The 57,671-nt window shown below is 56.5% G+C and carries 44 protein-coding genes (2 of these 44 only partly in view); 28 read left to right on the plus strand and 16 right to left on the minus strand.

The window, feature by feature from the left end; all coding sequences use genetic code 11:
• The 5 genes from AC6IY8_RS18105 to AC6IY8_RS18125 form a co-directional block, all read left to right on the plus strand.
• Positions 1-221, plus strand: partial view of a hypothetical protein gene (locus AC6IY8_RS18105; protein ID WP_497776148.1) — the 3' portion only. 82 nt of this gene lie to the left of the window's left edge; only the last 221 of its 303 coding nucleotides appear in the window; its start codon lies beyond the left edge, outside the window; it ends in the stop codon at positions 219-221.
• On the plus strand, positions 221-661 hold the full coding sequence (locus tag AC6IY8_RS18110) for a hypothetical protein (protein WP_497776149.1): 441 nt from the start codon (positions 221-223) through the stop codon (positions 659-661). The genes AC6IY8_RS18105 and AC6IY8_RS18110 overlap by 1 nt, the downstream gene beginning before the upstream one ends.
• Complete coding sequence (locus AC6IY8_RS18115) at positions 658-1,257, plus strand: hypothetical protein (RefSeq protein ID WP_497776150.1); 600 nt, start codon at positions 658-660, stop codon at positions 1,255-1,257. The genes AC6IY8_RS18110 and AC6IY8_RS18115 overlap by 4 nt, the downstream gene beginning before the upstream one ends.
• Positions 1,254-2,030, plus strand: coding sequence for a hypothetical protein (locus AC6IY8_RS18120; RefSeq protein WP_497776152.1), 777 nt, complete (start codon positions 1,254-1,256; stop codon positions 2,028-2,030). Before AC6IY8_RS18115 ends, AC6IY8_RS18120 begins: the two co-directional genes overlap by 4 nt.
• A gap of 719 nt (positions 2,031-2,749) precedes the next feature.
• Positions 2,750-3,043, plus strand: a complete 294-nt coding sequence (locus AC6IY8_RS18125) for a hypothetical protein (protein WP_497776153.1) — start codon at positions 2,750-2,752, stop codon at positions 3,041-3,043.
• Between the two features lie 468 nt (positions 3,044-3,511).
• Here AC6IY8_RS18125 and AC6IY8_RS18130 read toward each other — a convergent pair whose 3' ends face one another.
• From AC6IY8_RS18130 to AC6IY8_RS18145, 4 genes are read right to left on the minus strand one after another with little or no spacing between them, the layout of a single operon-like run.
• The gene (locus AC6IY8_RS18130; RefSeq protein ID WP_497776154.1) at positions 3,512-5,458 is read right to left on the minus strand and encodes a hypothetical protein; all 1,947 of its coding nucleotides are present in this window, start codon (positions 5,456-5,458) and stop codon (positions 3,512-3,514) included.
• A gap of 24 nt (positions 5,459-5,482) precedes the next feature.
• The gene (locus AC6IY8_RS18135; RefSeq protein ID WP_497776155.1) at positions 5,483-6,760 is read right to left on the minus strand and encodes a PilW family protein; all 1,278 of its coding nucleotides are present in this window, start codon (positions 6,758-6,760) and stop codon (positions 5,483-5,485) included.
• The gene (locus tag AC6IY8_RS18140) at positions 6,757-7,362 is read right to left on the minus strand and encodes a type IV pilus modification PilV family protein (protein ID WP_497776156.1); all 606 of its coding nucleotides are present in this window, start codon (positions 7,360-7,362) and stop codon (positions 6,757-6,759) included. Before AC6IY8_RS18140 ends, AC6IY8_RS18135 begins: the two co-directional genes overlap by 4 nt.
• On the minus strand, positions 7,337-7,894 hold the full coding sequence (locus AC6IY8_RS18145; protein WP_497776157.1) for a pilus assembly FimT family protein: 558 nt from the start codon (positions 7,892-7,894) through the stop codon (positions 7,337-7,339). The genes AC6IY8_RS18140 and AC6IY8_RS18145 overlap by 26 nt, the downstream gene beginning before the upstream one ends.
• A 522-nt stretch (positions 7,895-8,416) precedes the next feature.
• On the opposite strand from AC6IY8_RS18145, the gene AC6IY8_RS18150 reads away from it, so the two are divergent.
• Complete coding sequence (locus AC6IY8_RS18150) at positions 8,417-9,034, plus strand: hypothetical protein (RefSeq protein WP_497776158.1); 618 nt, start codon at positions 8,417-8,419, stop codon at positions 9,032-9,034.
• A 23-nt stretch (positions 9,035-9,057) separates the two neighbouring features.
• On the opposite strand, the gene AC6IY8_RS18155 is transcribed toward AC6IY8_RS18150, so the two are convergent.
• The 4 genes from AC6IY8_RS18155 to AC6IY8_RS18170 form a co-directional block, all read right to left on the minus strand.
• Complete coding sequence (locus tag AC6IY8_RS18155) at positions 9,058-10,647, minus strand: hypothetical protein (RefSeq protein ID WP_497776160.1); 1,590 nt, start codon at positions 10,645-10,647, stop codon at positions 9,058-9,060.
• A 186-nt stretch (positions 10,648-10,833) separates the two neighbouring features.
• Positions 10,834-11,532, minus strand: coding sequence for a hypothetical protein (locus tag AC6IY8_RS18160; RefSeq protein ID WP_497776162.1), 699 nt, complete (start codon positions 11,530-11,532; stop codon positions 10,834-10,836).
• A gap of 18 nt (positions 11,533-11,550) precedes the next feature.
• On the minus strand, positions 11,551-12,093 hold the full coding sequence (locus AC6IY8_RS18165) for a hypothetical protein (RefSeq protein WP_497776164.1): 543 nt from the start codon (positions 12,091-12,093) through the stop codon (positions 11,551-11,553).
• A gap of 3,056 nt (positions 12,094-15,149) precedes the next feature.
• Positions 15,150-16,256, minus strand: a complete 1,107-nt coding sequence (locus AC6IY8_RS18170; RefSeq protein ID WP_497776165.1) for an IS630 family transposase — start codon at positions 16,254-16,256, stop codon at positions 15,150-15,152.
• 520 nt (positions 16,257-16,776) lie between these two features.
• Between AC6IY8_RS18170 and AC6IY8_RS18175 the strand changes: the two genes are divergently transcribed.
• The 4 genes from AC6IY8_RS18175 to AC6IY8_RS18190 all read left to right on the plus strand — a co-directional run bounded on the left by AC6IY8_RS18175 (position 16,777) and on the right by AC6IY8_RS18190 (position 25,783).
• Entirely contained in the window at positions 16,777-17,142 is a 366-nt protein-coding gene (locus tag AC6IY8_RS18175; RefSeq protein ID WP_497776166.1) for a sirohydrochlorin chelatase, read from the plus strand.
• Positions 17,143-18,864: 1,722 nt separating this feature from the next.
• Entirely contained in the window at positions 18,865-19,638 is a 774-nt protein-coding gene (locus AC6IY8_RS18180; RefSeq protein WP_497776167.1) for a hypothetical protein, read from the plus strand.
• A 16-nt stretch (positions 19,639-19,654) separates the two neighbouring features.
• The gene (locus AC6IY8_RS18185; protein WP_497776168.1) at positions 19,655-24,436 is read left to right on the plus strand and encodes an RHS repeat domain-containing protein; all 4,782 of its coding nucleotides are present in this window, start codon (positions 19,655-19,657) and stop codon (positions 24,434-24,436) included.
• Between the two features lie 879 nt (positions 24,437-25,315).
• Positions 25,316-25,783, plus strand: coding sequence for a serine O-acetyltransferase (locus tag AC6IY8_RS18190; protein ID WP_497776170.1), 468 nt, complete (start codon positions 25,316-25,318; stop codon positions 25,781-25,783).
• Between the two features lie 173 nt (positions 25,784-25,956).
• Here the strand turns inward: AC6IY8_RS18190 and AC6IY8_RS18195 are convergent, their stop codons facing one another.
• On the minus strand, positions 25,957-26,112 hold the full coding sequence (locus AC6IY8_RS18195) for a hypothetical protein (RefSeq protein WP_497776172.1): 156 nt from the start codon (positions 26,110-26,112) through the stop codon (positions 25,957-25,959).
• A 312-nt stretch (positions 26,113-26,424) separates the two neighbouring features.
• Complete coding sequence (locus AC6IY8_RS18200; protein ID WP_497776173.1) at positions 26,425-28,110, minus strand: pyrrolo-quinoline quinone; 1,686 nt, start codon at positions 28,108-28,110, stop codon at positions 26,425-26,427.
• Between the two features lie 196 nt (positions 28,111-28,306).
• Here AC6IY8_RS18200 and AC6IY8_RS18205 point away from each other — a divergent pair, with 196 nt between their 5' ends.
• Positions 28,307-28,987, plus strand: coding sequence for a response regulator (locus tag AC6IY8_RS18205; RefSeq protein ID WP_497776174.1), 681 nt, complete (start codon positions 28,307-28,309; stop codon positions 28,985-28,987).
• Between the two features lie 136 nt (positions 28,988-29,123).
• Here AC6IY8_RS18205 and AC6IY8_RS18210 read toward each other — a convergent pair whose 3' ends face one another.
• Positions 29,124-30,035, minus strand: coding sequence for a hypothetical protein (locus AC6IY8_RS18210; protein WP_497776176.1), 912 nt, complete (start codon positions 30,033-30,035; stop codon positions 29,124-29,126).
• A gap of 827 nt (positions 30,036-30,862) precedes the next feature.
• On the opposite strand from AC6IY8_RS18210, the gene AC6IY8_RS18215 reads away from it, so the two are divergent.
• The 6 genes from AC6IY8_RS18215 (at position 30,863) to AC6IY8_RS18240 (ending at position 40,490) form a co-directional block, all read left to right on the plus strand.
• Positions 30,863-32,245, plus strand: coding sequence for a DUF3300 domain-containing protein (locus tag AC6IY8_RS18215; RefSeq protein WP_497776178.1), 1,383 nt, complete (start codon positions 30,863-30,865; stop codon positions 32,243-32,245).
• Between the two features lie 208 nt (positions 32,246-32,453).
• A complete protein-coding gene (locus tag AC6IY8_RS18220) occupies positions 32,454-35,822 on the plus strand; it encodes a TonB-dependent receptor (protein WP_497776180.1) in 3,369 nt (1,122 codons plus the stop codon).
• A 219-nt stretch (positions 35,823-36,041) separates the two neighbouring features.
• Positions 36,042-37,781 carry a TldD/PmbA family protein gene (locus tag AC6IY8_RS18225; protein ID WP_497776181.1) on the plus strand — a complete coding sequence of 580 codons (1,740 nt, stop codon included), beginning with the start codon at positions 36,042-36,044 and terminating at the stop codon, positions 37,779-37,781.
• On the plus strand, positions 37,781-39,427 hold the full coding sequence (locus AC6IY8_RS18230) for a metallopeptidase TldD-related protein (protein WP_497776182.1): 1,647 nt from the start codon (positions 37,781-37,783) through the stop codon (positions 39,425-39,427). The genes AC6IY8_RS18225 and AC6IY8_RS18230 overlap by 1 nt, the downstream gene beginning before the upstream one ends.
• A gap of 88 nt (positions 39,428-39,515) precedes the next feature.
• On the plus strand, positions 39,516-40,280 hold the full coding sequence (locus AC6IY8_RS18235; protein WP_497776184.1) for an RNA methyltransferase: 765 nt from the start codon (positions 39,516-39,518) through the stop codon (positions 40,278-40,280).
• Positions 40,281-40,358: 78 nt separating this feature from the next.
• Positions 40,359-40,490, plus strand: coding sequence for a hypothetical protein (locus tag AC6IY8_RS18240; protein WP_497776186.1), 132 nt, complete (start codon positions 40,359-40,361; stop codon positions 40,488-40,490).
• Between the two features lie 115 nt (positions 40,491-40,605).
• Here the strand turns inward: AC6IY8_RS18240 and egtD are convergent, their stop codons facing one another.
• Entirely contained in the window at positions 40,606-41,565 is a 960-nt protein-coding gene (egtD, locus tag AC6IY8_RS18245; protein WP_497776188.1) for an L-histidine N(alpha)-methyltransferase, read from the minus strand.
• On the minus strand, positions 41,555-42,862 hold the full coding sequence (gene egtB, locus AC6IY8_RS18250; RefSeq protein WP_497776189.1) for an ergothioneine biosynthesis protein EgtB: 1,308 nt from the start codon (positions 42,860-42,862) through the stop codon (positions 41,555-41,557). Before egtB ends, egtD begins: the two co-directional genes overlap by 11 nt.
• A 208-nt stretch (positions 42,863-43,070) precedes the next feature.
• On the opposite strand from egtB, the gene AC6IY8_RS18255 reads away from it, so the two are divergent.
• Both AC6IY8_RS18255 and kdsB read left to right on the plus strand, forming a co-directional pair.
• Complete coding sequence (locus AC6IY8_RS18255; protein WP_497776191.1) at positions 43,071-44,729, plus strand: OmpA family protein; 1,659 nt, start codon at positions 43,071-43,073, stop codon at positions 44,727-44,729.
• A gap of 206 nt (positions 44,730-44,935) precedes the next feature.
• Positions 44,936-45,664: a 3-deoxy-manno-octulosonate cytidylyltransferase gene (kdsB, locus tag AC6IY8_RS18260; protein WP_497776192.1), complete on the plus strand. Its 729-nt coding sequence runs from the start codon at positions 44,936-44,938 to the stop codon at positions 45,662-45,664.
• Between the two features lie 3 nt (positions 45,665-45,667).
• On the opposite strand, the gene AC6IY8_RS18265 is transcribed toward kdsB, so the two are convergent.
• Entirely contained in the window at positions 45,668-46,099 is a 432-nt protein-coding gene (locus AC6IY8_RS18265) for a hypothetical protein (protein ID WP_497776193.1), read from the minus strand.
• Positions 46,100-46,262: 163 nt separating this feature from the next.
• On the opposite strand from AC6IY8_RS18265, the gene AC6IY8_RS18270 reads away from it, so the two are divergent.
• Together AC6IY8_RS18270 and AC6IY8_RS18275 are read left to right on the plus strand one after the other, a co-directional pair.
• Positions 46,263-47,183 (plus strand): polyphosphate kinase 2 family protein, encoded by a 921-nt coding sequence (locus tag AC6IY8_RS18270; RefSeq protein WP_497776195.1) that lies wholly within the window; start codon positions 46,263-46,265, stop codon positions 47,181-47,183.
• Positions 47,184-47,241: 58 nt separating this feature from the next.
• Positions 47,242-47,790, plus strand: a complete 549-nt coding sequence (locus AC6IY8_RS18275) for a DUF4337 domain-containing protein (protein WP_497776197.1) — start codon at positions 47,242-47,244, stop codon at positions 47,788-47,790.
• 83 nt (positions 47,791-47,873) lie between these two features.
• Here the strand turns inward: AC6IY8_RS18275 and AC6IY8_RS18280 are convergent, their stop codons facing one another.
• On the minus strand, positions 47,874-48,230 hold the full coding sequence (locus AC6IY8_RS18280; RefSeq protein ID WP_497776198.1) for an STAS domain-containing protein: 357 nt from the start codon (positions 48,228-48,230) through the stop codon (positions 47,874-47,876).
• Between the two features lie 269 nt (positions 48,231-48,499).
• Positions 48,500-49,450, minus strand: coding sequence for an L-lactate dehydrogenase (locus AC6IY8_RS18285; RefSeq protein WP_497776200.1), 951 nt, complete (start codon positions 49,448-49,450; stop codon positions 48,500-48,502).
• A 288-nt stretch (positions 49,451-49,738) separates the two neighbouring features.
• Between AC6IY8_RS18285 and AC6IY8_RS18290 the strand changes: the two genes are divergently transcribed.
• From AC6IY8_RS18290 to AC6IY8_RS18320, 7 genes are all read left to right on the plus strand, one after another.
• Entirely contained in the window at positions 49,739-50,218 is a 480-nt protein-coding gene (locus AC6IY8_RS18290) for a hypothetical protein (protein WP_497776201.1), read from the plus strand.
• 102 nt (positions 50,219-50,320) lie between these two features.
• The gene (locus tag AC6IY8_RS18295) at positions 50,321-50,809 is read left to right on the plus strand and encodes a protein-tyrosine phosphatase family protein (protein ID WP_497776202.1); all 489 of its coding nucleotides are present in this window, start codon (positions 50,321-50,323) and stop codon (positions 50,807-50,809) included.
• 2 nt (positions 50,810-50,811) lie between these two features.
• Positions 50,812-54,231 carry a beta strand repeat-containing protein gene (locus AC6IY8_RS18300; RefSeq protein WP_497776203.1) on the plus strand — a complete coding sequence of 1,140 codons (3,420 nt, stop codon included), beginning with the start codon at positions 50,812-50,814 and terminating at the stop codon, positions 54,229-54,231.
• A gap of 62 nt (positions 54,232-54,293) precedes the next feature.
• On the plus strand, positions 54,294-54,485 hold the full coding sequence (locus tag AC6IY8_RS18305; RefSeq protein WP_497776204.1) for a hypothetical protein: 192 nt from the start codon (positions 54,294-54,296) through the stop codon (positions 54,483-54,485).
• Positions 54,486-54,718: 233 nt separating this feature from the next.
• On the plus strand, positions 54,719-55,309 hold the full coding sequence (locus AC6IY8_RS18310; protein WP_497776206.1) for a hypothetical protein: 591 nt from the start codon (positions 54,719-54,721) through the stop codon (positions 55,307-55,309).
• A gap of 29 nt (positions 55,310-55,338) precedes the next feature.
• Positions 55,339-56,847, plus strand: a complete 1,509-nt coding sequence (locus AC6IY8_RS18315; RefSeq protein ID WP_497776207.1) for a phage terminase large subunit family protein — start codon at positions 55,339-55,341, stop codon at positions 56,845-56,847.
• Between the two features lie 353 nt (positions 56,848-57,200).
• Positions 57,201-57,671: the 5' portion of a HipA family kinase gene (locus AC6IY8_RS18320; protein ID WP_497776208.1), read on the plus strand. It continues 303 nt past the right edge of the window; the window shows 471 of its 774 coding nt (coding positions 1-471); the start codon lies at positions 57,201-57,203; the stop codon falls past the right edge of the window.

Raw genomic sequence — 57,671 nt, forward strand, 5'->3', positions numbered from 1 at the left:
CACTGCCGTTCTACGAGGATGACCTCGTGGCACGTGTGCGCGCCGCCCGCGAAGCGGCGGAGCGTGAGATGCGGAAGTTTGGAAAGCTGTCCGAGTACGAGGTTCGGATTGTCCATGGTCAGCGCACCGATCTGCGCTATGACGACGAAGATTTTCCGGCATATTCCGAGGAGACAGCGACAAAGCCAGCCGAGAATGATTCTTCCGATGAGGAGGCGTAATGCAGGTCTCCATTCCCGAGGACTTCGAGGACCTCCGAAGCATACGCAGAGAGCGACCGCCGGAACCGCCTCAACAATCAGAACCACTGCTGGAGCCGGGGCCGCTCGAACGGAGACTGGAGCGGCTCTGCGAGCAGGCCAGCCAGAGGAACTTTCCCGAGATTCCCCACCGCCAGTATGAACGCAAGATTGCTCCCAGCCCTGAGTTGAATCGGGAGCCAGGCGAGCGGCACGTCCGCAACCGCAATCACCTGTCACTGTCTCCGTTACTGCACGTCCGATTGCACCCGGAAGAGAGGTTGACGTTGGCCGAAGCCGGACGCTTCCGCGTGCTCGCACTCAAAGATGTTGTCCAGACCATTTACGGCGGCGACGAGCGAGCGGCACGCAGCGATCTGCACGCAGCGATCTTCGGTATCTCCAGAGACAAGGACTGGTGAGGCTCGATATCGTCAACGCCCGCCGCGATGGTCGGGCGAGGCCAGTCGAACGCTTCGAAGTTGTCTCGCTCACCGAGCATGGCGAACGCGCAGCCCGAGTTGCCAACCAGATTGAACCCGGACAACGTCTCTATCACGGACTGGTGAAGCCGCGCGAGGTCGAGCACGACACTCAGATCTATCGTGCTTATCGCAAGGAAGCAGAAAAGATTCGCGCCCAGGGCGGTGAGCATCTCCGCGTCCGGCTCGACTTCGAGCTGAAGGCCGAGGTGCAGAAGGCGATCTACCGGCTGCGCAAGTCGGAACCGGACCGCGAGATCGATTCGATCAAGCAGGAGGTGGCCGAGCAGCAACAGCTCCCGTTCGTGGACCAGCAGATTCAGATTCCCGATGCGCGGATTGAGTATGACCTCGACCAGGGGAGCCGCACCGCCTTCAGCGACATCGAGGTTGTCACCGCCGCCTACCATCCCGGACATCTTCGCTCGAAGGTGCAAGCTGGATTCCATCTCTACGCAACCAGTTCCGATCACTCCACCATCTCCGCCCGAGCCGAAGGCGATCACCACCTGCTCGACCGGATTCTCGATCTATGAGCTCCGGTTACGATCCAGTTCCGGACATCGAGAGACTCGGATACACAGAGCGCGAGGCAGCGTTCCTGTATCTGGTCGCCATTCACTCAGGGTACTGCCTCCGGCGGCAGTACCTTTACTTCATCGAACGGGACGACGGAGCGATGGTGCAGCGCTTCCTCCAGAAGGCCGTCGAGCGCGAGCACCTCCGTCCCATCGAGTACGCGACCGGGCGGCACGTCTACCATCTCAAGGCAAAGCTGCTTTATCGGCTGATGGCTCAACCGGACTCCCAGAACCGCCGCGAAAAGTCGGACCGGGAGATCAAGCTCCGGCTGATGCAGCTTGACTACGTCCTTGACCATCCAGCTCAGAAATTTCTGGAAAGTGAAGCGGCGAAGGTCGGGTTCTTCCGTGACAGGCTGAGGCTGCCGGAGACAATCTTGCCAAGACGTGGCGATCAAACGTCGAGCAGCGTTCGCTACTTTCCCGACCGGATGCCAATTGCCGTCACCGAGCGGAGCACCCGCTTCCCTCTCGTGAGCTTTGCTTTTGTGGACGAAGGTCAGCGGTCGCTCTCATCGTTCGAGAGATGGCTCGGACAACACCGCAATCTTCTGCACTCGTTGCCGCACGCCGAGATTGTCTACGTTGCCGACACGCCGCGGAACTTCGACGGCGCCGAGTATGAGTTCAACCGGCGTTTCTCCGGAAGTTGGGTGACGATCCGTGGGCATCTGCTTGAGTACGACTACCCGCTCTGGAGCATGAAGTACCGGAGGGCGACATTGTGAACTTCGAACAGAATTCGAATGCTCTTCGAATGAAACTCGGACAAGCTTCGAATAGATTTCGAACAAGCTCGGATGGGGGGCGAGCTTGTTCGAGCTTACATCGTGCGAATGACGGGAAGAGGCTGGCTAGCACACGTGCCTCGCATCACTGCTGCGACTCCACCTCTACCCCAGCACTGATAATCGCCCTGCAATCAAAGATGATGTGCGAAAGAGCAGGGTCAACTACAGAACAAATCATGGGCGGGAGCGACCCAATACAAAAGGGTCGCTCCCGCCCTCGGTTGGAACGTTTACGGTACGAGCGACGGACTCAGGATAGACCCGATTCATACCCTTCGCTGCGGTAGCCGTCAAGGATCTGCGACCGTTGCGCGGCGCGCACAGATCGGCTCCCTACAGTCATCCTTAACAGCCACTCTCGCTGCGGGCTGTTGTCAGCTATCACAAGCGTCCGCTTCTCTGTTCTCCAGGAGCACCGGAGAGTAAAGAAGGAGCACTCAGATGGACAGCTTCCGAACATCGGACTCAATGTTCACCGGGACACAATCTCGGGCCGCCGTGCTGGAGAGTGACGGCACGTTGATGATGCAGTCCGGTACTGGCAACGCGCGCAGCTGCGATCATCGATTTTCTGCGGGGGAATCCGAGGCACGCTGCATGTCACCTTCTAAGAGTGCAACCACTCGGCGTGGCTCTACGACCTGCTGGCCCGAAGAGTGGCAGAAGTCGTGGTCTGCGATCCGCGCTGGAACAAACTGCTGCAGTCTGGCAATAAGAGCGATCGGATCGATGCCCGCACACTGGCGGAACTGTTGCGCATCCACTCCTTGTCTCCCGTGTATCACGGGGGAGCGCTGTCGCTCGTCGATAAGACCCTTTTCGCGTCCAACGAGATCTTTGACAGCTTCGCAGTAGTCGACAGACGTCCGGCCTCGAGTGTTCGCGTCTACCAGAAAAACCGCAACGTGGGAAAGACTGGCAGGAACGTGCGCGTTCTCGTTCCAAGCTGATTCAGAGAAAGTGCGAAAGATTCTGGACACCCACCCCGCACTGACTGAGGACCCGATTTGGGTCATGAGTTGGTTGAAAGCAGTCTTCCGCAGCCAGGAGATTGTGTGTCCGAACGCCGAGTACTTCGGATCTTCCTGAAAGTACTCTGCCCAAACCTTCGTCCAGCGAGATTGAGTTGTCAGCATTACTCCACGCAGACGACGACAGAACTCGCTCTGTCTCAAGCCGCAGCCAACAAACTCCTGCACTAACTACCGAATCTCTGCGAAACTATGACGTGGACATACAACCAGAACAACAACAAGTTCTTCGCTCATGCCCGACTGCATCACAACTGCTCGAAACAAAACGGTGCCTTGCTCGTACGCTTACAAGCACTAGCGGAACATGCATTCTTGTCGTCTCAGACCCGCCGATCGCAGGAAGACAGTAGGGCCGTATCCCAAAAGCAGGCAGGGGGATGCTGCTTATTGTCTGATTTCTTGCCACGAGCTTCGTTTTACTGTGATTCCTTGGGATGCAGGAATTGCGTTTTGTCCAGGTTGCGGCACGGACGTAGGAAACCATGGCGGCCCAAAATTCCCAGCAAAGCGCTTGTCGTAGTAGGTGTTTGCGGTACTGATGTTCACGGAGTGAGCTTGGTCTTCACTGCGCCCGCCAACTATCGTCCATGTGTTGATACCGTTTCCCGGAGTTTCAAAACCACTGGTACCGCTGCCAATCGCAGCCAGGCTTGCGTCCACCGTCAAGTTGTTCTTGTTGGATCCGCTTGAATTCGGATACAGGTTGATATTTCCGGTGGTGAAGATCCCTAGTACTCCAGCGTTGGTCGAAGTATTCAATGTGTCGGAGGGAATGTTGACGGGTGACTGCGCATAGGTCAGGTCACCCGTGATGCTAACATTGCCCGATGCTGCGACTGTTATGCCGGTGTTGTTCTGAACCGTCCCATTCAGTCCCGTGATTTGGCCATTGACATAAACCAGGGTGGGATTCACGACGCTTCCGGACGGGTCCATCTGCGTTATGAGCTGGCCTGTATTCGGGTCCAATTGTGTAGGAGCACCCTGAAGTGTCAAGGTGGTGCCGCCTGATATTACAGTAGTTTTGCCGGCCGTATTGTCCACCACAATCGTGGTAGTCGTGCCGCTCTGCGTGATCGTGTAGGTCTGCGTTGCGTTTGAAGTACCATCTCCTCCTGTAGTGGCGCTGAGATTGATCGAGGCGTTACCGTTAATATAGAAACCCCCTCCCGAACCATCGCCACCGTTAGCAGGGTTACTTCCATACACTTTCTGACCACTCGAGTTCGTGTACCAAGGAATGTAGACGCCGGTCGAAGCCGACCCTGAGCTAGGGTAGGAACTTCCGTTAATCGTTTTCAGTTCTTGATTCATTTGAGCTTGGCTTGGCGGAGGATCAGAGGCACAGGGGGACGACGTGCAAGGCGGAATGCCCTTCCCGTCCAGAACCGCCTGGGCCTGGTTATAGCTGTTCGACGGCGGTTGAATCTGATTCTGACTTAATTGAAAACCATTTTGAAAAACCGGCTGCTTGAATCCATTCGGCGCAGTGGCGGAATTTGTGCATTGGCCATTCTTTATCCAGCTTGCGTTGGATCCCACCTGACCTACAGTGTCGGTGAAGGTATAGCCGGGGTTGCTGTAGTTTCCGAAGTTCCATTGGCCATTCGTAAACATCGGTCCCGTGATGGTTCCCGGCACAAGCGCGCCCTGGCATGGCGCGAAGTCGCTAATGAAGGCGCCCCATCTAGAGAATTTCGTTCCCCCGCCAGCGGCAGCAGTGCCGGTAATACTGGTGTAGATGAGCGTTCCCGTTTCCGTGATTTCTTCTGTCCCGAGGTAAGACTTCCCTTTGACAGTAACGGTATAAGGATAGGTAAATGTCCAAATGTAATCGCCATTGGCAGGACTCTGAGCGTCAAGAGGGTTCGACGCCTGAGTAACCGTGGGGACGCCCAAGACTGGTGCCCCACTGGGGTTCGCAACCATCAGGAATTGCTCCTTCCAGGAGCCTGTGTCGCTGACAGTGTAATAACCAGCTAGATAGGGTGCATAGGCACTGCTTACGGTTGCCGGGATTGCCCCGACTGGAAGAGGAGGATTCGTAGCATCACTGGCGGCATTTTGTATGGCATTCTTCATCGCTTCCACGACGACATTGACACCCGAATCGGCGGCATAGAAGGATCCACGGTAATTACGGTAATAGCCGTTGATCATCGTATCGGAGGAAACCAGGAGCACCATGGCAAGGCTGGCAGCACCGAGCAGAGCGAGCAGGCTCAGTGTGATGAGAAGCGCCACACCACGCTCCTGCGATCTCTGGCCGCCGCCCAAGCCGCTAAGTCGCCGACTGCAAACGCTGGAGAGTTTTCTCTGACGTGGTTTCATGTCCTCACCTCAAATCGCTCCGATTCAGTTTGTGGAGTCCGGGTTACTCATGTTGCGAAGGTTCACAACCACGGAAGTTGGCTGAACCAAGTATGGTCCGCCGTCGAAGCCGTTCGCAAAGCCGCGAAGCGAGAGGTCGCTATTGGGAACCGTACGCCCGATCATCGAAATCCGCACTGAACGGAGCAACGTAAAGTCGTATGGATCATTCGCAGGCGGCGGCGTGGTGGTGCAGTCGGCACCAGCGATCGCTTCGCTGCAATAATTGGCGGCGTTGTAGAAGTAGTTCGCGATATCGGTTGCGCCATTCTGCGCATTGTCCCAGAGACTCGCACCGACTTTGAATCCGATCACCTGATCGGTGAGCGTTTGCCCGTTTGTTCCGTTGCACGATGTCCCAGCGCAGCGCAGCAATTGAGGGTCGCTGGGGTTTGCAGGATTGGGTAGAACGGCATATGTGATGTCATTCGTGCCGTCGCCGAGGTCAATTATGTACGCGCCGTTGCTAAAACCTTGGGCCAGGGCGTTCGCCTTCGTGAAGTTGGTCCCACCCGACGCACTGAAGATGATTCCCAAGGGATCGCTGCTTGCTCCGGTCGGGTTGTGCTGGAGCTGGATTTTGCTGCCAGATACCTGCGCGTCCTTCGTGAGCGTGATAAGCGCCATGCAGTAGTTGAATGGGCCGTTGTCGCATTGGACCTGTTGCTGTCCGCTGGTTGGAAGCTGAACGACCAGCAGTTCGTCCCCTTTCTTAAAACAAGGGGCGTCATTTGCAAGGGTTGTGTCGTCGCCAGGGTTGTTCGGGTCGTTCCCCCAAATGATGGAGCTTGTGCTCAAGCTCACTTGGCTGTGTCCCGGGTCATCGATGTCCAGAACGGGGCATGATGGTTTGGCCTTGATTATTGTCAGCGAGTCGAAGCAGGCGCTCGGTGCAGGATAGGACCAATCCGCAGTGTTGGGGGCACAGGTAGGTCCCGTACCCGGAACGTTGTTGTTAATAATTACGCCAAGGGAAAACGGAGCGGCGCTTGGCACACTACTGAGTAGATTCTCCCCCGCACCAGCGAGGTCCATTTGCAGTTGTGACATCGCGTTGCGAAGTCCAATGTTTACCCCTGAAAGATTCTGCTGGCGTGTGGCCACGGTCACGTGCTTATTGAATAGCAGAAATGCAACACCGGATACGATCAGAAAGGCGGCCATGGCAACAAGGAGTTCCACTAGCGAAAACCCCCGCATCGCGCGGCGAGTGTGCCGAGCCAGCTTCCCGTGGTTGTGAACGGCAGTTGCGATTACCGTCATGGCCGCACCATGCTCATTTGGAATGTGACAGGGCTCCGGGTGCTCTGAAGAGAAACCACAACAGTGACTCGCCTTGCTCCGGTCACAGTCGTCGTGGTACCAGAAGAAGAAGTGATGGTAGGATCGGGCGTAATCAGCCACCTGCGAGTAAATTTTGAGCCGCTGTTGTCTGAATTGGGCACGCCGCAGTTTGCCGGTGTGTCCACGCATCCGGTGTTGGTGTGGACAATCGTGGTGGTGACGGGCGCCCCATTTACCATTTGCGTTTGGGTTTCGTAATTAGCGCCCGACGTCTCGGACAGGGTTATTTGGTCGCAGTAATCGTCCCCAGCAGCACATGTGGCTGGTCCGCTGAGCGCGCCTCCCGGTGCAACGTTAGGGTCACTCGATGGCCATTTGTTCAGGCTATCTAGCTTATCCGAAGCCAAAATGTTGGCCATGTTCATATATCTTGCCTGGGTACCCGAAGCCAGCGTGCTGCTGATCAACGCCGCAATACCCACTAAGCCGACCGTCAATATCGCCATAGACACAATAACCTCAGCCAATGTGAAACCGCTGGCGCGCGACTTGTCGTTAATGGACATTCGTCGTCGTGACATTCCCCACGCTCGAAACATTGATCTTGATCTGTCTTCCTTGATAAGTGGCTGTTAGCACTGGTGGCCCATTGTTGCTGGGGCAAACTCCCCCAGCGCCGTAGACTGTGCCATTAGGGCAAAGCGTGAATGTGTAGGTCGCGTTTGCACCACCGTTGATGACGATGGCTTGGCTCGGCAGGGGTATGGGGGGATCGGGATAATTTGTGGCCACGTTCGCTACTGCATACACATTGCCAGGCGTCGTCAGCACAAAGGTGTATACCTGGCTGTTCATAATGGCCCGTTGGCGCGTTTGTGAAATTCCGGCCGTGATGGCGCTCACCGTAGAACTCATGCGCATGTTGGCCATGGCACTATTTACGATGGGGACTGCGATGGCAGTGAGAATCGTGGCGACAAGCGATACAATCAGGAGTTCTGGCAGGCTGAAACCGTGGGACCTATTCTGTGTTTCGGAGACACGCGCAGAATAACGGCGGTCGCACCCGCCGAAGCGCCGGAACTTCTTTTCCGTGATTTCATTCCCCCTCACAGAAGGTCGAGTGCTAGCTAAAGTATGATTATGCAAATGCTGGCGGGAAAAGTCCTCTCCGCCCGTGGATGTTTTTGACTCCCCATACACGCACGCCTGATCCAACATTGAATCATTCCTGCCACGTTCACTTCTGCACTGTCCGAGCACGGTAAAGCCTGACATCTCAGACTTTTGCAACTTCTGTCCGAACTCATGGTTTCTGTTCTCACTCATGTAGCACACTCATCCCTCAGCTTATTCGCCCGTCTTCGCTGATTGCGGGTCGCACTACGAGGAAACCCAATGATTCAACTGCTCACATTAGCAGATATTGCCGCGTTGTACTCACTCCTGCATTCGAATCTATTCTGATTGGGAACCTATAGGGTGAGTACCTTCGTAACGACCGACCGGCTTGCGGCACAATTTGTGCGCAACGGTGCAGCGGTACCCACTAGGACAAGATTCCCATTTCGTCCCATTTCAATTAATGTTCCCTCCCCGATATGCCGATAACACATCCAACTGTCCGGAGGATGCATGACTCAGTTGGTTCACGATCGGGAGTCATCACAGGCATACTCTGTGGGACCGTGGATGCGGACAGTAGCAGGAGCAATGTTATGTTTCTTTCTTCTTCTACAGAGCACCCACCTCGTGGCGCAGGCAACCAGTAACCCGCTATCGAGAGCGCGGACAGTCAGAATATTGGCGGTGGTGCAAGGTTCTCTCAGCATTAACGTGAAGAACATTCCACTCCGTTTCAATTTGTTTGACCCTGATGATCCCGGCGGAAAGACCCTTGTCTTTCCAATATCGACGACGTGGAATGTCAATCCACACGAAGTTCGCTCGGTTGAGTTGATCGGCTATTTCTCTGACCGTTTGCGGGCGCTTTCCAGTGAAGACGGTACAGCGGTCGCTGCTTCGGATGTGAAAGGTCGATTGAATGGCGGGGCGTTCAACTGCTTTGATCAATCCAACTTGGGTGGTCCCCCGGGCGGCAGCATGCGGCTATTCAGTGAGAGCATCGATCGCACAAATTCTCGGCGTACCCGTACGGACAACCTCGAACTGCAAGTTGATACTGTAGGCCATCCCAATCTGAGCAAGTCAATCTACAGCGGCGTATTAGTCCTTGAAGTTAGGCAGTTCTGATAGCAGATTCAACCCCTTGGCCACTACAGTGCCCCCTTGACGGGCGCGTCTGATAGCTCGAGTTCTGAGCGCTTGTGTTTTTGCGGTACCGGACGGGTATTACGCTCCACGATGATGACGATAGTCGGCGCGAGGTCCTCTGTCTCCGCCAAAACGGAGACCGGAGAGCGCACGATACGGTACAGCTGAGAGTTAAGCGACTGCTCTGGGATGATTGCCACCGGATACTGCTCGCCTCGACGAAATCGCAGGAAAAAACGGCCAGCACTATCCGAGTACGCATTCTGACCATCGACATGCACGCTGATACCCCAGACCGGGTTCCCCTGCGTGTCCTGTACCACTCCCTTGACCACGAACTTGGAGAATGCTGGAATGGCTTGCGTTGGACGTGCATCTGCGTCCTCTGCGTTCCTTCCCATACCAATCCCGTCTGCCCAGGCAGTATAGCGAACCTTCCCTGTTGGATCGACCATAGAATCAGTATGAACACTAATTCCATGAGAGAGCGGTACGTTCAAATTTACGGTCCAGATATGCAAGGAGGAACGCCCACCGAAACCGCCGGCTAACGTGGAGTACACCATGTCATGCTGGAGACCAAGTATGACTCGGTTGGAAAGGAATCTCCCCCCAAAGGTGAGATTGTTCGTGGTCCCCTGTCTTGAGATGCCCTGATTCAGTGACAGCCTAGGCGAGATCTTTTCCCGCAGGTTGCCAATGTAAATGTTGGTTGTTTCAGAGTTCAAGGTCATCCGCATAAGAGATCCGGAGGCCGCGACGCCCGTTGTAATATCGCGCGAAACGGTGAAGTCCTGTGTGCGCGACTCGATGCTCCCAGACTTGCTATTGGAGGCCGATGCGGAAAAATTGAAACCTTTAATGGCTGTAAATACGCTCACAGCGTCCATGCTGACGGTTCGTTGTTCCTCGCCGTTCTTTAGAACGGGCGAGAACAAGTTCTCATGCGAGAGTGAGAACCCTAGCCGGCGAAGCGGCTGATAACGAAATCGTACGTTGCTTCCCACGTGCTCTGGTGCATTGGCCGGAACACCGCCGATTCGCTGAAATGAGTGTCCCATCGCGCTGTAGCTTGCCGCAGCAAGGAATTTGCGCGAGGTGTACTGGGCTCCAGCAGAAAAGTACGGGCTGTTGTGACCAATACCGCCGCCAATGCTGAGCTTGAAATCTGGGGTGACGCTGTACTGCAGAGAGTGGATCGAGGTAGCCTCGTTTTGCATAATTGTGAATGAGCTCACGGCAAGCTTCGCGAACTGGCGCGAATAAAAGAAAGCAGCAGTCGATTGCTCGGTGTCAAAAGCACGGAAGAAGTTGTAGGAGCGCTCCCCGGCGGTTGCGCCTGCGAACGCCGTCCACGACTGGCGTTCACCACGTCGCGAAAGATAGATGCCACGCCCGGCAAAGTACCGGCTTCCATCGAAGATGTCGGTTTCGAGATTAATAGGCTGATACCGATCGCCAAGTCCGATGTCGTAATTATGATAATGCGCGCCCATATAGCCGCCAATGACCGCGCCATCGGAAAATCCCGCACCAAGCCATCCCTGCACTGGCGTCCACTTGTAATCGAGTTGGAAACCTGAGGCGCTCATAAGCGTAGACGTGCCCCCTTGTGCCCATATGGATTGGGCCACAACGGGTAAAGGCAAGCCTGCCAGAACCGTCAGCATGAGAAATAGCGCCAAGGGTTGCAGCATCTGCCATCCCGCAATCGAGCTGTGGGGCGTTGTAACCATTCGACCAAGGAGGACGCAAATTGCTAGAAGAAAACATGACTACTACTGAATGGCGACCTCTATCGAGAACCCGTCTTCGAAATTGACTTTGGCGGAGGATGCCTTCGATGCCACTCCCATCTCCTGCTTTATCCGGCGAGTAGCGTGCGGAAAGACCGGAAATCCACCGCTGTCGGCATTCTCATGGAAGCCACGCCAAGCAATACCCTCAACACGCGCGAGTTTGTCTGACCTGTTCTGGATCTGCAACAGATATTCACCGCTTTTTTCGCCGGGTAGCATTGTCGCGCTCACGTCGTCCTTCTTCAGCTTCTGCTTCTGGTACATATAGACGATGTGTGGCAGAACAAAATTAATACGCATCCGGTTGCGATCTGAAGCTGCCTGCGTGAGTGTACTCAGAATCGTGAACCAAGCATGTTGCCCACTGACGGTGGCCTTATAAAAAACCATGTGCGACTCGTGAGGAGCAATTACGAAGCTATTGGTTCCCATCTCCACTTTTATAGCCGGATCGGCGGCCTGGTACCCGAACTGTCCATTCTCGTCGACCGAAAAACCCTGTATTTCGACGATTACCGCAAGCGGAACGTCGCCATCGTTATGAAGCTCAAACATTCCCTGCGCCTTGCTGCCGCGGTACTCCGCGATGGGTGGGGTGATCGTTTGCCCCACCCCCACGGCTGACAGCAGAAAGAACAGGCAAGCAGCCTTGACTGAAATTCTAAGGTGCTTAAACACGGTCCACTCCAGACACGACTACGGCGTAACGTTTGCGTACACAGTGATCGTCCCAGTATAGGTATCGGCCTGCAGGGTTGTCGCAAGGCCAGAGAGTTGAAGATGCAATGTATCAACTCTGCTTCCTGCCTTGCGGTTTGTGCTACTGAGAGTGGTGCTACTAACGCTGGTTACGCTCCCTGGAGCGGCGCAACCAGCACCAGCGTTGATTGCCGCAAAGGTGGTTCCTGTGCTGGCGAGCACACTTGTGACGGGGATGCTGTCAGAGTTGCTCGGATCAGAGGCAGTCAAACCTGCGGAAGTCACTCCCGCGCAGACCGCGACGGATGTACGGCTGGGCTTCAGGTTCCAGGTAGTAGTGATGGTAAGGTCCTGGTTTGCGGTCGAAGTTGTGGCACCTGCAGCGATGGCAAACGCAGGGATGGCGCTGGCTGAAATTGTAAGGCTTTCGGCTTTCGTTGCAGTGATCGGAGTCGTTGCGGTCGCGGGGTTCGTGATCTGGGCAAAGGATGTGCCCACCAGCATCAGAGCCCCAAAAGTTAAATACAAGAATTTCTTCATCGATATCTCCTGGTTGGTTTTCAAGAAACTCAGGGCCATTGCATAAGCGCTAAATCGGAACCACAAGCACTCAAAAAGTTAGTGCATACAGGAAAGATGGTTCCGGTGTATGTATCCGGAGCAAGCGTATCCGAATACCCCGAAATCCGAATTGCTGGGGAATCGGTTCGACTGCCCGGTGTGAGCCATGAGATTGGGCCCCTTCCAATCAGTGTTGCGCCCACTACTCCACAGTTGGTTGAACCGCTCACAATGCTCGCGCCATTTACCTGCACTCTCGCCTGAGGAATGTTGTCCGTGTTTGTTCCAGTTCCGGTAAGTGGCGCATTCATGGACACACATACATTGATTGTGGAATTACCCGATAGCCATCCCCACTGCGAAGAAACTGTCAGTGTTTGCGATGGTGTAGGGTTTGCGGTCAATTGAAATGTTGAAAGGGGTGTCGAGGAAATGGTCAGGTACTGAAATTGAGCTGAAGCTGGCCTCGCCGTCAGAATTATTAGCAGCACTGCACCGATCAATGAACAGACGAACCGCAACCAGACCCACCTCCAGAGACACAGTTCTCCATCGACTCTTTGAGCAGAGTTACCTTTGGGCGCTCGACGGCCCATAAGGAACACAGACCTACTGAGGTCTGCATGCAGAGCTTCATTAGAATCAGATAAGCCGATTATTGCCAGATACCTCAAACAGGGTCAATTATCAACAGTAACCTTTCAAATGTTCTGGGTAACTACTACGTGGCAACCAGGACGATTCAGAGTATTGCTTGGCGGGACCCGATTAAGCACGGTAAGTATAGTGAATGGCGTCCGTTAACGATCTAATCCTGGTAACACATTTGGTAACAACCGCGCCCAACACTGCCGATTTTTGCCGGTTCTATTAGGTGGAAGATCGTTGCACGGAATTAGCGGAGTTGATTGCTGGCGACTTAAAATCCCCTCGCCTGATGCTTTGCGGATTAAATTAGGCTTGGATAGATTTCGCTAGCGTAGAGGAAGACAACCTCGGTGTGTCATGGGCCACTTGCGAGAATTCGTTAAGGTCGGGTAAGCAATCTATTCACGTTTTTAGAGATCACGAGACTGCCTCTCTCGTCATCTAAGTTATTGATTTGTCTTGGCGACGCAAGAGGCAGTGGCGAGGAGTTTTAATCGCTGTCACATCCAGGTACCAAGTTTTCAGCCCGGAAGCACACATCGCTCCCTTTTCCCTGTCCGAGTCGGATGGGGGAATCTTCCTCACGTGCCCACTTCAGTACGGTCCCAGACCTCTTCAATCTCAAGAGCTTGCATGCTTCCACGGCGGTAGTTGCTTGGCTCACAGCTCATACAGGCCTCCCTATGTCTGCCTCCAACGGAGTCATGACTACTCGGCTAGGCCGCCGCAATCCCAGTCATTGCTCCTCTTGGCCGATGTGAATTTGCGGATGTGTCGATCTATTTCTGAGTGGAATAAATTGCGTGCACGCCAAGAGGGCAGGAATCGACCTCCCCGAAATAGCATACTGGGCACAGCACGGAATCTAGCTCGAATGGAATGGTGCCGTCGACCCAATTGATATGTGTGAAGCGGGACATTCGAATTGCGACGCCAATGGTCTCTACAGCTTATTATCCGTTGATAGCCGTGCAAAACTATCGGCAATACTGCAGCAGTTAAAACAGCCGTACGGATTTGATATTCTCTTCACGCAATCGATAGCCAGTACTTTTAACGCGTCAGGGGGAGCAATTCTAAATCCTAGCGATGGACTGCCTTATTTCACAAATGTGCTGGTGCTTCAAGCTACCCCTGATGACGTTGTCAAACACGAGCTAGGCCATGGCTTTCAATTGTTTCATACGGGAATTTACCCAAGTACTCTTCTTGATCTAATGTGCGGAGATACCGGCGGGGGTATATGAACTCGATTGGAGTGTGATTGGTTGTCTGAATGGTGGAAATATCTCTCAATCAGAAATGCTCCAAGTCAAAAGTTTCTCGAAGACGTTGGTGCCCAATTTAGTGACATCCTAGGAGATGTTGATGAATTGCGTTAGAGCTTTTGTAAGTGGTTCTGGATGGGCCGCGGCTATCACACTGGTGAGCTCAGTGACGTATCTTGCGTGTGCTTATGCGCCCTTGGCGTCGTACGAGATGAGTTCGCCCCGATCGGCAACAGAATGTTCTGCTGTGCGGATGGGGATAACAATGGACGACGCGATGGCATCTTTTGATAGGGTAACGCCACCTTCTCGTCTTTATTACGAACCCCGAAGTGGAGAACTTATCTCCGCTAGAGCAGATGGCGAGTGTGTGGTCACGATCGGTGGTAACGATAGAACGGTGATTTCAGTACGGTTCAAGCAGCCCGAAAAGTCGCTGCTGGTTGAATAGGAGAAAATTCGTGCGGAACGTGAGCATACGGCACGTACTTCTAATGTCTCTCCTCGGGATTGTACTCTTCCTCACTCATGCGTTTAGAACCTCGTTAAAGTTTGAGGCATATCGAAAAATCCAGATAGGAATGTCAGAGGATGATGCAATCCAGCGCATGCTCGAGAAGCATGTATATTGCGAGTTTAAGGGAATACCAATCACTTCCGAAATTCCTACTTGTGAGTTCTCGGACTACTTTCGTAACTATCGTATTCAGTTCGATAAAATGCATCACGTATCCAGTATGAGTATTTCGTTCAAGAAAGGACGCAATCTCCTCTTTTAGTGCAACGAGTCAGCTTGATAACATATGCCGTTTTTCCGTCATCGATAAAGAGGGACGGACTGTTAGCGTTAGCGGTATTAAAGAGATATCCTCCGATGGCGTTTTTCCGACCGGAAGGTCTTTCCTATGATTGAGTCCGTAAATTTCTGCAGAAGCTGAGAAGTGGGGAGCGAGAGCAAGCCACTTGTGGCGTGACCTAATGGAATGGACCCATCCCGATGACACAATGAGCTGAGCAGCCAAGCATCGCTGCGGAGCTTGCATCGAGAGGAGAGATCCATGCAGGTCACTCCATCCTTCATTTTGGAGCTTTCGGGGAAATTCGACCATTTCGCTGGAATCAGCGATATGAAGGATCCTTGCAGTTGTTGCTTTCAGAGAAATTGCAGTGCGCCCTCTCCATTTGCCATATCTTGTGCCCTGCCCGACTGGGTTGATTGGCAAAATGCGCATTGCGCGCTTCGAAGTAAAGGTCAATAGCACTCATCGCGGCTTCGAGCGAAGGATAATCGCTATTATGGATCACTGCCTTCGCCATACCACTGAATACCGACTCAATGACGTTTAGGAATTGACCACCTGCAGGCAAAGGTGCAATCTCGACAGTGGGGTATCGGTTACCCGCGCTTTTGTTGATCTGCGCAAGATGAGCTTTCAACTTTCTTGATACGTGCCATGATGCTGCATCCCAGGACAGAAAGATTCTTCGGCGGCCACAGTACTTAGACCGCAGCAGATCGGCCATCTTTATCATTTCGTCCGTGTTCTTGCTACGAGAATAGAAGTGAGTAACCTGATTTGACTCAAGCTCCAGCGCAGCCGTGAGGATCAACCACCCTTTGGATTTTTGCCATTGAGGAACGGTATAGCCTTCGCCTGGTCCTACCCTCTTGCGGCCGCCCTTCTTCTTGATTGCAAATGGGCCGTACTCATCAATTGAGAAGAACGCTTCGTCAATCCTGAGGGTCTCCAATATTCTCTTGATTGCCTCGACTTTATTCGCGTAGTCGGGATCGGTACTGGTTAGCACGATCTTGGCTTTGCGCCATTTGAATCCGGAACTCTTGATGAGTCTTGCGATTCTTGCGTGCGACAAGCGATGCCCCTGCTGCCCAACAACTCGATACAAATCATCCAGTTTCCAGGAAGTGCGATTGATTCCAAAGTCGGCCGGTGGCCGGTGGAGCGTTGAGAACAGCAGCGCCTTGCAGTTGTCATCACTTAAACCAGGAGACAAAAGGCGAGGGTTTCGGTGTGGTCGTGAGCTGCGGTCGAGCACGCCCACTTTGCCTTCCTGCTGAAATCGGCGAACCCATTTAGAGGCAGTCTTGCAGCTTACATTGAATGTTGCTGCAGCGGCATTCAATCTCATGTTTTCGTACAGGACTCTTCGCGCTAACTCTTCTCGCAGAACCGGGGTAAGTCGAGCATTTTTGTGGATCTTCATGCTGCACTCTGGGCTCCATTCGTATCCCGCGAGCGGTCTATGAGCGTGTGGTTAGGAAAATGTTAGTCCGGTAGACTGTGAGCCTTACTGCCCTTCTGCTTGGGCCTTGGCCGCCGGGAGCCGCTCAGATGCAGCTTGGTCAGGAAGTATTGCGGAGCCCGTCTCCATGCCCGCAGTATATTGCGAGCATCACGGAAATTCACGCGAGTTCTGCTTTTAGCGGAAGGCGCGCAAAACCCACACCAAAATCCCGTGCCAATTCCCGTGCTGTTCACAGTGTTTTACGTCTAGAACAGGGTATTCCGTGCCATCTGATGCCTTGCAAGTTGTTCCATTTACGTAAGTTCGCGGATTCGATTCCTTCCGCGCTCACCATCTCCGCTGTTTTCGCGGTTTTCGCAACTCCAAGATCGATTCTTTGTGACCAAGTACGGAACCGAGTCGTAATCTACTTGCAAAATTCATTGTGAATTCAAAGACTTAACCAACGCCAATATTTTTGAGTCTTCAATAATTGTTAATGGCTCATGGCAGCAAGAATTCAAAATGGCTGAAACCATTCGAGCAGTTGGCTGAGGAACTCCGAAAGGAGCTTGGAGAAGAAAGGGTATTCCTTTGTTATATGGAGCACTCAAAACCGTCTTTGTATGATGTGGCGGAACCCATTGCAATTTGCGGCAAGGGACGAATTCGCATTTTGCCGCTGTTTATGGCCACCGGAAACCATCTCGAACAGGATATCCCCGCAGAGAGGGCGAGGATTCAGGACACCTTTCCGGAGCTACAGATCGAGTTGCTGCCTCCGGTCGGCGAACACCACTTGGTTTCAGAAGCAATGCACAAGGTAGCCCGGCAGTGTGTCACGAATCATGTACCACCGGCCTAGAGTTCAAGAAGAGGAATGACAAGAGCAAAGTAGTTCTGTTTCCTCTATCGCACGAAGCTGACGAACACTTGGTAACAAATTTGGTCACAACCACGCCCAAAATCGCCTAAGTTGCACTAAGTTCGAGGTGGGGAAATCGTTGAAACCATTTGGTTAGGGGTGGGGTGAGTGAATCAGTAGGTTGTAGCGCTAAGGGCCGGCCGCGCTTGTTCCGGCTTCCCCAAACTGACTCATCCGCAGAAGAGAAGCTCAGCATGGGAACAAGTCGAGAAAAAAGGAACAATAAGGGAACAATAACCCGAATTACCACCGCCTACAGGGCCTTTGGTAGCGACAGGGCCTTGGAATTCAATCGGTTGCGATTTCGAGACGAAATGGCATATCTCCGTTCGGGGATCTCCGCTTCGTACGGCGGGCAAATTCGTGACCGTTGCGTGACCAATCAACCGTCACAGAGGTCAACAGTACTTCACTGACCAACGGCGGACTGGTTCTCAACTGATTGCAATCACAGGGAAGTAGGCGATTAACGGAGTAGATAGCTGCGACTTAAAATCCTGGGCCGTTGGCGTTTGGCGCATGCCAACGGATTACATCTCGCAGTGTTCACCTAACGCATGGATTGGAACACCTTCATTTGCGTCCTATTTGCGGATCTTGCCCACAAATCTTCGGATTCTGCCGACGCAAGTGATTGATTTTCTTTGTGATCAAACGGAAGTCGAGCCACTCGTAATCCGTAGGTTCTCAGCATCTTCCACATGCTCACCTTTAGTCTCGTCTGCGTTGTGCTGTCATCTCGTTCGAAAGTCAGCCGGCAAAAGGCGATAACAAGGTAATAACGTGTCGGCTGAAATGGCAGGGAGTTCCTTTCCTGCGATAGCCTTGAGGGTATTGACAGACCTCAACCTCCCGGCTTCGTCAGGCACCCAGGCGTTCGTGAAAGTACCATAGGTTTGATCGCACTCTGCCGACCTTATCAGCCGCAGCTGAGTTGGCTGCGGTGACTCGATAATTCCGACCGGTATATCGGGGTGCTGGATGGGGCGCAGGTATAAGAGGCGTGCAAAAACAGGCTGCGACTTCTCGGATTTTACCCGCACAAGGAACTCTGTTTGGCTGCCACTAAACGAACTGTAAATGGCAACCCCACGCGCAAGGAACTGTACAGACATCTTTTGTGCCTTTTGAGCTGCAAAAGCGAAAGAGGCGAACAGGCAACACAACAACAGAAGAACGAAAAGTCGGAAGTAGAGTTTGCGTCGCATAGTGAAAGAACATTAGCAAAGGGGCGTGTCACACACTAGAAGAGTTTCGCGCAGGCTTTGTCGATGGTGCACTGTGAGTGTAGTTTTAGTTCAGTCCCTACTGGGAACTCAGCAATGCCGCAGCTCCGGCGGTCGCCACGTTCGGCGTTCGGCGGGTGTGTCATGTAGGCAGTCGCTTTATCGCAGGCTAGCATCGATTTCCGGAACCAGAGCCTACGAACTTATCTCGTGCATTCCTTTAGGTTTGAAACAGCGGACATTCCACTCTTTTGGCATTTCGAATCTCACGCAGACCGCAATCGCCGCTTGTGTCCGTTGAACACATGGATAGACGTCACATTTCTTAACTAAGTACAATCACTCATCCATTAGTTCGCACACTTCTGTGAATTGCTTCCCGAAAGATCCTGAACAATACTGCGCACACATATTGATTGTTGCTGGGGGAGCGACTATGCAGAGGGAATCTGTTGGCAAGAAGGGTCTCGAACCTTTCATACTCGTACTGGCATTACTTTTCTTGCTCGTAATTAGTCCCAGTTCGACCGCTCAGGTCTTAAACAGCTTGCAACAGGTCTTTCTGAAAGCAAATCAAGCTTTCTCTTCGCAACCTGGTATTTCTTCCGTTACGTTTAATGGCCAGGCTATTCGATATTTAGGACCGGCTAAGGAAAATGGCACCGTCACGCTCACAGCCCGCGCCGACGGCTCCTCGCTCGTATCGATTCAACTGGACTCGGGAAATCTGAGTCAAGCGCAAGATACCTTCGTCAATGGACAAGGTTGCTCCTGGGCTGGCCCAGACAATGTGATGCGACGCTCTTCGTCGCATAATTGCAAGATTCCTGTAGCGTGGTTTTTCCCGGAACTATCGCTCTTCAGCACTCAGCAACCGTCAAATGGAACGCTGAGCCTATCGACCAATCAATCGCAGCCGACTTTGCATTGGACGCCGATCATACGGTCAACTTCGGACAGATCTACTGCCGATTTACTTACAAAAGTTGGCTCTTACGATCTGCAGTTCGATTCTGCAAGTTACCTCCCCTCGTCTCTATGCTACGCGACACACCCTGACAACAACGCCGGTTTGGATATTCCAGTAAGGATCGCCTACTCGGATTACCGGAATATCAGCGGGGTAGCAGTCCCGTTCCACATCCAGCGATACGTCAACGGAGTTCTCTCGGTTGACATCACGTTGGCCAATGCAGTCGTAGCCTACTAGCACCAAAGGAACCTACATGAAAAGCCTAAGATACGTATTGCTGTTTCTTGTTGTCTTTGCTCTGGGCGGAATTGTTCTCGCTCAGGGCGGCAGAGGCCTTTACGCCTTTGGTCCCTTTGATACGCTGGGAATAGATTCGGTTAATCGTGGGAATTTGAATATCCACCTCTCGATTCCGATCATCAGTAAGACTGGCCGTGGAGGCAGTAACTTCACTTATTCGCTGGCCTACGACGGCATGGTGTGGAACACGGTTGCCGCGGATGGTTCGCCCATTTGGACACCTGCACTGAACTGGGGCTGGACGGATATTACCAACGCGCAGTACGGGTACGTGACTTACTCAAAAGAGATCAACGATTGCGAGATCCCGCCGGATGGATTGATTCTCAGCCAGGCGACGTACTCTAACTTCGTCTACCACGATAATAAAGGAAACTCCCACGGTATCCCCTATTCATATACCACGGCGTGCGGCAAAATGGGGCTGCCCCCAGGAACCTCTACTTTTCAACTTAGTGATAATTCTGGGTACACTTTATACCGTACCGGAGGAGTTTCTTTCATCGTCTTCACCGGTTACGGTGCGTATTTTAGCGTGCCGAGCACGGTAGGCTCCGCCGGTTATGGGAGCGCAACTTTCACAGACACGAACGGCAACCAAATTTCAGCTGCTGCGTCGTCCTCCTCTGCCACCTTTACTGACACGATGGGAAAGACCGTGCTCTCGGCGTCGGGTGCAGCGCCGAATGACGTGATTTATTCGTACACCGATCCGAATGGAACCGCGCAAACTGTTACAGTCAAGTATGGACTCTACACCGTTCAATCTAACTTCCCAGTATCGGGAATCCAGGCATACAGCCAATCAAACGTTCCGCTGGTAAACTCGATCGTTTATTCCGCGGACGCGAGCTCTTATTCTTTTACCTACGAGCAAATTCCCAATTCATCGGCGGTAACCGGCCGTCTCGCAAGCATCACACTTCGCACGGGTGGGACAATCAGCTACACGTATACCGGCGGCTACAACGGGATGAGCTCGGATGGTACGACGTCGGGTCTCACCCGGACCACCTCGGATGGCCAAACTACATACACGAGGTCAGGCAGCACAACGGTCAGAACCGACGCGAATGGAAATCAGACGCAGTACACGTTCTTGAATTCCGGTACCACGTATTACGAGACAGATCGAGCGAGTTACACAGGCTCAGTCGGCGGCACGCTATTGCAGGAAGTGAAGACGTGCTACAACGATCAGACCTCCGGTTGCCCCAACAACTCAGTTTCCTCGGCGATTTCTTTTCTTTCCGCCACTGCTTACCAGAATGGGATTAACGTAAGCACGCAAAAACAGTGGTACAGCGGCCCAGAACTTCTGACGCAAACACAAGACGTAATTACAGGCCTGACCACGCAGTACGCCTACAACACTTACACTGGCCCGTACAACATTCCCTTCTATCGCGTGGCTTCTCAGGTTTCGACCTTGGGAAGCTCGACGGTGGCACAAACAACATACGGGTACGACGAAGGTACCCCTACCCCCACCTCGGGACTGCCGCAACACGTCGCTGTGAGTACCACTCGCGGGAATCTGACCTCTCAGCATGCATACACGGACAGTTCGATCTACGATACGATTGACAGCTATTTCACTTACGACGATGCTGGCACTGTCCTGACGAGCTCTCAAACAGGCAAAGGCGTCACCAGATACGGATACGATTCGACGGATGCACTCCTCACCAGCATTGCCCTGCCAACGCCAGCAAGCGGCGTGGCGATGACCACAACTATCGGCTACAATTCATCCAATTTATACACTGGCTTGCCTTCGACCGTAACCGATCCGAACGGGGCCACCCAAACGCTCACATATGATGGAATGCTTCGTGTCCTCGAAAGCGACGTTTCTGACGCAAGCGGCCATTTAGTGGGGCGGACATCGTACACGTACTCGACACCGACCGCCTATGGTGTCTATGCATATCAAAATTCGTCAGCATATACAGATTCTGAGTACGTACTAGACGCATACGGGCGACAGATTCACTCAGCAATAAGTAATGGGCAAAGCGGGTCGGGATGGGATCTGCACGACACATGCTATGACGCCGTGGGCAATGTCAATTTCCAGTCGTATAACTACCAGGGGACCGGCGTGCCTAGCTCGCCAGTTTGTACGAATTACGGCGATCACTACACTCGCGATGCCATTGGCCGGGTCACCAAGCTGACACACGCGGACAGTTCTTCTTACATTAGCTACGCCTATAACGGTCGTGCAGTCCAAACCACCGACGAGAACGGAGTAAGCAGAATATCTCAAGCCTATGGAACAAATTCTTCCGTTTGCGAGATCTCTGCTACCAACAACATGCCAGGTTCAGGATCATCGGGTTCATGTGGAATGGACATTTCCGGAACTGGATTCCTGACAAACTATACAACTGATCTGGCTAATCATAAGTTGACTGTTACTCAGGGCGCGCAAACTCGGCTCTTCCAACAGGATTGGAGCGGACGCGCGATCCTGGTTCAGGAGCCGGAAGCGGGCCAAACGACATATTCATACAGCTACACTACCAACGGATTGGTAGTTACGCGGCAACGCCCGAAGGCTAATCAGACGAATGCGAGCACGTTAACTACAACAACCACGCAATACGACCTTCTTGGACGACCACTCAGCGTGTCGTATTCGGACGGTACTCCGACGAAAACGTTCAGCTATGATTCGGCGACCGCATTTAGTATAAGCACTGGGTCTTCGAAGGGACAGCTTGTGAGTGTCTCACTTCCAACTGGAGTTGCGGAGGCGTTTTCCTATGATCCACAAGGCCGAGTAATCCAGACGTACCAGAAACTCCCCTCAGGCGCCAGCGTGACAGGTAACTATACCTACGATGAGGTTGGTAATCTGACTTCCTCGACTGATGCGGCGGGCGTGACTACCTCTTACACTTATACGAGGCATAATAAGGTTCAGTCGGTTTCAAGCTCTCTGAACGATTCAACGCATCCGGGCTCTCTCATTAAGAATGTTCAATACGGCCCGTTCGGACCCACGGGCTATCAACTTGGAAATGGTCTCACGGCCGTACGGTTCAATGATCCATACGGGAACACTGGTGCATGGTTCTGTCAGGACTCGACACAGCAGTATTGTGCAGGCGGTACACAGATTTACGCTTTCACGACAGCGCAACGAGGAGCCCGTATAACGAGCACGTGCGACACAGTCAATGGGTGTTACAACTATGGATACGATGAATTCAATCGGCTCGTAGCGGTAACTTCCGGTTCTCAACAGGCGTTTACGTTCGTCTATGACAGATGGGGAAACCGTTGGCTGCAGAATGCTCTGCTTGGGGGCTACTCACCGCAATATTCGTTCAACACAGCGAACAACCAAATAACAGGTTTTACTTACGATGCCGCGGGCAATCTTACAAACGATACCGTACACGCCTACGCCTATGATGCGGAAGGGAATCAGACGCTGGTCGATGGTGGAAGTACCGCGCAGTACACGTACGATGCATTAAATCAACGGGTGCGTATCGATCAAGCTGGCTCCGGGCAAGAATTTGCCTTCGACCCATCCGGAAAGAGGAGGTCCATTTGGAATCCCACTGCAGGACAAATTCAGGGCCAGTCATATTGGGGAGCAATGCCCATGTACTTCTATTCGGGGGGCATCGGGCATTTCCAACACCAGGATTGGTTGGGCACCGAGCGAGCGCGGACCAAGTACGACGGAAGCCTAGAAGGAACCTTTAGCTCAGCGCCGTTCGGAGATTCATTGGGAGTCGCTGGATCTGACAACGATCAGTACCACTTTGCTCAACTCGATCATGACCTGTCCAACATAGATCATGCTCAGTATCGGCAGTATGGCAATGTGCAGGGGAGATGGTTTTCTCCAGATCCGTTCAGTGGCAGTTACGATTTTTCAAACCCGCAGAGTTTAAATCGTTATGCATATGTACTCAACAATCCTTCAAGCCTCACTGATCCTTCCGGAATGTTGGTGCAAGCGTGTGGAGGAACAGATAACGGGAACTGCCCTATTTATGGTACCGGTAGCGGACCAACTGGAGGCTGTACAGTAGACGGGCTGCCCTGTAGTACAGTCCTCGGATTTGGTTCCGGTCTGGGGAGTAATATGATTTCAGGAGTTACCCCAGTGGGGTGCTACGGTCCAGTGTGTTCCTACAACGGAATACTCTACACCTATGGGAATGGATCGAGTGCGTGGTCGGCCTGTAGCGGGGTCGTATCAACAGGAACCGGTTTCACAATTTATTGTTATGTCACAGAGTTTCAACTAGCTGGCGTTACCACGACCCTCTCCAACTCGGCTGGGTCAGGAACCGGAAGTACCTGGGGAGGGACCTTCGTAAGCTCGTTCCTAACTTTTGCAGGCGGGCCTGGTGGCGTGCCAACCTGTGCCGGGCAGGCTCTAAATACAGTCGTCAACGACGTTAACCCTTTCCCCTCTAACACTAATCCAAGCGGTACGGACTGGGCGACCGCCGCTTCTCAAACAGTTGCGAAAGTCACATCGATGGCATTTTGGAGTCAAGCCATGAGCTACGCCGGATCAAGAGGCCTTACAGTGCCCTTGCGGTCGAGCGTTTTCCGGGGATTAGTCTCGACTTCTGCCGAGTTAGGACAGTTGTCAGAGGGAGCCACAATTCCTGTCATTATAGGGGCAGGTCACTCAATTTACGCGACCTCAGCCTCAGCTAGAAGTGGGGGCTGTGCTGCCGCCTTTCCGGTATTTTAGGAGATTATTTTATGAGGCAGGGTTGTAGGGACAACTTGCTATACCTCTCAGCGGGGCTGGGGGCAGTTCTGATAGTAGTCGCTCCTTTGATCTACTTTGATAGCAGAGGACGTCCTATTCCGGAGTTTCCTCTCGCAACTATTTCAATAATTGGAACAACCTTGTTCCTCTGTGGAAGCATTGTGAGAGGATTGCTAAGGAGGCATCTTGGCATTTTGCGATGCCTGCCAGTGATAGCTCTTTCAGGTCTAGTGCATGTGTTTCTCTTCGTGTGGATATCTTGCGTCATAGGTCGTACCCTGCTTCTTGCCATGGCACTCGGAGCCGGTCTCGAAAGTGTGTTGTGGCTCCAATTAATTGAATGGCTCAGGAAGCGTAATGGGCACATCGGTTAAATGGGTCAAAAGACGAGGGAATCTTTTCCAAAGGGCTACCTTGAGGTTAGGTCTGATCGTCGTTTTACTAGTGGGCTGCAGAAGGCTAAGCAAACCGCCAACGAGACTTCCTTCTGGAGTGCCCCGATACCCGAAAGCTGTACCAGAGGAAAGTAGAGGTAAGCTGGCAGGCGAGGTCCTCGTGACGCGCACGGTTGGAGACACAATTTATTTGCGTCCTGTTTGCGGATTCTGATCCAAATTTCCGGATTCTTCCACTCCATCTTGTTGATTCCTTTTGCAATCAACGTCGCTGGAATCACTCATAATCCGTAGGTCAGTGGTTCGAGTCCACTCGCCGCCACCAGAGCACTCGATTGACACACCAGAATCGCCGCGGCTGACGTCGGCCACATTCCTGATAACATTTCAGCCTCCAACGCCTCTTATGGGGACGGGTAGCTATTAGGAAGGAATATCGTCCCTCGTAAAGGAGAAGGGTCAAATGTGGTTATTTCGCCCTGGACTGCGGGCTGTGCGCCTATATTACGCATCAAGGTGGCTGTATGGTCATCGGTTGAAAGTGATAGCGATCCTCCTTTACAACCTGAACCTGATGCTCAATGGATGCGAAATTTCCTATCTTGCGGAGATTGGACAGGGGCTACGGATTTATCACCCTGTGGGCATTGTCGTCGGCCTTGTGCGCGCAGGGAAGAATCTTACGCTCGGGCAAAATTGCACGATTGGAAATAGGGATGAGCGTGTACGAAATGGCAGAACGACTCCCATCATTGGCGATGGCGTGATCATCAACGCTGGAGCTGCTGTCCTTGGTCCGATCTCGTTGGGCGATGGTGTGGTTGTAGGTGTAAACGCCGTAGTGATACATGACTGCCCGGAAAACTCTGTGATGGTAGGCATTCCAGCTCGGCGCCTCGAACGAAACCACGGGACACATTCGGAAATATAACGAAAGGTGGCTTCGGTACCAGGCTGCTGGCGGGTACTCCCACTGACGGCATCGTGATGGAAGGCCGGGTAGGAAGGTCATCGAAGACATCGAGCTTTTCCTAAACGTGGCGAGCGGAGCTCGTCGAGGATCAGGCGATCACCTGCCCCGGCTTCTGCTGAGGCCTTGCGTCCTCAGGCTGCCATACGTGGCGCTCTGGTGTTTGGTTTTCTGTTGTCGGAGATGGCGGGGCGATTGGAATGTCGTTCCTGCCGCATCTCGGCGACAATGGCGTAGACAATCAGCGCCATCACAAACGTGGCCATCACTAACGCTGCTATTGCTCCCATGATGCCCTCCTCTCAGAATCTCAAAGCAAACGTGCTTTATCACACGGTGAGGGGTTCACAACGGAAAAATCGTACTCTGCTCCCAAAATGGCTTGTGGCGGTTAATTGTTCGGCAAACAGATGTTCGGCAAACGGCCCGAGAGTCGGAAGAATGCCAACTCTGGGTACCTTGCTCGTGTTACGGAAGGTTTTGCTGCTGTGCCCGCAAGTGGGAACTGTCCACAACTCGACATTCGAGCAAAAGCAACTACCCCGCCTAAGCGGAGCTTGGACGGGGCACATGCATGCAGTGATTAGAGAGGTGGGCGGCATTTAGAGCAGTCCGTACACCGCTACCTGGCCATTGCCGCCGAGGTAAACCTTGCCGTTGAGGACGACAGGGACGGCGAAGCGAATTCCGGGAGGGCCCTGGTCGCGCGAGGCGTTCTGGCGGGTGTTGTAGAGCTCGGTTTTGAGATCGGCGGTATAGGCGTAGAGATATGCGGCAGGGCCGGAGTTTTGCTGGACCCAAACGATGCCATTGGTGGTTCCGTTGGACGAGATGGTCGGCGTAGGGCCGGGGAATGTGAAGGTCATCGTCGTTTCGGAAGTAGGAGAGCTTGAAAGGAGGCCGTTGGTGAAGGTGAAGGCCTTGAGATGGTCGTTGAGACTGGTGGTGTAGTAGGTTCCATTCCAATAGGCGGGAGACGAACGGACGTACTGCAATACGGCATTTGGAACGGTTTGCACGGCGTGGCTGTCGTCGCCAGCGTGGTATTTGCCCATGTTGTCGCGGTTGATGGAATAGATGGTGCCGTCCTTTCCGGTAGAGAGGACGAGGTGCGGGAAGGTTGCGGAAGGCTGATCGACGACAATGGCGGCTCCGCTCCCGAGATCCATGTCGTAGTCGTTCTGCTTGAGCGCGTCGTAGGGTTCGAAGAAGTCAACGAGATCGAGCGATGTGGTGGACGAGCCGAACTTGAGGAAACCGTTGGAGTAGGATTTCCCGCCAGTGTCGGCAGTGAGCGCGCCGTTACCGATGGTGACGTACACGTTTCCGGCGGAGTCGGCAGCAGGACCTCCACCGCTCATCCAGATGCCGGAGCCGCCGTTCTCGGTAATGAGGCTGTTGTTGCGCAGACCGTCGGGTGTGGTGCAGAAGACGCCGACGCGCTGAAGGGTGTCAGCTTTGTAGGAGATCACCCAGCCGTGATACGGGGTGCGGTCATTGTGAGATCCCCACGCGATGTAAACGAGGCCGTTGGCGAGGAGAAGTCCGGGACGCTGATTCTGAATGCCGGGGTCGAAGTTGATCACGCCGTTGACGGCATCGGGTGTGGTGCCGGGAACACTGGCTTGAATGGTGACGGGGCTGCCGGTTTTCTCGCTGCCGTTGTGAATGTCGAGGGCGTGCAGTTTCTGAATGTGCTTGCCGTTCTCAAGAGTGCGCGCGACGAGATAAATGGTGCCGGTGTTGGGATCGATGGCGGGCGTGCCGGTGATGCCTATCTCAGGATTGAAGCAGCAGGCAAAGTCGCGTTCCGAGCCGACGGGAAAAGTGGTGATTCCGTTGGCGGGGTCGATGAAACTGACCTGCCAGATGGGCGCTTGCTTGCTGTCGGCGTCAAAGGCGTACAGGCTGTCGTGTTCGGTGGCGACAATGAGCAGATTCCTCTTGGTGCCATTGATGTCAACGCCAGTGGCGACGAGGGGCTGCGCGTACACTTCTCCATCGACGTCATATGAGAATTTCTTGCCGAACTGATTGACGTTGACGTTGGCGGGAGTGAGTGTGGTTTCCGCGATGTATGCGCCCGTGCGTGTGTTATCGCCATGCCAGGTGAGCGATCCGCCGATGGGAGTGGGGGTGTCGCCTCCCTTGCCGCTACCGCCACCGGTGCCTCCGCCGCTGCCGCTACCGCTACCAATGTTGGAGGTGGTGCTGCTACCGCCAGTGCCGCAACTGAGCAGAAGTGCGATTGCAATAAGCGAAATGACAGATAGAGAAATCCGTCGCATGTACCCCACCTCGGCCATATAGGAAAGCTGTTCCGATAGCAGGGTTGCTTAAGAGAGTACCCGGTACGGCACACTTTGTGTTTCCTTCACGGTAAAACATTGAATTACAGTAACAATTCAGAGCTGACTTGCATCTGCACCATCATGCGTTGCGAGCCCCGATGGCGCATGGATGGTGGTCGGGGATATCTAGCGGATGAGCGGTGCGGCCACGCTGATGCGCACACAAATCGTTGGAGTAGCCGAAGCTGGAATGGCTGGAGCGAATATGAGCGGTAGAGATTTCAAAAAGAGAATTCTGGTTGTAGATGATGAGCCGATGGTTCTTGAAGTAATGTCGGAAATGCTTTTGAGCCAAGGTTTTGCAGTACGCACCGCTGATGATGGTTTCGCCGCACTAATCAAGCTGCGACAGACATTGCCTGACCTCATTATTTCTGACCTGCGCATGCCTAACATGTCAGGCTTTGAGTTGTTGTCGGTGGTGAGGAGGCGGTTTCCTCACATCCCGGTGATCGCCATCAGCGGAGAATTTCTAGCGGGCGGGAAGGCACCAGGGCTCCTTATGGATGAGTTTCTGCAAAAGGGGAGCTACACGCCGCAACAGCTTTTCGAGACCATTGGACGCCTCATCTCTGAGTCTCCGATCCGACCGCATGCGCCGAAGGGCGACAAGGCTCCGCTGTGGATTCCGAGGCGGGAGGCGGGCTACGTGGTGATCGTGTGTCCGGAGTGTCTCCGCTCGTTTTCAGCTGAAGATAGCTCTACGGGAACGGAGGTCCACAACGCGGATTGTCCGTCGTGCGGCTCGCATGTTCAGTACCTGGTGGACTCAGCCGTATTGGAAGTGCTGGCACGGAAGAAAAAGAAAGAGTAAGGATGAGAGAGTCCTGAGCCAGGTGTGGAACGCGAAGTTCGGCGGCGAAGAGAATCAAGTTAGATAGAGCTAGCGATTCAAGAAGAGAGGAAGAGGGCCATCTGAGTGGATCAGATGGCCCATGTGTTTTGTTGGATCAATGTCCGTCGAGGCAGCCGTTTTGTCCGGAGCTGTTGGGGTAGCCGGTGCCGGCGGTGTAGGCATTGTTAGACCACTCACCCTGAATCTTCCACTTGCTGCCGTTGGAGAAGGTGACCGAGGGGACGTTGAAGGTCCACGCGCATTTGTCGCCGTTCTCAGCGCCGGAGGAGTCATACCAGGCGCCGGGGCTGGCAGGGTCGGTGCGGGCCTCGGAGAGTTCGTGGCCGGAGACGTTGGCAAGGGCGGCAAGTCCCTGCGAGTGTCCAGTAGTGGTGTCCTGCGGATCGCAGCCCGGGTCGCCATCGAGTTTCCAGAAGAAGGCGAACTGAACGACGGTGGTGCTGGTGCCGCAGGTGCCAGCGCTATGCCATGCGCAATAGTTGGCGTTGCCGCGAGGGAGATCGGTGTACACGGCGTAGTAGCCGTTGCCCGCGGTATTCGGCGTCACCATCTTGCAGACCTCGGCGAGGATGGCGGAGGTGGAGTTTCCGCCGGAGGCCGCGGAGGTGTCGATGAGATGTCCGAGATAGGAGGTGGTGGGGCCGACCTGACCGTTGCTGCCAGTGTATTCGTCGGAGGTCTTGGAGTAATTGGAATTGCTGAAACCGGTGTACCAATCGTCAATGCCAGTGATCTTGTCTCCGGTGTAGTTGGCCCAACTGGTGCCCCAGAAGATGGCCTGGGTGACGGCGGTGTTCATGATCTTGCCGCCGTGGTAGGTCATGTTAGCGGATTTTGAGGGCCGTCGGGAGGCCTGGAACTGGCGCGTCCAATGGATGCCCAGCATGGGCGGCTCGTTCTGCTTGATCAGAATCTCGGGCTTGGTGTCTCTACGGGCGTTGTTGTCGGCTTGAGCAAAGGCGACGGTGCTGGCGAACAAAACGATGGGTACGGCGATCCACTTCATAGAACTCCTCCACGGCATTGACACAGTTTGGGTTGAAAAAAGAACTGAAGGGCCTGACAGCGATTAGTAGAAAAGACTGCTCATAGTCTTGCGCGAGCAATCTGGTGTCGATGCGTTGAGGCACTGTTGAAGTAAGGTCGAGTGCGGGACCCCCGGGTAGCAGCTTCCTTCCTGAGATGCATAACTCGGCATAATCGCAACCATAAATAATTTGAATTTCCGTAATGGCGGAGGGCTGCGATAGGGTACAGGAACTTAGTTGTGCCGATTTTGCAGCGTGCGGATGTACGCGCGGTAGTTGGGGCAGAGAAAAGAAACAGAATGGTTGTGCGGTGAGGACCGTGCGCCGAATCGGCAGCAGTAGAAGTGTTTGTTCAGGCTGAATTGTTCAGCGACGATGTGGTGCGTCCATTGCTGATGCGCGCGGTTGGCGCGTCTGCGATGTGGCGCGTCAATGTTTGTAATCTGGGTTTGTAACCTGGGTCAGTAACCCGGGTCTGTAATCTGGTTCGCGCGAACCGGACGAGGCTGTTCGCTTGCGTCCGGCACTGCAATGCGGACCGGCGCACAGGTGCAATCTATGGGCGATACGTTCGGTGTTTCGCCCCATAGCCTGTTCTGCTGCGCGGGCTTATCCTGCTTGCCTGAAGTAATCAAAACGACAACTGACTCGCAGACCTGAGGCGCACGCCGTATTTGCGGATAGGAATGCGGATTTAGGCCAGAGAAGATTTTGCGCTGCAGGGCGAAACTAGCTTGTCGGAATCGTGTTTAGGTTGATATCCGATCCGAGTCGGTTCGAGCGGGTTGAGCAGGAGTGATTCTTTATGAAATCTGATATGAACGGTGCCGGGTTTGCGGGAGAAATACTGGATGGAATCATGCAGCCGGTGCCCTCAGCACCCGCGGGTCACAGAATCGGACAATGGATTCGAAGGGGACTGGCAACGACGCTGAGCGCCTTGATGATTGCGGTGCCGATGGGACAGCAGGCATTTGCGCAGGATGGCGGTTATGGGCCCCTTCCGGGAACGGCCGCGCAGGCGCAGGGACAACCGCTTGCAGACGAGCAACTGGATCAGCTGGTAGCTCCGATTGCGCTGTATCCTGACGCGCTGGTGGCGCAGGTCCTGGTGGCGGCGACGTATCCGCAGCAGGTGGTGGAAGCCGATCGCTGGCGCGCATCGATGGGGAACGCTCCGGCGGAGCAGATTGCGGCAGGCGCGGACGCGCATGGAAACTGGGATCCGAGCATCAAGTCTCTGACGGCGTTTCCAAGCGTGCTGGCGCAGATGGATCGCAACCTGCAATGGACGACCGACTTGGGCAACGCTTATTACAACCAGCCGCAGGACGTGATGGACTCGATCCAGTCGATGCGCGAGAGAGCGTACTCGGCAGGACAGTTGCGCAACACTCCGCAACAGGTGGTGACGCAGCAGGAAGGCGCGATCGCGATTGCTCCGGCGAATCCGGCGGTGGTGTATGTGCCGGTGTATAACCCGTGGGTAGTGTATGGCGCGCCGCTGGCAGTGTATCCGGGCTTCTATTATGTCCGGCCGGCGGGAGCGGTTTTCGTGGGCGGGCTGGCGATTGGATTCGGCATCGGCATTGGCGTTGCGACGTTTGCGCACTGGGGCTGGGGCTGGCACCGCTGGGGATGCGGCTGGCACGATCACGCAGTGGTTTACAACCACACGACTTACATCACGCACAGCACGACGGTGATCAATCGCGGATTCTATCGTCCGGGTGCACCGGGGCATTATCACGGCGGACGTGGACCCTTTGTCAGAGCGGGCGCGCCGTTTCATCCAGGTGCAGGCCGTCCTGACTTTGGACGTCCGGGGATGGGATATCGCGGAGGACCGGTTCGTCCCAACATGGCGCGGCCAGTGAATAATGTGGCGCGTCCGGTGGCTCGCCCGGCGGGCAACTACGGACATCCGAATGCATATGCTCGTCCGGTGGGCGGCGGCAATGCTCACGCAGAAGCCTTCCATGGCAATGCAGCCCCTCGTGGTGAGGCCTTCCACGGTAACGCAGCTCCTCGTGGCGGTGGCGCTCCGGCGGTTCATGGCGGGGGCAATGTCGGTCACGGCGGTGGTGAATCGCACGGTGGTGGCGGAAATCATGGCGGCGGCGAAGCGCGCGGTGGCGGTGGAAATCATGGCGGTCATGAAGGGGGACACGAAGGACACGGTCGCTGATCGCGTTGAGTACCCAGAGTTGGAAAAACGCCAACTCCGGGCCACCTGAGAATCATGGAGGGAGGCTGAAACGGCCTCCCTTCTTTTGTGCGAAAACATGCAGCGCGGCTTGCGAGCAAGCCGATTGGAAGTGTTATTATTTGAACAACTCTGCTCCCTCCTTACCGCGAGATTCAAAAAGTCAACAAAGAAAAAGGAGCCCGGCCCGATGAGAAGCCGCTCACTCGCTGTACTTTTTGTTTTTCTCGTCTCGATTCTTGCTTCGGGTGCATTTGCGCAGACGTTTCGCGGAAGCATCCAGGGAACGGTAACGGATTCAACCGGCTCGGCCATCGTCGGCGCGCAGGTGAAGATATTCAGTCCGTCCACCGGTTTTTCTCGCACGCTGACCACCAACGAGCGTGGCGAATATCTGACCTCTGAGCTGCCCCTTGGCAACTACAGCGTCACGGTGGAGAAAGCAGGATTCCGCACCACAACGCTGACCCAGATTCCGGTGAGCGTGGGATCGCCGACACGAGCGGATGCAAAGCTCTCGACCGGCGAGGTGAAGGAACTGGTCGAGGTAACGGCGGACGTTCCGCTGGTCGAAACCTCTTCAAACACAACGGGTGGCACGATTGAGGCGACCGAAGTCGCCGAATTGCCCGTCAACGGACGCGACTTCACAAAGTTGCTGGAACTGGTTCCGGGAACCACGAGCGATCCTCAGGGATCGACGGAGTCTGCGGGCTCGTATGGGCTCTTCAGCATGAACGGCAATCGTGGCCGCTCGAACAACTACCTGCTGGACGGCACGGACATGAATGACGGCTACCGCAACCTGCCCGCGATCAACCAGGCAGGTGTGTGGGGATGTCCCTCGACAATTCTCCCGATGGACGCGTTGGCCGAGATTCCTGTGACGGGCAGCCCGGAAGCTGAGTTTGGACGCAGCTCGGGTGCGACGGTAAATATCGTCACCAAGTCGGGTTCGAACCAGATTCACGGCAGCTTCTTTGAGTATTACCGCGATAGCGCACTGGGCGCTCGCAACTACTTCAACACTCCCGACCAGCCGAAGAACGCGTTCACCAATCATCAGTTTGGCGCATCGGTGGGCGGACCTTTTGTGAAGAACAAGTCGTTCTGGTTTGTGGCCTATGAAGGCCAGCGCGAAGATGGCGGCCTGCCACAGTTGGGAACCGTTCCGACGCAGGCAGATATTGCGGCGGCGACTCCGGCGGGTGGAATCAATCCGGTGATCCAGAAGCTGCTGGCGCGGAACCCTTGGGGCGTACTGCCCGCTTCGGGCGATGGCAGCGTGCAGTTCACGACGCCGTTTGCAAACGACATCAACAGCCTGATCCTGAAGGTGGATCAGCACCTGAACCTGTTCAGCTCGGGCGACCTGCTGACGGGACGCTACTACTTCAGCCACGGGCAGCAGAGCTTCCCGCTGGGAATGCTGTACACGGGCAGCAGCGCGCCGGGGTTCAACACTTCGACACCGACGCACGTGAACATCCTGTCGCTGTCGTACACCTCGATACCGAAGTCGAACCTGATTGTGGAGGTTCGCGGCGGGTACAACCGCTTCCTGCAGGCTTTCTACCCGGCGGACTCGAAGTTCGATCCGAACAGCATTGGGCTCAATACACTGCCTCCGGGATTTGAACAGACGCGTGACTTCGGTCTGCCGACGATCAATGTGGGAGCGTTCAGCCCGATTGGCTCGACTCCGAGCGACGCGCGTGGACGTATCGATACGAACTATCAGCTTTTTGGCAACGTGTCGTACACGAAGGGCGCGCACAACCTGAAAGTTGGATATGAGTGGCGCCGCACGTTCATCAACAGCTTTATGAACTCGGGACATCGCGGCAAGCTGGTGTTCTCGGACTGGCAGGATCCGGTGTCGGGCGATCCGGTGACGGCACTGAGCGAGTTCCTGGCTGGAAACATCACGGGCGGCGGCAGCTCGGCGGCTGGATACAGCACGCGCTACAGCTACCAGAACAGCAATGGCGCCTATCTGCAGGATAGCTGGCGCATCAGCAATCGCATTACGGCCAACCTCGGCGTGCGCTGGGATTATTTCGGCGTGATCGGCGAGAAGAATAATCAGTTCAGCCTGTTCGATCCGATGACGTCGGGTCTGGTGCAGGTTGGTGCGAAGGGCGGTCCGAGCACGCTTTATCCGAAGGACTGGAACAACGTTTCGCCGCGTGTGAGTGTGGTGGATGATCTCTTCGGCAATGGCAAGCTGGTGGTTCGCGCCGGAGCAGGGTTGTTCTATGACGGTGCGTCTCAGGACTTCTTTGTCGGCAACCAGCCGTGGAATACGTATGCGGCGCAGGCTGGCCCGGCGTTCAACAACATTCAATTTTCGTTCCTGAATACGCCGGACGCGAGCAGCCCGGCGAATTACACGACGATCCAGCCGGGAGTCGCGATCTTCGATCCGGCGAGCTACAGCCCGAACAGCGCGTTCACCGTGGCGCAGAATCTGGCGACGCCGGTGTACTTCTCCTACAACCTGAACCTCGAATCGCAGTTGGCGAAGAAAGTGGCAGTGCAGCTCGGATACGTGGGCTCGCAGGGACGCCATCTGTTCCGCTTCCGCGATATCAACCAGTTCAACAACGTGGCGGGCACGACGCAGAACTGCGGCAATGGCACGACGATCGGCTATGGCGAGCAGTGCTTCCCGAGCTACTACTACGTGAATCAGGTGGAGACCAGCGCGTCCTCGACTTACAACTCGCTGCAGGGAACGCTCAAGTTGCAGAACTGGCACGGGCTGAGCTCGACGCTGAACTACACGTGGGCCCACTCGATCGACAACGCCAGCGATGGACTGGATTTTGTACCCAACGCGGCGCAGCCTGACAACAGCTGGAATCCGAGCGGTGAACGAGCGAGCTCGAACTTCGATATTCGCCAGCGTTTGCAGTGGTACTGGACGTATAACCTGCCGCAGTATCAGCGGGCGAAGTGGCTGACGAATGGATGGGCGCTGGATGGCATGTTCAACTATGCGACGGGCCAGCCGTACACGGTGAGCTACATCTTTGAAGGCGATTACAACGGTTCGGGTGAATACTTCGGACGTCCCGACATCATTGGCGATCCTCATGCCGGAGTGCACGGACGCAACCTGCTGAACATGGCTGCGTTCGCGGCTCCATGCACGATCGACGCTAATGGAGATTGCGTGAACGGACATCCGGGCAATGAAGGCCGCAATGCTTTCAACGCTCCGAACTATGCGAACTTCGACTTCTCGGTGACGAAGATGACACACCTGACGGAACGCGTTGCGATGCAGCTTCGCGCTGACATCTTCAACCTGTTCAATCACGTGAACCTGAGCAATCCGCTGTTGCCGGGCTTCGCGGTGGATGCGTTCGTCAACAGCCACGTGGTGGGCAACCGCCTGGTGGCAGGACTGGACCCGGCGGCCTCGTCGAATGGCGTGGTGAACGGAGCGCAGTTCGTGCAGACGACGGCTACTCCGGACGTGGGCAGCGGCAATCCGTATCTCGGTGGAGGCGGTCCGCGCACGGTGCAATTGGCCGTTCGCTTCACCTTCTAACCGGCACTTGTGTGCGGGAGGCCACCTTCGGGTGGCCTTTTCGCTTTGTGGCGATGCCTACGGTCTTTGCCTCGCTTTGTGGACGAAGATACCTGTAAGTCCCAAATCTTGACTGCATTTGCGCTACTCTGCTTTACACTTCAACATGGAGAGTCAACTCTCAAACCGTGCCGTAAACGGGGCCAGTTGTCTTGGCGATTTAGGGAGCTAATACCTGAAATGAAAAAACTCATTCGCGCCTGTTGTCTGGTGGGGCTTGCCGCAGCTTTGTGCAGCACGCCACAGGCTTGGGCGTCGTCCACCCCTACGGGGAAGCAGGACGTTGTGCTCGGCAGCATGGAGCGGGAACTGCAACGCGCCAACACCGAGCTTGGCAAGCTGTCGCCCGCTCCTTACTTCATCAGCTACACGGTGTATGACCAGCAGGTATCGCTGGCGGTCGGGATCAATGGCACTCTGATCACGAGTACGACGGGGCGGAAGCGCGCAGCGGACGTCATCATGCGTGTGGGCTCGCCCAGCCTTGATAACGCGCACGGAGAGTCACGGCCTTCCGCGATCCACACGGACACACTGCCGCTGGACGATGATGCCGACGCGATTGCGCATGGGTTGTGGCGAATGACGTTTGGCGAGTATCGCAGGGCATCGGCGGCGTTTCTGAACGTGCAGACGAAGTCGCAGGTGAAGGCGAAGGAAGACGATCTCTCGGCGGATTTCAGCAAAGAGGTCGCGCAGGTTCACGCGGAATATAAGGAAGTGGCTCCGGCTCCGGATCAGAAAGATATGGAGGCTTTTGCGCGGCGCTTCTCGGCGGCGTTCAAGAAGTATCCGTTTATCTACTCGTCGGGGGTGATGGTGGCGAGCGAGAAGGAGCTGCGGAGGTTCGTCTCGAGCGAAGGTGGAAAGATCGTGACGCCGGAAACGGTGGTGCGCATGGTGATCCAGGCGGAGACGCGGGCGGAAGACGGCATGGAGTTGATGCGGGTGGAGACGTTCCAGGCCGATTCGCTGAACAAGCTTCCGGCGGGGGAAGAGATCGAAGCCAAGGTCGAGAAGATGGCGAAGGACTTGAAAGCTCTGCGCGAAGCTCCGGTGGCGGAGCCGTATGACGGCCCGGCGCTGCTTTCGGGACGCGCCTCGGGAGTGTTCTTCCACGAAGTGCTGGGACACAGGCTGGAAGGTCAGCGGCAACGCGGCGACGAGGAAGGACAGACCTTCACGAAGAAGTTGAATCAGGCAGTACTGCCGGAATTTTTGTCGGTGACGGACGACCCGACGGTACGCGCGATGAACGGCACGAGGCTGGCCGGTTGGTACGAGTACGACGATGAGGGCGTTCCGGCGATGAAGGTTGAGGTGATCAAGAACGGCATTCTGCGGAACTTCCTGCTGTCGCGCATGCCAATCAATGGATTCGATCACTCGAACGGACATGGGCGCGCGCAGACAGGGTTTATGCCGGTGGGACGGCAGGGAAACCTGATTGTGACCTCGACGAAAACGGTGAAGGATTCGGAGCTGAGGCAGAAGTTGCTGGACGAGGCGAAGAAGCAAGGCAAGCCGTATGGATTGTACTTCGAGGACATCCAGGGTGGATTCACGCTGACGCAACGCTCGGCTCCGCAGGCTTTCCAGGTGCTGCCGGTGATGGTGTGGCGCGTGTATGCCGATGGGCGTCCGGATGAACTGGTACGCGGAGTGGACATTGTGGGTACGCCACTTTCGGCGATGACGCGCATTGTGGTCACGGGCGATACGCCAGCGGTGTTTAACGGCGTTTGCGGAGCGGAGTCAGGCGGAGTGGCGGTTTCGGCTGCGGCCCCGGCGATTCTGTTCTCGGAGATCGAAGTGCAGAAACGAGCGCACTCGAAAGAACGGTTGCCGATATTGCCGCCTCCGGGCTTTGAACAACCGCAGGAAGCGAAGACCACGACGCATTCGGGAGGGCAGCAGTAATGAAAACGAATCTGAGAAGATGGCTGCTCGCTGCTACGGTGCTGTGCTCGAGTGTGTTGTTTGCTGCCGATGCGAAGAGCGCGCAGACGGAAGACACGATTCTGCGCGATTTGCAGACGGAGATGGCTCGCTCGAAATCGCAACTGCGGCTGGAGAATATGTCCACGCCGTACTTCATCGATTATCGCGTGGTCGATATTGATGATTGGGAAGCCGATGTGGCGCTGGGCGGAGTGCGCAACGAGACACGCGGGCGAGTGCGGTTTCTGCTGGTGCAGGTAAGGCTGGGAGATTACAAGCAGGATAACTCGAGCGCACGCGGCGAGGGCACGATGGAAGTGGTGCCGCTCGATGGCGACTCGCAGGCTTTCCGGTTCCAGGTGTGGAGCGCGACGGACAAGGCCTACAAGCAGGCAGTCGAAGCTCTGACGGAGAAGCAGGCGCGGCTGAAGCAGTTGACCATCGATCATCCGGTGGATGACTTTGCGCATGCAGAGCCAGTGCAGTCGATTGAGCCTACGGTGGAGCTGAAAGTGGAGCGCGAGCCGTGGCTGAAGATGCTGCGTGAGGCGACGGCGCTGTACACGAAGGATGCGAAGATTCAGTTCCTGGGATCGACGTTGAGCGCCAGGGCGGTGAACCGGTATTACGTGAACTCGGAAGGCACGGTGGTGCGCAGCGGAGAAGAGCTGTATCACGTGGCCATCAACGCGACAACACAGGCTGAGGACGGCATGCGGTTGGATCGTGCGACGGGTTTCACGGCGACCTCGGTACGCGATCTTCCGACGGCGGATGAAGTGCAGAAGCGCACGTTGAAGATGCTCGAAGCGCTAGGGAAGCTGCGCGAGGCACCGCTGGCAGAAGAGGAATATCACGGGCCGGTGCTGATGTCGGCAGACTCGGCTTCGACGGTGTTCTCATCGCTGGTGGGCGAGAACCTGCTGGGTGCGAAACCGGACCTGGGACAGAACGCCCGCGTGCGGGGACAGTTTGCCAGCAGCTATAAGACTCGGGTGCTGCCGGAGTTTCTGACGGTGGTGGACGATCCTACGCTGACGACGATGAGCGGCAAAGCTCTGCTCGGGCACTATGCCGTGGACGACGAAGGCGTGAAGGCGAAACCGGTTCCGCTGGTGGACAAGGGCGTGCTCGTGAGCTACCTGATGGGTCGGCAGCCGGTGCGCGATTTTCCCACGTCGAATGGACATGGACGCGCCAACTTGCCACTGAGCTGGCCAGCTCCAGCGGTGGGAAACCTGGTGGTAAAGGCAACGAACGCAGTCGCGCCGGAGGAGCTAAAAGCTAAGCTGGTGGCGATGTGCAAGGATCGCGGCCAGGAATATGGCTACTACGTGAAGACGATGGCTGGACATCGGATGCCGAGGTTGCTATATCGCGTGTGGGTGAGCGATGGGCATGAGGAGCTGGTGCGCGGTGGAGTGTTCGGCGATCTCGATCAGCGCTCGATGCGAAACGGCATTGTGGCGGCGGGAAATGACGAGTATGTCGAAAACGAGGTGCTGCCGATTCCGCACAGTGTTGTCGCGCCGTCGGTGTTGTTCGATGACCTGGAAGTGAAGCGCCAGACTTCGAATAAGGACAAGTTGCCGGAGTATCCGGCACCGGCGATTGCGAAGAAGTAGGTCGCAGGAGTAACTGGCCCTCATCCCCAAAGGATGAGGGCTTTTTTATTGCGACGAGCGACGGGCTAGAATCGTGTTTTGCTACTGCATGCGTGAGGGACTTCTGCTGCATACGACTGTGGGATCGCTGGTGGTACAACCGTGGTTCGAAAATCTGCGCATCGTGCTGGTACGCTCGCGAAATCCGCTGAACATTGGGGCGGCGGCGCGGGCGATGAGCAATTTTGGATTTACGCATCTGCGGCTGGTAGAGCCGTGGGAGCCTTCGTATCACGATGCGCGCTCGGCGGTGGGTGCGTCGGAGGTGCTGGAAAGTTCGCAAGTATATGGCAGCGTGGCCGACGCTGTGGCGGATTGCAGTCTGGTGGTGGGCACGACGGCGGTGGGCGCGCGGGAGGTGCAGCATCCGGTGCAGGTGCTGGAACAGGGCGCGGAGCGGATGAGGCAGGAGCTGGCAAAGGGCCCGGTGGCGCTGCTGTTTGGGTCGGAGAAGACAGGGCTATCGAATGAGGAATTGAGCCACTGTCACTGGCTGATTCGGATTCCGACGAGAGATCAACATATATCGATGAATCTGGGGCAGGCGGTGGCCGTGTGTGTTTATGAGCTGGCGCGAGGGGCGGCGAAGGCCTCGCAGAAGGGTGCGCCTAGGATGGCTGAGGCGGCGGAGATGGAGCGGCTGACGGAGATCCTGTTTGAGGCGCTGCGGAACAGTGGGTATGTCGGAGAGGCGGGGGAAGAGGCGGCGCTGGAAAAGCTGCGCAGGCTGGTGAGGAGAACAGGGATCGAGAAGGGGGATGCGGAGATTTGGTTGGGCATGATGCGGAACATTTTGTGGAAGACGAAGCACTGAGGGGTTCAGGATGAACTGTAAGGATGAAGAGCAGGAGCAAAGGCAACAACAACCCCGAGGTCCTTCGCTGCGCTCAGGATGACACTTCAAAAGCAAAAGCAAAAGCAAAAGCAAAAGCAAGAGCAGCAGCAACAGCAAGAGCAGCAGCAACAGCAAGAGCAGCAGCCAAAGTCCAAAGCAAAAACAGAGTCAAAGGCGAGAGCAAAGTAAAAGGCAGGAACAAAGTCGAGGCGCAAGAACAGAGTCAACTACCCCACCCTCTACTCGCGGCCATGCTAGTAAAAGAGTGGGGCACTCGTATTTCTAAAATCCCCTCCTTCGTTGTTTATGTGACTCGCAGAAGTGTGAGGGTGAACCAGTCGCGGTCGTCGCACCAGGATTGCTCGATGTGGAAGCCCCCGTTGGTGGCAAGGGATTCGAGCATTGAAGGTGTGAACTTGTAGCTGTTCTCGGTGTGGATGGTTTCGCCAGTTGAGAATGGGACAACGAGGTCGAGAGCGTTGATGTGCACGCGTTGAGAGCACAGGCTTTCAAGGTGCATCTCGATGCGTGACTCGTGGTCGTTCCAGATGATGCGGTGAGCAAAGTTGTCGAGGTCAAAGTCGGCGTCGAAGTCGCGGTTGATGCGAGCGAGGACGTTGAGATTGAACTTGGCAGTCACGCCAGCGGGATCGTCGTAGGCAGGCAGAAGGATATCGACTGGCTTGCGCATGTCCGTGCCGAGCAGAAGCGAGTCGCCGGGGGAAAGAGATGTTCGCAGGCGGCGCAGCAGTGCACAGGCGGCCATGGGTTCGAAGTTTCCGATGCTGGAGCCGATGTAGAGGACGAGTTTGCGTCCGGGGATTTGGGCGAGCGCGGATGCGTGCTGGGTATAGTCGAGCACCAGGGGGTGAACGGCTACCTGTGGGAGTTCGGAGCGGACGCGGGCGTCAGCGACCTCAAGAGCGAATTCGGATACATCGACAGGTATGAATGTAACGGAATGCTGCTGCTCGAGCGCGGCGCGCAGGACGAGCATGGTCTTCTTGGCTGTGCCTGCGCCGAGTTCGATGATGGTGGAAGCGCCTCCGGCCGCGCGGACCATGTCGGCGGCGTGAAGCTCGAAGATCGCCTGCTCGGTGGAGGTGAGGTAGTACTCTGGCTGCTCGGTGATCTGCTCGAAAAGCGCAGAGCCGGTGGCGTCGTAAAAGAGCTTGGGCGGCAGCTTTTTGGGAATGGCGGTGAGGCCATGCAGAACTTCGCGAGCGTTGCCGTCCAGTGGCAGTACGGAAGGATTAACGCTCATCGTTGGCGAGCCTCACTCCCATAAATTGCCAGCGCACATGCGGCGGGAAGAAATTGCGGTAGGTTGCGCGAATGTGAGAGGCAGAGGTTGCAAAAGATCCTCCACGAAGAACGAACTGGTTGCACATGAACTTTCCGTTGTATTCGCCGACGGCTCCGGCTGCGGGGCGAAAGCCGGGATAGGCGAGATAGGCCGAGCCGGTCCACTCCCAGAGATCGCCATAAAGCTGATCCTCTTCGGTGGAAGAGCCGGATATGGTGGGGCGGACATCAAGCGTGAACTCTTCAAGCAGGTTGCCGGTAACTTTGCGATGGCGCGCGGCCTGCTCCCACTCGGTCTCAAGCGGAAGGCGCGCTCCGGCCCAACGGGCGAAGGCATCGGCTTCGTAATAGCTGAGATGGTTGACGGGGGCGGCGAGGTTCAAGGGATTCATGCCGCGCAAGCTGAACTCAAACCACTCACCATCCTTCTGATCCCAATAGAAGGGGGCGCGCCAGCCTTCGCGATTGACGGTGTCCCAACCATCGGAAAGCCAAAGTTCGGGGCGCTGATAGCCGCGGTCATTCATGAATTCGAGGTATTCGGCATTCGTTGCAAGACGCGAGGCGAGGCGATATGGCGCAAGGAACGCCTGAAAACGCGGACGCTCGTTGTCGAAGGCAAAGTGTTCGTCACCGGCGCCGAATTCGAAGGTGCCGCCGGGATGCGATATCCAGCGCAAAGGAGCGGTGCGGGGCGCGGATGCCGACGGGAACGGGATGATGGTGTCATCGGCCGGAAGAGGCGCGTAGGCGGGACGCAGAGGCTGCGTCCAGAAGGCGTGCAGGATGTCGGTGAGAAGAAGTTCCTGATGTTGCTGCTCGTGGTTGATGCCGAGTTCGATGAAGGCGATGAGTTCGGGAGAAAGATCGTGCGACATGAGGCGCTGCATGGCTTCGTCAACGTGGTGGCGATACTGCAGTACGTTGCTGAAGGATGGGCGCGAAAAGGTGCCGCGCTGTGAACGGACGGGGTGTCCGCCGAGCGCCTTGTAATAGGAATTGAAGAGAATGCGGTATTCGGGGTTGAAGATGCGGTATCCGCTGAGTTGCTCGGAGAGGATGAAGGTTTCGAAGAACCAGGTGGTGTGAGCCATGTGCCACTTGGCAGGACTGGCGTCGGGCATGGACTGCACCATGGCATCTTCTTCGGAGAGCGGCTCGGCAAGGCGCAACGTGGTGGAGCGAACCTGATTGAACCGCTCGAGAAGAGATGCTCCAGAATGCAGAGGGATGGTGCCTGGAGTTATGGAAGCCAAAACGACCCTCCACCCCGAGAAAAGACGAACACTGGGGCCAGTAATCAGATGCGCTGAAGCGTGCGTTGGTTCCTTTGATTGTGGCGAGCTGGTCGAAGCACGATGGCGAAGGTCAGGGAGGGACGTGGCAACAGCGCCAATCGTAGGCTCATCTCTCTATTTGCGAACAGATAGAAATAGATAAAGGTGAATGAAAGCAGGAGGCGTTATGCGCGGGCTTTGGATGCTTGCTGGTCTTTCGCTTGGAACGATGATGGTCGTGGCACAGGACGTTCAGCCGAACGTGACTCCAATGGATCGCACGCCTGTGTACCGGGTGAACGTGGTGGCACGCACGGTGCCGGCGGTAAATTATCGCGATCGCAAATCGACCAGGATCGATTTTCGGGGAACCAGCCTGATGCCGGATGGCAGCGGCGAGGCGCGAATTGAGAGCAAGGCAGGACGGCTGGAGATTGATGCAGAACTGAAGAACCTGAGAAATGCAAACTACTACGGTCCCGAATACCTGACGTATGTGCTGTGGGCGATCACGCCGCAGGGGCGTCCGGTGAGCCTGGGTGAAGTGGTGCCGAACGATGATCATAAGGTAAAGATTCATGTGACGGCGAACCTGCAGGCATTTGGCCTGATTGTGACGGCAGAGCCATACTTTGCTGTGACCCGCCCAAGCAATATGACGGTGCTGGAAAACGAGATCCGACACGATACGAAGGGATGGGAGCAGCCGATCACCGCAAAGTACGAGGCCACGGAAAAAGGCGAGTACACGGTGGACCTGGCCAGCAATCAACTTCCGGCTTCGCAGGTGACTCCGGACGAGAAGCGTAGGGTACCGTTGACGCTGCTGGAGGCGCGCAATGCTGTGGCAATTGCAAAGGCAACGGGCGCGCAGCAGTATGCTCCGGACGCACTGGCGCGAGCAGAAGATTTTCTGAGCCGTGGTGAAGATTACATGCGGCGCAAGCAGTCGTCTTCGGCGATTGGCACCGTAGCGAGAGGCGCAGCTCAGGCGGCGGAAGATGCACGCGTGCTGACGATCCGGCGCAAGGCGGACGCAGAGGCAGCAGCGCGGCAAAGAGCAGTGGAAGAACAAGCCCGGGAAGCGAATGAGCGCGCAGCAACGGAACAGGCGAGTGCAGCAGACGCACGCCAGGCAGCGCTCCAGGCTCAGCAGGAACGCCAGGCGGCGGAGCAGGCAAAGGCTGAAGCCCTGCAGGCTCAGCAGCAGGCCGAAGCTGCACGCCAGGCTGCACTGGCTCAGCAGCAGGCTCTAGCGGCGCAGGCACAGACGGCAGAGCAGCGGGCGCAACAGGAATCCGCGAGGGCGCAACAGGCCGAACTGGAAAAGGAACAGATGCGGCAGCGGTTGCTGACGCAGTTGAACCAAGTTTTGCAGACGCGCGATACGGCTCGTGGGTTGATTGTGAACATGAGCGATGTGCTGTTTGATCTGGATAAATCGACGCTTAAGCCGGGAGCAAAGGTGAGGCTGGCGAAGGTGGCGGGAATCATCCAGGCGTATCCGGACTTGAGGCTGCAGATCGAGGGTTATACGGATTCAACGGGCTCGCTGGAGCATAATCAGGAGCTTTCGGATCGACGTGCGGCGGCAGTGAGGGATTTTCTGATTGCGCAGGGAGTGAGTCCGAATAATGTCTCGGCACAGGGCCTGGGGCCGTCGAATCCGGTGGCGACGAATGCGACTCCGCAGGGGCGACAGATGAATCGCCGGGTGGACCTGGTGGTGAACGGAGAATCGATTGCGGCCCGGCAGAGGCCCGCGGACGCAAATGCAGCTCCGGCGATGGGCGCTCCGGTGACGTCTGATCCGAGGCAGCAGGTGACGCCTAGTGAGCAGCGATGAGGTGGGGTAGATGTAAGCGGTGGTGGTGCCAACTCGCCAGCAGTAAGAGTGCTGAGTCGGAGTGATAGAGGAAACGCAAAACACCCACCTCTGCCAGAGACGGGCAGAGGTGGGGCACCAAGACTAGGGGGCGCGGGCATGGTGCTCGCGCTCTCGTTTTTATGGCGGGACTTGAAAAGAATGGGGCGAGCGCTGAAACTGGTGCGATGAAAGCTGTCGCTATTATCCCCTCTCGAATTGCCTCAACCCGGCTGCCACGGAAACCGCTGCGCGAAATCCTCGGAAAGCCGATGATTCAGCGCGTGTATGAAGCTGCACGGGCATGCAAGAAGCTGAGCGATGTGATCGTCGCTACGGATTCGGATGAGATTTTTTCGTTGTGCCAGCGGAATGGCTGGAACGTGCAGATGACTTCGGCGGAGTGTCGGAGCGGTACGGATCGGGTGCGCGAGGTGGCGCAGCGGGTCTCGGCCGACATCTATGTGAATGTGCAGGGCGATGAGCCGCTGGCGCGGCCGGAGCATCTGGATGCGCTTCTTTCGGCGATGAAGCCGGGCGTGGAAGTGGGAACGGTCTATACGCCGTGTGTGGCCGAGGATGTGGCGAATCCGAACGCGGTGAAGATTGTGACGGCGCTGAATGGGCGTGCGCTGTACTTTTCGCGGGCGACAATTCCTTTCGACCGCGACCGCAGAGGCGATGTGCGGTATTTCAAGCATCTGGGGTTCTATGCGTACACGCGGCAGGCGCTGGAGCAGTTTTGCACGTGGCCGGAGTCGGAGTTGGAGAGGAGCGAACGGCTGGAGCAGTTGCGATTCCTCGATCATGGTGTGGATATCTATGCGGCTGAGACGCCCTACGACACCGTGGGAGTGGATACGGAGGAAGACGTGCGCAGGGTGGAGGAGATTCTGCGCAGCGAAGGGCGAGCGTAACGGCTATTTAACTTCGAGGGTGATTTGAGCTTTCTCGGAGTGTCCGGCTCCATCGTCGGCGGTGAAGGTGTAGGTGGTGGTCTTCTGCGGCGTGACGTCAACGCAGCGATTGATGGAAGGCCAGACGTTGGCGACGGGCGGGTCGAAGGCGACGTTTTTCGCATTGGCAACGCCATAGCAGATCTGCGAGGGTTCGCCCTTGTGGAGGATGGCAGGCGAGGCGAACAGGGCGGTGATCTTGAGCCGTGTGCCGCCGTTTAATTCGACGTCCCTGCGGGCACGCTCGATCTCGTGGGCTTCGGCGTCGCGGCGGGCGTTGCGCGCGGCGCTCCAACGGGAGTAAAAGATCCATCCGGCGTAGAGCGCGGCGAGCACGACGAGGATGGGCATGAGGAGCGGGACGCGTTGGAGGATGGTTTTGCGAGGCTCGGTCATTTCAATCACGGATTGTATCGTACCGGGTGAGGGTGGGTTCAGGTGGGAGGCGGGTGCTGCGGTGTAGGAACTACCCCACCTTGAACTCGCGAAAGGCGCGAGTTCAAGGGTAGGGCGCCCCATGATTTGAAGGCATCTCGGATGATCAGGCGGAGGATCGCTGATGAATCAACAGAAGAAGCTGGATTCGCTGGCAGCGCGGTACAGGGTGGATAAAGGCCGAAAGTTTCGTTTGGGAGATTTTGATCCGGCGGATACGGCGGGATTGTCGCAGGACTTCAAGGATCAATCAGATGACTTGTTGCAGCGCTCGAACGAGCAACTCTCCGAGTTGCAGGATATGCTCTATGCGCAGGACAGGTGGGCGCTGCTGCTGATTTTTCAGGCGATGGACGCGGCGGGCAAGGATGGCACGATCAAGCACGTGATGAGCGGAGTGAATCCACAGGGATGCCAGGTGTATTCGTTCAAGTCGCCCTCGACGGAGGAACTGGATCACGGCTATCTGTGGCGAACGTCAAAAAGCATGCCGGCGCGAGGGCATATCGGCATCTTCAACCGCTCGTACTACGAAGAGGTGCTGGTGGTGAAGGTGCATCCGGAACTGCTGGCGGCAGAGAAGATTCCGGAGGTGTGCGTTGGGGACAATCTCTGGCAGGACCGCTATGAGGACATCTGCGCGTTTGAACGGTATTCGGTGAGGAATGGCACGGCGATCCGAAAATTCTTCCTGAATGTGAGCAAGCAGGAGCAGAAGGAACGTTTCTTGTCGCGGCTGGACGAACCGGAGAAGAACTGGAAGTTTTCGGCGGCGGATGTGCGCGAGCGCGGCTTCTGGAATGACTACCAGGACGCGTACGAGCAGATGATTCGACATACGGCGACAAAGGAGGCACCGTGGTTCGTGGTTCCGGCGGACAACAAGTGGTATGCAAGGCTTGTGGTTTCATCGGTGATTGTGGACGCGCTGAAAGAGATGAAGCTGTCGTATCCGGAGGTGAGCGCGGAGAAGCGGAAGGAACTGGATGCGGCGCGTAAGGAACTGGAAGGCAAAAAGAATCCGAAGAAGTCGAGCGTGGCGTGAGCAGTCATCAGGTCTGCTTCACTTGCCACGTGAGCGCGTGACAAAATAAGGGAAACTTATGAGTACTGAACACGAGATGGAAGAATTGCAGGAAGCAGCCGAGCATGGCCGCGATCATTCTTCGCTGGCGCCAGTGAGTCTGACGATGTCGATTCTGGCGGTGCTGGTGGCAGTGGCGGCGCTGTTGAGTCATCGGGCGCACACGGAAGAGGTTCTGCTGCAGAACAAGGCGACGGATACGTGGGCTTATTACCAGGCGAAGAATATTCGCCGGCACACGATGGAACAGCTTGACGAGATTCTAAAGGTCGTTCCCCTGAAGGATGCGGCAGCCGGAGAGGCGCTGCTGAAGAAAAACGAAGCCGCGATTGAAAAACAGCACTCGGAGCAGGAAAAGGTTCAGGAAGAGGCTAAGGGACTGGAGGAAAGAGTCGAGCTGTTTGAGCATCGGGCGAACCGGTACGACCTGGGTGAGACTCTGCTGGAGGTGGGGCTAGTGATCTGTTCGATCACGCTGCTGACGAAGAGGCGCGGGTACTGGGTCATGGGAATCGTGTTTGGAGTGATCGGGATCGTGCTGACGGCGTCGGGAGCGTTGCTGCACTAGAAACCCATTCGACAGTCGACGTAAGAGCAACATGCGAGGCCCCATGTCTGCCAATTGTGGCGGATGCGGGGCCTTCAGTGTTGTTAGAAGCTGGGGGTGTCGGGGAATTTGGAGGTGGCTAGCACTTTGTCGAGGGTGGTCAGGTGCAGTAGTTCTTTTACGCGCTGGCTGAGACTGCTGAATCTGAATTCGCAACCGGCTCGGCGCGCTGACACCCAGATGCCTACAAGAGTGCCAAGGCCAGAGCTATCCATGTGATGGACGTCCGAGAGGTCGAGAACGATGTTCTGCTTTTGATCGATGGCGCCACGGACTTGGTCGCGTAGCTGGTGGGCGGTGGCGGAGTTGACCCGGCCGTGGCAACGAAACATCATTTCGGAGCCGACGACTTCGGTTGAGATTTGCAGTTCGGTGGCGGGGCCCACGGGGTTGGCTGCCATGGAAGACCTCCTGGGTGGGGTTGGCGGACATAGATGCTGGGACAGAGCGGGTTGTTGCAAGGGCGCGTCGTAGAAAAACTTGTGTCAGCAGTGGAGGAGCAACGGCAAAAGGCAACCCCGAGGTCCTTCGCTTCGCTCAGGATGACACCTCAAAAGCGAAAGCAAGAACCAAAACAAAAGCAAGAGCAAGAGCAACTACCCCATCCCTAACCTCGCAAAAACGCGAGTTTTAAGATGGGGTAGTTGTTGCGGGCACCCTGATAGTGCAGCTAGATGAGGCCGGAGAGTCCGGCGATGGTTTCTTTGAGGACGCGGGCGGAATTGCGCAGCTTGGTTTCCTCTTCCTCACTCAATTCAAGATGGATGACGCGCTCAACGCCTCCGCGGTGAAGGACCGTGGGTAGGCTGAGATAGACGTCTTCGAGGCCATAGAGTCCCTGGACAAGGCTTGAGACTGAAAGCACGGTGCTCTGGTCGCGGAGGATGGCTTCGGTGATGCGCATCAGTCCGGCGGCGATGGCGTAGAACGTGGCTCCCTTGCGCTCGATGATCTGGTAGGCGGCATCGCGGGTTTGGGTAAAGATTTCGTCCATTTGCTCGGGCGAACAGGGGCAGGCGTTGTGCTTGGTGTATTCAGGCAAGCGCATGCCGGCGATGTTGGTGAGCGACCAGACGGGGACTTCGCTATCTCCGTGCTCGCCGACGATGAAGCCGTGGACGCTGCGGGCATCGACATCGAAATGCTGCGAGAGCAGGTAGCGGAAGCGCGCGGTGTCGAGGATGGTGCCGGAACCGATGACGCGGTGCGGAGGCAGGCCGCTAAGTTTCCAGGCGACGTAGGTAAGGACGTCAACGGGATTGGTGGCGATGAGCAGGATGCCGTCGGGATTGTGCTTGACGACCTCGGGGACGATTGAGGCGAAGATCCGGGCGTTGCGCTTGACGAGGTCGAGGCGGGTTTCGCCGGGCTTCTGCGCGGCTCCGGCGGTAATGACGGTGACGGCCGCTCCAGCGCACTCGGAGTAGTCTCCGGCCCAGATGCGGGTGGAGTGGGTGAAGGGGACGGCGTGGTTCAGATCCATGGCCTCGCCTTCGGCCTTGGCTTTATTAGCGTCGATAAGAACGATTTCGGATGCGAGTCCACGGAACAGGAGGGCGTAGGCATAGCTGGCTCCCACGTTTCCGAGACCTACGATTGCTACACGATTCGGTTTTGCCATATCACATACAGGATTTCACAAATGGGGCGGGTTGTGGGCAGAGAGAGCCCAAAGGTGGGGAGCTGGGAGCCGGAGTGGGACTCAGTCTGTGGCCCAAGTCTTGGAGATAGGGCCGCCGTTCCGCGAGGGCTGGAATGAGGGAGAAATTTGGCTGTCAAGAGCAGAAAAACGCGAAGCGAGAGGTAAATCGCTCAAAACAAAACGAATTTAATTCGGCGGGGAGGTGAGGGGATGAGGGGGTGCAAGTTGATATCCTGAAGATAAGAGTGAGTGAGAGGGGCGGAGGTAGTGGCACAGAAGAAAAAGTCTGACGCACGGAAGCCTAAGGCGCTCGAGCGGGATGGGAAAGAGGCCGGGGTGCGGGCTCCGGCAAAGAAAGCAGCGAAGAAGAAGCCTCCGGGCAAGGCAAGGAAGGGCAGTTTGACGGGGGCGAAAAAGAACGCGGCGGGAAAACAGAAGCCGGTGGATAGAAGGAAGCCGTCGGAAGAAAAGTTAACGGGGAATCAGGACCCTTATGAAATCGCCCGGCAGACGGTGCGGGGTTCGGTTCCGGATGTCGTGAAGACATTGGTGGAAAAGGCGAAAGAGGGTAGTTGTTCCCATGCGAAGACGCTGCTGGAGATGACTGGCGTCCGAAATATGTTTGAGGATGATGCGGAGAGCCTCGACAAGGGCGAACCGTGGGCGAAATTAGTGCTGGAACGGCTGGAAGAAGCGGAATTGCTGAAAGATGAAGAAGTAAGCACGCAGCACGCATCAGAACAATAGAGAGGCGTGGCACGGGCGGGATTGTGTTTCCCATATTCGCCCCAAAAAGGGCGGATGTGGGCCACGGCCGAAGGCTTAGCTTGGTGACTGAGGCGAGGACTGATGGATATGACTTGGGTGACCGACCGGATCGCGGTCGGCGGCGGAATCTGGGGCGATGAACGAATGGCCGAGGTGGCGGGGGCCGGCGTGACGCATGTGATCGACATGCAGATCGAGTTTGATGACACGCCCTTGGGAAAGCGCGCCGGAGTGAAGGTGTTGTGGAATCCGGTGGATGACGACTTTCAGCCGAAGGACCGGAAAGTCTTTGAGCGGGGCGTGGAGTTCGCGCTGGAGGCGCTGGAGGATCCGGAGGCGAAGCTGTTTGTGCATTGCGCGGCGGGAATACATCGGGCTCCGATGATGGCACTGGCGGTGCTGTGCGCGACGGGATATCCGCTGGAAGAGGCCAAAGAGTTGATCCAGACGAAGCGGTATGTGGTGGACTTTGCCGAAGTGTATGTGCGCAGCGTGGAGAAGTTCCTGAAGTCCTACAACGGAGGGCTGAAGCCGGAGTTGAGCCGAAAGCACGGCGACGGAAAAGGATAAAAATGAAGACATTGGAACACTCAAGCCGCCTGCTCAGGCGGCTTTTGGTTTTTGTGTGGACGGCATTGATATTGAGCAGCGCGGCCGCAAAGGCAGATCCTGCGAAGACCGTGGTGCAGGACACGCTGTATCGAGCAAACGGCGCAGTGGCACAGGGCACAGTCACGATCGGGTGGAATGCGTTCACGACCGAGGCGGGCGAGGCGGTGGCGGCAGGGCAGTTGACGGTGGCGACCGATGCGAACGGGAAAATCTCGGTTCCGCTGGTGCCGAATACGGGTTCGACACCGCAGGGGACGTACTACCGGGTGGTGATCAGGCTGAAGGACGGGACGACGAGCGAAGAGCTTTGGGTTATTCCGGCGGTGCCGACGACGACGATTGCGGCAATCCGGGCGAAGATGGTGCCGGAGGCGGTGGCAGCGCAGTTGCTGAGCCGCGACTCGCTGGATACGGCACTGAACAGCTTTTCGACGACAAACCTGGTCCACCTGACGGGGGATGAAACAGTCGGGGGAGTGAAGACGTTTGCGTCGTCACCTGAGGTTCCGGCTCCGGCGGATGAGGGGGCGGCGGCGAACAAGCAGTATGTGGATGAGCAGATGTCGGGGCTGGCGGCGGTTGCGAAAAGCGGCAGCTTCAATGATCTGGCAGATAAGCCGCAGATTCCGAACCTGGGCGCACCGGGAGCGATCGGCGGGACGACTTCGGGAGCGGTAAGCGGCACGACGGGGAACTTTTCGGGGAGCCTGGTGGTGGGAACGGGGTGTCCGGCGGCGATTGGGGCTGGAACGCTGAACGCGCAGCGGGTAAATGGATTGGTGAACGCGGCTTGCTTTGCGGGTGCGGATGCGTCGGAAAAGATCGCGGCGGCGCTGGCGTCCTGCTCGCCGGCGACGAACTGCACGGTGGACGCAACGGACTTGAGCGATGCGCAGAGCTGGGGCTCGACGGTGGCGATTACGCAGTCGGGGACGCATTTGATCCTGGGATGCGGAACGTATAGCGGAGCGGCGAACCCGATGCTGGCGGTTCAGTCCTCTTCGGCATCGGTGGAAGGCTGCGCGGGCGGAAGCTACGGCGCAACGGGCGGGACGGTGTTCAGCCCGACGGGGACGAATGGCGCGATCGCGGTGGGGAGCGCGACGGCGGGGACGCTGATAAGCAATGTCACGGTGCGAAATATGGCGGTGCAGGCGGCGGAAGGATCGTCGCCTGGGTATGGATTGAAGCTGAACGATGTGGCGATGTTTGCGGTGGATAACGTGTCGGTGGATGGCAACGGCGGCGCGATGCAAGTTGGATATCTTCTGCAGGGAGTGGAACAGGGCGAGATTCATGGCGGCGCGCTGCTGGTGAACTCGCAGGTGAATGTGGATCTGCAGGCGTCAACGCTGGCGAGCGGACGGTATGCGAGCGGAAACGGAATCGACTTCCATGGCGTGAGTTTGCAGAACTCGGTGACGGGTGGAAAGAACGTGGTCTTCGAGGCGAACTGCTGCGACGACTTCCAGTTTCACAACAATCACCTGGTGATCTCGATGGGAGCGCTGATCAATATCGAGGTGGATGCCATGCCAACCTACACGGGCGCGGGCGTGATTGCCGAGAATCATATCGAGAATTACAGCGTGAGTCCGTATGCGTTGACGGATCCGGCGAACGCGTGGGCGATCAAGATTAACGGCGGCCAGGGCGTGATGATTACGGGAAATAACATCGATAACGGTCCTGCGCCTTATAACAATGTGCTGGTGACGGGGAGTTCGCAGCATACGCGGATCCTGGCGAACCGTATTAGCGGCGTGGTGCAGATCGATGCGGGTTCGGCGGACACGACGATTGCAGAGAATGGGTGTCCCTCGGGAGTGACGCTGACGGATAGCGGGACGGCGACGAACGTCAGGGATAATCGCGGGCCATGCAATCTGCAGGACAAGGTGTATGCGTCTGGGTTTGCCACGACGGACATCATGCAGTTCTGGCCGAAGATGAATGCCACAGATCCGGCGGGCTCGGCGTGGGGCATCAAGGTGATTGGCAAGAGCGTGGATGGGGCGGAGATTTTCACGCGGCTAGTGACGTTTGATGGAACGAGTTCGGCGACGATGTCGTTGATTGCGAATCCGTCTCCGTCGTTTGTGATTCATGGGGCTCCCGGCGATGGCAAGAGCTGGCTGAATGTGGGCGCGGTGAGCTCGACGTTCAATGGAAATCTGTTTACGAATGGCTACATGGTTTCGTCCTCGTCGGCGGAAGCGAAGGGGATGAACGTCTATAGCGTGGGCGGGTACGATCCGGCGGGCGCGGATTATACGAATTATCAGCGGCTGTCGATGGGTGCGCAGTCGGGGACGAACTTCCTGATTGCGGCGCAGAATGCGGGAACGGGTGCGCCGATGGCGCTGTCGCTGGGAAGCGGGAGCGGGCAGCCGATCCAATTTCTGCCGGGAGGCGTGACGGCTCCGACGTGGTACATGCAGGGCACGGGTGAATTGCTGTGCCGGGTGGATGGCGGGTGCAGCATTGGCACGGCTACGAATCGTCCGGCGAGCTTGTATCTGTCCAGCTATGTAAATGTGAACAGCGGCGCGTTGACGATTGGCAGCACCGGCACGCTGTATGCGAATAGCTACATTGGGACGAAGGCGACGATGGAGGCGCAGGCGGCGAACTTCTATTCCGTCGGAGGCTACCAGGGCGGAGGCGATTACGCCAACTATCAGAGATTGAGCATTGGAACGCAGTCGGCGACGAACTGGCTGATCTCTCCGCAGAGCGCTGGAACGGGGGCGGCGATGGCTTTGACGCTGGGCAGCGGAAATGGACAGCCGCTGCAGTTTGCTCCGGGTGGTGCGAACGCGTGGTATATGAGCGCGAGCGGAGGGTATTTCCTGTGCGCGACGGACGGGGGATGCAGCATCGGCAATGGGACGCTGAATCGTCCGGCGAATCTGTATCTGTCGAACTACCTGAGCGTGAATGGGAACTTCACGGTGGGCGCGGGAGGTGGGTGGACTTCGAAGGGTGCGGGTGCCATCTACAGCGGAGCGACCGTGACGGGATACAGCGATGCGGGAACGACGAAGACGTATCAGTTGAATGCTTCGACAGGGTTGGGGCAGTTCTTTGGCGGCGTGCAGCCTTCGGCGACAAGCGCGAACATCACCTTCTTCGGTTCGGGGACGACGGGGGCGATTGGGGGTTCGGCGTTGACGGCGGGGCAGTGCGCATCGGGAACGGTGACGGTGCCGAACGCGACGACGTCGATGGTGGCGATGGCTTCGCCGGTGACGTATCCGGGAGATGCGATCGAGTGGAAGGCGTATGTAAGCGCCGTGGGGACGGTCACAGTAAAGGTGTGCGCGATGGTGGCGGCAACGCCTGGGGCTAGCGCGTATAACGTGCGGGTCATTCAATAACGAAGTATGTGGTGAGAGAAAGGCCGCTCAAGGAGCGGCTTTTTTGTATGGAGGCGAAAAAGATGTCGGGAATTGTGAAGCGGATCTGTGGGTATCCGAAGACGAGCGTAGCAGGAGTGTTGCTGGGAGTGACGACCGTGCTGGGAGTGCTGCAACAGCAGGGAGTCTCGCTGGGACATGTTGGTAGCGGGACGGTGGTTTCGCTGGCAAGCGCGATTGCGACGGCAGTGTTGGGGCTGGTGGCGAAGGAGTAGGTTTTCGCGAGGTTGGAGAGGGAAGCGGAGGAGGCACGGCAGGGTGGTCGGGGGTAGGGGCCCTTCGCTTCGCTCAGGGTGACACGAGGAGCAAAGGCAAAGGCGAGAAGAGCAAAAGCAAGGGCAAGGGCAACTACCCGACCCTCTACTCGCGAAAGGCGAGTAGTAGGGCGGGGAACCCGGTGCGGTGTGGTGGGCACCTGGTGCGGCGTGAGTGCCGGTGGAGGTGGGGGATGAGGGATTGGTGGCGGAAAATCGTGGTGCTCGTGTTGGCGGTGTGCATGGCGGGGTGTTCGCAGCAAGATGCGATGAAGGCGGCGGTGGCGATCCATGCATATGTGCCAGCAGTGAGGGCGCTGGTGAATGATGCGGCCATGATGGCCGAGGCGCTCGATCCGGCAGAAGGGGAGACGCTCAGGGCGGTGAGCGCGAGGGCGCAGGCTGAGTTGCAGGAACTGGACGCGGCGAGCGCGGCATATATGGCGAAGCCTTCGGCCGATGGTTGGTCGCGAGTGTGCGGCGTGGTGGATGCGCTGGTGGGCGATGCGGATCAAGGTTTGATGGCGGCGGTGGCGGTCAAGAATCCGGAGAGCCAGGCGCGGGCGAAGGTGGCGCTGAGTGCGCTGGATGCGGCGGCGCATGTGGTGGACGGATACGTGATGGCGGCGCGGACTCCGGCACAGGCGAAGGAAGTGGCAGCGGGACGCAGGGTGAAAGTGCACGAGGTGGCGCGCTACTGGAGTGCGCAGGATCGGCAGCGCGTGGAGCAGGAGCTGAGTTTGCGTGGCGAGGATTGGGCTGTGGTGCGGGCTTGGGGATTGTGACGACAGCGAGGTGAGCGGTGGGGATAGGGATGAGGGCTTCCAGAGCGAAGAGGGGGACGAAGTATGAGGCGCTCGATCTGGAAGCCCTGCTGGAACTGGGCAAGAGGCTGGATCAGAAGACGCGCAAGGGGAAGCTCCGCGAGGTGCTGGCTGCGAGCCTGTTGAGGGTTCGCGACAAGAGCGGGCGCATGGTGGCGCTTGAGGCGAATCCGGCGCAACGGGAATTTGAATTGAAGTGCGGGCCTAAGAATATCGTGCTCAAGGCGAGGCAGATGGGAATCTCGACGTGGGTGGCGGCGAGATTCTTCTTGAGCACGATTACGCGGCCAGGCACTTTGACGGTGCAGGTAGCGCATACGCAGGAGGCGGCGGAAGAGATCTTCCGCATGGTGCACAGGTTCGTGGAGAACTTGCCACGGGACCTGCAACGCGGAGCGCTGCGACGATCGAGGTCGAACCGGAGACAACTGGTGTTTCCGGCGCTGGACAGCGAGTATCGCGTGGAGACCGCGGGGGACGCGAACGCTGGACGGGGACTGACGATCCGGAACCTGCACTGCTCGGAGGTGGCACGGTGGGGAGCGAGGGCGGCGGAAGTGCTTGCGTCGCTGAGGGCCGCCGTGCCACCGAATGGGGAGATCGTGCTGGAGTCCACGCCGAACGGAGTGGGAGGGTGCTTCTACCGCGAATGGCAGAGAGCGGCGGAGATGGGGTATGTGCAGCACTTCTTTCCGTGGTGGATGGATGTGGGATACAGAGCGGATGAGCCGGAGCTGCTGGCGAATCCTCTGCAGGAAGATGAACTGCGGTTGATGGATCGATATGGGCTGGAACTGAGGCAGGTGGCGTTCAGGCGGCAGGTGAAAAGTAACTTCGGGGCGAGGGCGGCGGAGGAATTTGCGGAGGATCCGACGACGTGTTTCCTGGCGAGCGGCACGGCAGTATTTGATACAGCAAAGATCGAGGCGCGTTTGCAGCAGATATCGGCTCCGGTGGAGAGCAGAGAGAATGGGCGCATCCAAGTATGGCTGCCGGCGAAGACGGGGAGGAAGTACATCCTCGGCGTGGATGCGGCGGGCGGCGGAGCGAACGGGGACTATGCCTGTATCGAGGTCATCGATCATGCCAGCGGATTACAATGCGCGGAGCTATATGGGCATTACACGCCGGAGGAATTGGCTCGGCATGCGGCAAGGCTCGGACGGGAATACAACGACGCTCTGATGGTCGTGGAACGCAATAACCATGGGCATGCGGTGCTGGCGATGCTGGAGCGGGTGGAGCAGTATCAGCCTCTTTATCAGAATCAGCGGTATGCCGGGTGGGTGACTACGGCTCTGACGAGGCCAATCATGCTGGAGCGCTTTGGGGCGGTGCTGGTGACGGCGCCGGAGTTGTTTGGAAGCAGGCGGCTGCTCGAGGAGTGCAGGACGTTTGTGCGGCATGCGGATGGAAGGATTGCAGCGGCAGAAGGCGCGCATGACGATGCGATTATGGCGATGGCAATGGCATTGGCGGTGAGAGACGCGGGGGTGTAGAGGGAACGAGGCTTCAAGGTTTCAAAGTTTTAAGGTTAGAAGGGAAGGGCAAGAGCAAAGGCGAAATCTTGGAGCGCGCTGCGCGCGGCTTTCGATAGAACCCACATGCGCTTGCCAAAAGAGGCAAGCGTATATGGGGCACCCGCGGTGCCTGGAGCGTGCTGCTTGTCATCGTTGTGCACGAGCCCGCGGTGCTTGGTTCGCACTGATGGAAGGCCGGTGCACCTCCGAAATTCGCGATGATGATGGCGGGGAAATGCGCGAAGGCGGTGCGGCAGTTTAGAGTATTACTTTGGGCAATGGGGTAGGGCGGAGGAACGTTGGCGGTTGCGGCGGTACAACATGTGAGGAGGATGCGGGGTGGAGCGCAGAGTCACATGATGCGCTGCTCCGACGGCTTTTTCTATGTTGTGAAGTTCCAGGGAAACCCGCAGTGTACGAGGGTGCTGGCGAATGAAATGCTCGCGACGAGGCTGGCACAGGTGGCGGGGCTGCCGGTTCCGGTGACCGAGGTGGTCGAGGTAGATGCGTGGCTGATCGAGCATACGCCGGAGCTGAGGTTTGAACTGGTACATGGATCGAAGCCATGCACGGCGGGGCTGCAATTCGGTTCGCGATTCGTGGTGCCGCCGTTACAGGGAATGATCTACGACTATTTGCCGGAGCATATGCTGGACCGGGTGAGGAATCTTGGCGCATTTGCCGGGATTCTGGCGCTGGACAAGTGGACGTGCAATGCGAATGGCAGGCAGGCGGCGTTCTGGAAGAAGAGCCGTGAGCGGAAGTTTACGGTTTCGTTCATCGACCAGGGATACTGCTTCAAC

It is taken from the genome of Koromonas soli (assembly GCF_059726265.1).

Bases quoted from the DNA above. Each gene is read 5' to 3' on its own strand.
- AC6IY8_RS18315 (WP_497776207.1), top strand. From the start codon at position 55,339: ATGAGGGCTTCCAGAGCGAAGAGGGGGACGAAGTATGAGGCGCTCGAT.
- AC6IY8_RS18130 (WP_497776154.1), bottom strand. From the start codon at position 5,458: ATGAAACCACGTCAGAGAAAACTCTCCAGCGTTTGCAGTCGGCGACTT.
- AC6IY8_RS18270 (WP_497776195.1), top strand. From the start codon at position 46,263: ATGAATCAACAGAAGAAGCTGGATTCGCTGGCAGCGCGGTACAGGGTG.
- AC6IY8_RS18110 (WP_497776149.1), top strand. From the start codon at position 221: ATGCAGGTCTCCATTCCCGAGGACTTCGAGGACCTCCGAAGCATACGC.
- AC6IY8_RS18265 (WP_497776193.1), bottom strand. From the start codon at position 46,099: ATGACCGAGCCTCGCAAAACCATCCTCCAACGCGTCCCGCTCCTCATG.
- AC6IY8_RS18120 (WP_497776152.1), top strand. From the start codon at position 1,254: ATGAGCTCCGGTTACGATCCAGTTCCGGACATCGAGAGACTCGGATAC.
- AC6IY8_RS18310 (WP_497776206.1), top strand. From the start codon at position 54,719: ATGAGGGATTGGTGGCGGAAAATCGTGGTGCTCGTGTTGGCGGTGTGC.
- AC6IY8_RS18155 (WP_497776160.1), bottom strand. From the start codon at position 10,647: ATGAGCGCCTCAGGTTTCCAACTCGATTACAAGTGGACGCCAGTGCAG.
- kdsB (WP_497776192.1), top strand. From the start codon at position 44,936: ATGAAAGCTGTCGCTATTATCCCCTCTCGAATTGCCTCAACCCGGCTG.
- AC6IY8_RS18230 (WP_497776182.1), top strand. From the start codon at position 37,781: ATGAAAACGAATCTGAGAAGATGGCTGCTCGCTGCTACGGTGCTGTGC.
- AC6IY8_RS18175 (WP_497776166.1), top strand. From the start codon at position 16,777: ATGGCTCATGGCAGCAAGAATTCAAAATGGCTGAAACCATTCGAGCAG.
- AC6IY8_RS18300 (WP_497776203.1), top strand. From the start codon at position 50,812: ATGAAGACATTGGAACACTCAAGCCGCCTGCTCAGGCGGCTTTTGGTT.
- AC6IY8_RS18240 (WP_497776186.1), top strand. From the start codon at position 40,359: ATGACACTTCAAAAGCAAAAGCAAAAGCAAAAGCAAAAGCAAGAGCAG.
- AC6IY8_RS18180 (WP_497776167.1), top strand. From the start codon at position 18,865: ATGCAGAGGGAATCTGTTGGCAAGAAGGGTCTCGAACCTTTCATACTC.
- AC6IY8_RS18165 (WP_497776164.1), bottom strand. From the start codon at position 12,093: ATGAAGAAATTCTTGTATTTAACTTTTGGGGCTCTGATGCTGGTGGGC.
- AC6IY8_RS18190 (WP_497776170.1), top strand. From the start codon at position 25,316: ATGTGGTTATTTCGCCCTGGACTGCGGGCTGTGCGCCTATATTACGCA.
- AC6IY8_RS18205 (WP_497776174.1), top strand. From the start codon at position 28,307: ATGAGCGGTGCGGCCACGCTGATGCGCACACAAATCGTTGGAGTAGCC.
- AC6IY8_RS18170 (WP_497776165.1), bottom strand. From the start codon at position 16,256: ATGAAGATCCACAAAAATGCTCGACTTACCCCGGTTCTGCGAGAAGAG.
- AC6IY8_RS18210 (WP_497776176.1), bottom strand. From the start codon at position 30,035: ATGAAGTGGATCGCCGTACCCATCGTTTTGTTCGCCAGCACCGTCGCC.
- AC6IY8_RS18215 (WP_497776178.1), top strand. From the start codon at position 30,863: ATGAAATCTGATATGAACGGTGCCGGGTTTGCGGGAGAAATACTGGAT.
- AC6IY8_RS18285 (WP_497776200.1), bottom strand. From the start codon at position 49,450: ATGGCAAAACCGAATCGTGTAGCAATCGTAGGTCTCGGAAACGTGGGA.
- AC6IY8_RS18235 (WP_497776184.1), top strand. From the start codon at position 39,516: ATGCGTGAGGGACTTCTGCTGCATACGACTGTGGGATCGCTGGTGGTA.
- AC6IY8_RS18195 (WP_497776172.1), bottom strand. From the start codon at position 26,112: ATGGGAGCAATAGCAGCGTTAGTGATGGCCACGTTTGTGATGGCGCTG.
- AC6IY8_RS18185 (WP_497776168.1), top strand. From the start codon at position 19,655: ATGAAAAGCCTAAGATACGTATTGCTGTTTCTTGTTGTCTTTGCTCTG.
- egtD (WP_497776188.1), bottom strand. From the start codon at position 41,565: ATGAGCGTTAATCCTTCCGTACTGCCACTGGACGGCAACGCTCGCGAA.
- AC6IY8_RS18255 (WP_497776191.1), top strand. From the start codon at position 43,071: ATGCGCGGGCTTTGGATGCTTGCTGGTCTTTCGCTTGGAACGATGATG.
- AC6IY8_RS18220 (WP_497776180.1), top strand. From the start codon at position 32,454: ATGAGAAGCCGCTCACTCGCTGTACTTTTTGTTTTTCTCGTCTCGATT.
- AC6IY8_RS18225 (WP_497776181.1), top strand. From the start codon at position 36,042: ATGAAAAAACTCATTCGCGCCTGTTGTCTGGTGGGGCTTGCCGCAGCT.
- AC6IY8_RS18305 (WP_497776204.1), top strand. From the start codon at position 54,294: ATGTCGGGAATTGTGAAGCGGATCTGTGGGTATCCGAAGACGAGCGTA.
- AC6IY8_RS18135 (WP_497776155.1), bottom strand. From the start codon at position 6,760: ATGACGGTAATCGCAACTGCCGTTCACAACCACGGGAAGCTGGCTCGG.
- AC6IY8_RS18150 (WP_497776158.1), top strand. From the start codon at position 8,417: ATGACTCAGTTGGTTCACGATCGGGAGTCATCACAGGCATACTCTGTG.
- AC6IY8_RS18275 (WP_497776197.1), top strand. From the start codon at position 47,242: ATGAGTACTGAACACGAGATGGAAGAATTGCAGGAAGCAGCCGAGCAT.
- AC6IY8_RS18140 (WP_497776156.1), bottom strand. From the start codon at position 7,362: ATGTCACGACGACGAATGTCCATTAACGACAAGTCGCGCGCCAGCGGT.
- AC6IY8_RS18295 (WP_497776202.1), top strand. From the start codon at position 50,321: ATGGATATGACTTGGGTGACCGACCGGATCGCGGTCGGCGGCGGAATC.
- AC6IY8_RS18200 (WP_497776173.1), bottom strand. From the start codon at position 28,110: ATGCGACGGATTTCTCTATCTGTCATTTCGCTTATTGCAATCGCACTT.
- AC6IY8_RS18280 (WP_497776198.1), bottom strand. From the start codon at position 48,230: ATGGCAGCCAACCCCGTGGGCCCCGCCACCGAACTGCAAATCTCAACC.